Genomic DNA, 56629 nt, shown 5'->3' on the forward strand with positions numbered 1-56629 from the left:
AAACGCTGCGTCTCCGCATCGTCGGGCTTGCGGCTGAGGATCTCGGTGACCGAGCTCTCGGCACCGGCGATACGAGCGCTCAACTTCGCGCCGTGACCGGTGTAGTCACCGAGCTGGTCGACGGCGATGCCCATCTTCTGTGCACGCGTGGTGTCGAGCTGGGCGCGCACAGCCGTGGCAGCGCGGTAGGCGATCGGCAGGAGAACGGGGGCAAGCAGACGTGCCACACCCAGGTACTTACGCACCTTGGCGACAGTCAGGCCCTGATTCGCAGCGGCTTTTTCCTGCGCCTTCAGGGTCGCGATCTGCGCCTTTTCGATCTTGTGCTGTGACTCGATCTCGGCTTTCTCCAGCTTCTTGAGCGACTTGGTCTCGACCTTGTCGCGCTTACGCTGGCTCTTGGCGTTGAGCTTCGCCTCGACCTCAGCCTTGTGCTTGAGAGCCTTTGCCTCCGCCTTGCGGGTGGCACGAGACTTTCGCTTCTTGAACAACCCCATCGAAAAGGACCCCGTTTCCAGGTGTTTGTGTGTTGCCAGGTACCTGCGCTTCGGCTTCAGCCTAGGGGAGCACATAATCTTCGTCATCGTGTGTTCCGTTAACAACCCCGCGCCCCAGCTCCCGATCATCGATTCGGGGGCGTTGACCCGATGCCGTCATCGGGTGCGTCTGGACGGGTTGTTTCCCGGGAAATCGGCTTCGGAACCCGTCGACACCGGCGTCAAGCAGCGCCAGGATGCCGCGATCGCGAAGCGCGCGGAGATCGCCGAACTCGTGATCGGCGCTGCTCCCGAGCGTTGGGTGAAGATCAACCCCGATCAATCGGCGTCGGCTCAGGCTCGTGACACACTTGCTGCCTGTGAGGCCGGCGCGGACCGGATCTGGGGCGCGGTCTTGCCGGTCGAGCGCGACACTGGACGCAAGGGCCGCTGCGAAATGCTCATCCGTGACGACGAGGGCGGCGGGTACATCCCCGTCATTGTCGTCAATCACAAGGTGACCGATCCCGGCCAGGGCGCGATCACCTCGGGGCTCTTCGAATGGGAGCCCGCGGTCGATCCCAAGCGCAAGGTTCGCAGTCAGGTCCGCGATCAGATGCGCGTCGCGCAGGTCTATCGGATGCTCGAGCGTCGTGGGCTGGCGAGCCCGTCGCTCACGGCAGGCGCGATCGGATACAACGGAGACTGCGTCCTCGTCCACGACCTCAGTGCGATTCTCGACGACTACGACGAGCGTTTCGCCGACCGTATCGCTGTTGCCCGCGGTGAGGTGCTGACGTCTCCGTCACAGGTGAGCGAGTGCAAGTCGTGCCCTTGGTGGACCGAATGCAAGCAGGAGTTGGTTCGCAACCGCGATGTCAGCCTGGTGGCTGTCGGATCGCGAGCGGAGCTTCTGCGCGACGTCGGCTGCAACACGATAGATCAGCTGGCCGCCTGGGACGGTGAGCCGCTCGAGGATTGGCCGCACGGAAATTTCGACGACGCAGTCGTGATCGCCAAGGCGTGGTTGGCAGATGCTCCGTTGGTGCGGCGGTTCGAGAAGATCTCGGTGACTCGGGCGGACATCGAGATCGACGTCGACATGGAGAGCTATCAGGAGCACGGCGCCTACCTGTGGGGAACGCTGCTCAATGTCGGTGGCTTCTCGATGTATCGAGGATTTGCGACGTGGGATCCGCTGCCGACGCGTGACGAGGCGCGGTCGTTCGCGGAGTTCTGGGGCTGGCTGATGGCGGAGCGTGCCGCAGCCGCTGCTTCGGGTAAAACCTTTGCCGCATACTGCTATTCGCGTTCGGCCGAGGACAAGTGGTTGTTGGACTCGGCGCGCAGGTTTGCCGGTGAGCCCGGGATTCCGAGCAAGGACGAGATCCGTGAGTTCATCGACAGTCCGCAGTGGGTTGACATCTATCAAGCGGTGAGCGATCAGTTCATCTGCCCGAACGGCAAGGGACTCAAGAAGATTGCCCCCGTCGCCGGGTTCAACTGGCGTGACGCCGAAGCCGGTGGTGAAGCGTCGATGGCGTGGTACCGCGAGGCGGTCGGCTACGACGGTGAGCCGGACGAGACGCAGCGGACACGCATCCTGCAATACAACGAGGACGACGTCATTGCCACCAAGGTCCTACGTGAGTGGATGACGGACCGCGCGGAGAAGGAAATTCCGCTGGCTTCCGAGTTGTAGCGCCGATCCGTTCTGTCGCTATTGTCTGAAACATCCTATTTAACAGTGTGTTTCAATTCGTAGTTTCTCGTCATCGTGTGTCCCGAGCCCGCATCCGCGCTACCTTCATCTGGTCGGCTCCACGATGGAGGGTGTTGCATGCTGAGCAGGCTGACTTCGAGTGCGAGCGACGCCGAACTGTCTGACGTCGAGCGGCGCGACCTCTTCGCACGCCAGATACTGCAGGTGACGACGGTCGCGCCACTGGCCAACATGGTCAATGTACTCAGCGTGTGCGCTTTGCTTGCGTATGTCATACCCCCCGGTCACAACGAGTTTCGGGTGATCTGGGGTTCTGCGACCTTCTTGGTTGTCCTCAATTCGGTGCGCGTCTGGATACCGCGAGTCGTCCTGAAGGGCCGGTACACGCCCAAACATACGACGAGGTACGACTACTGGGCGCTCATGCTCGAGGTGATCCTGCTTGGGCTTCTGCTTGTCGTTCTCGCCGCAGCGATGCTGCTCGTGACGGACAACTCGCGAAAGCTTGTGCTTATAGCGACATTCGCCGGAGTCATGGGCGCCGGCGCCGTGGCATTGTCGACGGTTCGGTCGATAGCGGTAGCGTGGATTCTGGTGCACAGCATCGGATTGCTCGTCGTTATCCTGCCTAAGAGAACCACCGAATACACTGTCCTCTCGTTCCAGTTGGTCGTTTACTCGGTGACACTGATTATCGGCGTCGTGTACCTCTGGGCGTCGTTCCGAAGTCGTTGTCTTGCCGAGTTCGAGGCTGCTGCCGAGCGCCAGACGGTCAGTTTGCTTCTCGACGATTTCGAGGGCGGGTCACGCGACTGGCTGTGGGAAGTCGACACCACCGGGACGTTGTCGCACACCTCCGCTCGGCTGTCGCAGATCTCGGGAGTCTCCGTCTCCGACCTGCGAACCCTGTCGCTGCGCGGATTGTTGGATCGGCTCGACGTCGGTTCGACGAAGAGTGGACGAGCCGCGGTCCACGTCATCGGAGATCACCTCGACCGCCTCATGCCGTTTCGAGAGGTCGTCATTCCCGTTCGTGTCGGCGGCGTCGACCGATGGTGGTCTCTGTCGGGTCATCCCAGGCTTTCCGAGGCCATGGAGTTCGTGGGTTGGCGAGGCGTGGGCTCGGACATCACCGAGAAGTACAACTACGAGCGGCGAATTCTGTGGCTCGCTGCAACCGACGGACTGACCGGGCTCCCGAATCGCCGGACGTTCGGCACGGAGCTGTCCGACGCGCTCGGCGCTGTCCGGACCGGCGAGCAGGTTCTTGTCGGCATCCTCGACCTGGACAATTTCAAGTCGGTGAACGACACGTTAGGACACCCCGTCGGCGACAAATTGCTGATTTCCGTTGCTGCACGGCTCAATCGGGTGGTCGACGGTGCCATGTGTGCCCGAATCGGTGGCGACGAATTCGGCGTCGTCTTGCGGGGAACAGGGGACGGCGGCGAGGTGTTTGCTCGCTATCTGGGTGCACTGCGTGAGCCGTTTTTCGTGCGGGGGAATCGCATCGAGGTTCGTGCATCGATCGGTTATGCCAGCTCACCGGCAGATTCCGAAGACGCGGACACGCTTGTCATGTCCGCCGACCTGGCGCTGTATGCGGCAAAATCTGCCGGCAAGAACCGGGTCGGAAAATACTCACCGGCGCTGCGGGCGCGGGCCAGGGAACGAGCATCGGCCCTGCAAGAGCTTGGGCTTGCGATCGAGTCTCGGCAGTTCGAGCTGTACTACCAACCGCAGGTTCGTGCGGACACCGGCCGCGTCGAGGGATTCGAGGCACTGCTTCGCTGGAACCACCCGGTGCGGGGAGTGCTTGCGCCGCGCATCTTCATCGATGTCGCGGAAGAGACGGGTTTGATTGTCCCGCTGGGGCTTCAGGTTTTACACATGGCCTGCGCCGAAGCGACGACCTGGCCCGATGATACCTACGTGACGGTAAACGTCTCTCCGGTGCAACTGATGTCGTCCGGCTTCGGATCAGCAGTCAACGATGCGCTGGAGGCATCCGGTCTGTCCAGCAAACGGCTTCAGCTGGAAATCACAGAGACGGGAGCGGTAGAGGAGCTTGCCGTCGCCGAGCTGGATCGCCTGCGTGCCACCGGAATTGCGATTGCCCTGGACGACTTCGGAACTGGCTATTCGTCTTTCGAGAGTTTGAAGAAACTGCCGTTGGACATTCTCAAGATCGACCGGTCGTTCATCACCGAACTGAGCGAGGGTGATTCGGCAGTTGTCACTTCGGTGGTCGAGGTGGCGAAGGCGCTCGGTATGCAGTCATTGGCGGAAGGCGTGGAGACGGCCGACCAATTGAGTCTCTTGCGTACCGCCGGTTGCGAATTGGTTCAGGGTTACTACGTCAGCCGACCGATGCCGGCGACGGAAGTGGCCGAGTACCTCAGCGCAACTGCCCAATCCAGCGGTGGGTATTTTCATTCGTTCTGACAACTGTGCGCCTTTATTAACCGCGGGCGGTTAATAAAGGCGCACAGCAGGGAAGTTAGCGCGGCGCCATGCGGAGAGCGCCGTCCATGCGGATGGTCTCGCCGTTGAGGTAGTCGTGCTCGACGATCATCTGCGCGAGCTGCGCGTACTCGGACGGCTGGCCCAGGCGGGACGGGAACGGAACGCCGGCCTCGAGGCCCTTGCGGTACTCGTCGGTGACGCCTGCGAGCATCGGGGTGTCGATGATGCCGGGGGCGATGGTGTTGACGCGGATGCCGAACTGCGCGAGGTCACGGGCAGCCGGAACAGTCATGCCGTGCACGCCGCCCTTGGAAGCGGAGTACGCGATCTGGCCGATCTGTCCTTCGAAGGCAGCAACGGAAGCGGTGTTGATGACGACGCCACGCTGGCCGGACTCGTCGACGGCCTCGGTCTTGGAGATGGCGTCGGCGGCCAGGCGCATGACGTTGAAGGTGCCGAGCAGGTTGACGGTGATGACCGTGCGGAACAGCTCGAGGTCGTGCGGACCCTTCTTGGACAGGATGCGTCCCGCCCAGCCGACACCGGCACAGTTGACGACGATGCGCAGCGGGGAGCCCGACTCGACGATCTGGTTGATCGCTGCCTCGACCTCTTCGCCGCTGGTCACGTCGGTGGGGATGAGAGTGACGCCGGCGGGGACGTTGTCGCCTGCGCGCTCGATCGACGCGGGCAGATCCAGGCCGAAGACGGTAGCACCGGCGTCGGCGAGGCGCTTGGCTGTTGCGGCGCCGAGGCCTGATGCCGCTCCGGTGACCAGTGCTGCGGTTCCCTTGATTTCCACTTCGTGTGCTCCTCGAGTTAGCGATCGGTAAGGCGGTGGTGCGTGTCGAGAACCATAACGCGAGGGTGTATGTGAGGGCGAACGCGCGAGACCCGCGTAGGGCTGGGTACCTTGGACGCGAGGTCTGAGAGCAAAGCACCGGACGAGAGGGGACCTGCGTGAGCAAGGCGCCTGTGCGTCCCGCCGCTTCTGTCGAGAATTTCGAGCGGTTGCAGCGCGACCCGCTCTTCGAAGATCTCGCCGAGCTGATTGCCGAGGTTCTCTCCTACGCGTTCGATGCGCCGGCCGCCGTCGAGATCGAACAGTGGACGATCAGTTGCCTGCCGTCGACAAATCGATCGGCGGAGCGCCATCGCTTGTTCACACTCAACATCGGTCCGATGGAGATTCTGAGCGTCGAGTGCCATCTGGTCGGCGGTAAGCCGATCGAGCACGTCATGTCCGTGTACGTATCCAGTTCGGCACTGGAGTCGCGAACCGGCTGCAGCATCGAAGAACTCGATGCCAAGCACGATCTGGTCGCCATCAGACGCACCGAGTTGGCGTCCGCCGACGGCGACGGGACCGTGATCGACTGCAGTCTCGAGGACTCGGATGCGTTGGAACAGTTCGCCCTACTGCCTGTCGACGTGACGACGGTACGTCCACTCGCGGAGCATCTTGTTGCCAAGGGCAAGGGCCCATTTCGGCAATATCACAACTCCGGGTTCGCCAAATATGTACTGGAAAGGTCGCTCGACCATGGTTGATCAGTTGCCCATCCGCCTCCCGCGTGTGCTGCGAGACGGGGACGATGCCGGCGCGGTCGACGTGCTGCAGGAATACTTCACGAGGCCGCTCCGAAAGACGGGCTATCTCCGTACCGGTGCGCTGTGGGATTCCTGGGATCCCAGTGGCAACCGCGATCGTGATGCGAACATCTTTACCGCGGAAGATCTTGTTGCGGTGACGCTTCTGTCGGTTCAGGTTCCGGCGCAAGGGGCCTTCTTCCTGCTCGGGGAGAACAATGCCGAACTGAACCGACTCCTGGCCGACGTGGGCCCCGATCGCGACCTGTCGAACGAACCCGATCCCTTCACTCCGGAATCTCCGGTGTGGCGGTTGGAGACGGCGCTTCGAGAGATTCACGGTGTCGGGCGAACCATGGCGTCCAAACTGATCGCACGTAAGCGTCCGCGGCTTCACCCGATTTACGACGACGTCATCGGGCGGGAGTTGGGAACGAAGGCTGCCCATCTGGAACCGGTACGAGAGGCCTTGCACGACGGAGAATTACACGTGCGATTGCTCGACTTGCGAGTTCGGGCCGGACTGGACGATGCCATTCCGGCGATCCGGGTGCTGGATGTGCTCGCCTGGATGCAGGGTAAGGGATACAAACCGGCACTCTAGCTTTCTTGTCGGTGGGCAGGTCTAGTCTCGAATGTATGTTCGATAATGGATCGACGGGCGGTGTGGGCGCAGTCGTAGATGACGGCCGTCCTGTCGTCGATCCACTCGTGCTGCCGGACATACTCTTTGCAACGGCGCAGAGCGAGAACATGCTGGCCGCACAGAAGGTGCTCGGTGCATCGATGTTGTCGGAGTCGAGATTCAATGCGGAACTCGACGTGTCCGGTGATGTCGACAAGGCGTGGCGGATCGCGTGCAACGAGATCGCGGTCATGCTCACGTGTTCGCGGCGCACAGCCGAAGTTCACATCGAGATCGGTGACGCCTTGCGCGAGTTCCTTCCGCTCACCAAGGCTGCATTTGCTGCCGGCGAGCTGGACTATGCGCGTGTGCGCAAGATTGTCGACGGACTCACCGGGGCCGCCCCCGAGGCGATCGCAGCACTCGAGCGCCGAGTACTTGCCTCCGCGCACCGTCTTCCGCCCGGGCAACTGGAGCGCGACATTGAACGTCAGCTCTTTGCCTACGATCCGGACGCTGCCGCCGAACGTCGCCGGAAAATGCTGGAACACCGCGATGTTCGCACGCGTGCAGACCGTCACGGACTCGCCCAGTTGCAGGCAACACTCAGCGCGAACGAGGCTGTCGAAGCGCTTGGCCTGATCAACGAGGCCGCCGGAAGCGTCTGCAACCACGATCCACGAAATGCCTCGACGCGCCGGGCCGACGCGCTGGTTGCTCTCCTGCACGGTGAGAACGGGCTGACTTGCCAGTGTGGCAGCGAAACGTGCGAGGCAGTATCCCCAGCAAGTCGATCAACTGCGCCCTCACGTCGGAAGCCGTTGCTGCACATCGTGTGCGATCTGGCGACGCTCCTCGGGTTGACGTCAGATCCCGCGAGCATCGACGGGTACGGGCCAATCGATCCCGACTTTGCTCGCGAGCTTGCCGCCGATTCCACTTGGCAGGCACTGTTTGTCGACTTCCGCTCTCAGGCCGCCGGGAATCGACCGCGTCGGCAACATGCTCCGACTGTCCTGCCGCTTGTCACCCGACGTGATCGCCTGAGTCGCGAACCGAAAGGCTGCGGAGATCGGATTCGGGCGATGCAACGGTTGGTCGCGCGAGCCCCGGACATAGTTCGAAGATCGGATGGGCATGGCGCCCAGCCCGATCCACCTCCCGGCGCGCTGACCTATGCTCCGGGAGCGGCTCTGGCCGCATTGGTGCGGGCCGTCGACGGTCACTGCCGGTTCCCTGGTTGTTCGGTGCCCGCGAACAGGTGCCAACTCGACCACATCACCGAGTTCGATCCTTCCGATCCGAGACGTGGAGGGTGGACCATTGTGAGCAACCTCCAATGCCTGTGTCGTCATCACCATCAGGTGAAGACCTACAGGTTGTGGACACCAGTGATGCTGGAGGACCGTGCCATTCACTGGACCGACAAAACCAGCGGGTTGACGGCTGTCACGGTTCCGGAGAGGATCTGACCTGTGCCGGAAGGACAATGCGCGGGAATCGTCGGCGGGGGAATTGGCGGGCTGACGGCTGCCATCGCGCTCCGCAAAGCAGGCTGGGATGTCACCGTGTACGAGCGTGCATCCGAGTTCACGGAGGTAGGCGCCGCCGTCGTGTTGTTTCCCAACGCTCTGGCAGCGTTGGACGAAATCGGTGTAGGCCCCCAGATCAGGGCGAAGTCGCTTCCGTACAGTTCGGGCGCGATCAGGAATCTGCGCGGCCAAAATCTGGTGACGCGCAGAATTGGTGATCTCGCCGGCGGGCGCGATCTGGTGACAATCCACCGTGCCGATCTGATCGAGGTATTGGTTCGCGCAATCCCCGCCGAGTGCCTACGCACCGGAACCAGGGTGACGGGCGTGGGCTGCGGAGATCATGGCCGCGGCGAGATAATCACCGACGGTGATACCGATCGATCTGACGTCGCTCGATACGACCTTGTCGTTGCCGCGGACGGTGTGCACAGTGTTGTGCGACAGCAGATCTGGCCCGGCGAGGGAACCGTGGAACGGACCGGCGTGTCCGCTTGGCGCTGGATCATCGATGGTCCACCGCCGGATTTTGTCGGACAGGTGTGGGGGATTCGAGGGGAGTTCGGGATTCTTCCGTTGGCGGGCAACCGCACCTCTGCCTTCGCGGGTGCGCGACGCGGTGTCGAGAGCCTCGAGCATTTTGCTGACTGGCCCGCACCGGTGTCGCAACTGGTCGCGAACGCTGACCCAGCTCGCATCATCGTGAACGAGTTGCTCGAGATTCGGACCCCGAAGTTGTTGACACGCGGCAAAGTTGCGTTGATCGGCGACGCCGCTCATGCCATGCGCCCACACCTCGGGCTAGGTGCGGCTTTGGCCATCGAGGACGCCGTTACTCTCGCCGCTTATGGGCACGACCTTGCAGGCTACACGAAAGCTCGGCGGCGCAGAGTTCAAGCTGTTCAATGGATTTCGCGACACATGTCGACCGTGGTGATGCCGGCGAGTCGCCCGTTGGCGGCAGTGCGTGACGTCGCTGTGCGGTTGACTCCCGACATTCTTGCCTTGTCGGTCTTCGGTGTGATCAACCGCTGGCGGCCGAAGCCGATCGAGAAGCGCTGATTTCGAAGATGGTCTCCAGACCGTCTTCTTCGTCCCACTGCTCACCGACTTCGTTGAAACCGTACTGGCTGATCAGATTTCGCGATGCGATGTTGTCCGGGCTGATGGTCGCTCGAACGATGTGCACTTCGGATTGGCGACTCGCGACGTCGAGAAGTATCTCGAGGGCAGTTCGTGCGTAGCCCAGTCGCCGGAATGCCGGATCGATGCGATATCCGATCTCCACCATCCCGCGCGCATCGGGGCGACCATGGAATCCGGCCAACCCCACCGGCGTCGAGGTGCGGGCATCGACGGCGATGCGGGTGATCCACGCGCTGTCGAGTGGGTTCCCGGTTATCTGCGTGCTCCGGTAGCGCCACAAGCCCTGGCATTCTTCGCCGAGGAGATACGGGGTCAGGAGGTTGGGTTCGAGTTCCATTGCGAGAGTAGCGTTGTCTTCACCCAGTGCGTGGAGGGCGAGTGGTGGAACCCGGATCAGTTGAAGTCCACGTCCGTCGAGTGCCCAGGGTAGTTCGGTAACTGTCACAGGTCGGCGATCGGAGTCGACAGAGTTATGTCGACGCCGATGCTCCGAAGATTACCGTCCAGAACCTGCCAGATGGAGCGCCCGAGGAACTCGGCCAATTCCGCACTGGTCACATCGGAACCCGGCTGGCTGAGCCAACGGTTGACGCTGACGTCGACCAATCCGATGACGCCGAAAGCCAAGGGCTCCGCCATCTTCGACGATTTGCCGCGGCTGGCGAGGATTGCACCCAACAGGTTCCCCAATTGCACGGCGATGGCCGTCTTGGTTCCGGTCACCACTTTCGAACCGGTGGCCCGCGTGCTCGGCGAGCCCTTGCCTAAAAAGTGGTGCAGTCGTGGGTATTTCACAATCCACTGGAGGTAGGTCTCGACTGCCCGTGAGATGGCCTCGCCGACCGTGCCCTGTGGCGTGAGGGTGGGTGTCAGGTCGGTCATCATCATCTCGAGGATGCGAACTCGCAGCTGCTCGTCGAGGTCGGCTCGATCCTTGAAGATCCGGTAGACAACGGAACGTGGGACGTCGGCGCGCTCGGCGATCTGCTGGACGCCGACGTCGGCGCCACCTTCGTTGACTGCATCGAGTGCTGCGTCGAGGATCCGCGCTTTGCGCTGCTCCTTGTGATCGTTCCAGCGAGTGCTGCGCCCGTCGGGCTGCGCCGACTCGGCTGTTTTTGTCATAAATCGAACGATACTCACCCCGCCATTGACTGGACAAGATGTCTCACATACTTTGGTGGGACAGCGTGTCACACACAGATACCGTTCTCTTCAGGAGTGGCAATGAGTAACAGGGTTTTTGTCGTCGGCGTCGGCATGACGAAGTTCGAGAAGCCGGGAGCCCGCGAGTGGGACTACCCCGACATGGCACGCGAGTCGGGTACCAAGGCGCTCGAAGACGCGGGTATCGACTACACCGAGGTCGAGCAGGCATACGTCGGCTACGTCTACGGCGAGTCCACCGCAGGTCAGCGGGCTGTCTACGAGCTGGGTCTGACGGGCATCCCCATCGTCAACGTCAACAACAACTGTTCGACGGGATCGACCGCGCTCTACCTCGCCACGCAGGCAGTCAAGAGTGGTCAGGCCGACTGCGCACTGGCGCTGGGCTTCGAGAAGATGCAGTCCGGGTCCCTCGGATCCACCTACGACGACCGTGAACAGCCACTCATGCGGCACCTCCTCGCTCTCGCCGAGCTGCAGGAGTTCGCGATGCCGCCCGCTCCGTACATGTTCGGCGCGGCCGGCGTCGAGCACATGGAACGCTTCGGAACCACTGCAGAGCAGTTCGCGAAGATCGCCGTCAAGAACCACAAGCACTCACTGAACAACCCGTACGCGCAGTTCCAGGACGAGTACACCCTCGAGCAGATCCTCGAAGCACGCCAGATCCACGGGCCGCTCACCAAGCTCCAGTGCTCGCCTACCTCGGACGGATCCGGCGCGGCGATCATCGCCAGCGAAGCATTCGTCGAGAAGCACGGGCTCGCTGCTCAGGCGATCGAGATCGTCGGACAGGCCATGGTCACCGACATGAACAGCACCTTCGAGGACAAGAGCGCCATCAGCCTCGTCGGCGCCGACATGACTCGTAAGGCCGCTGAGAAGGTATACGCGCAGGCCGGGATCACCGCCGATGACGTCGACGTCATCGAACTCCACGACTGCTTCTCCACCAACGAGTTGCTGACGTACGAGGCACTCGGACTGTGCGCCGAAGGTGACGGCGGCAAGCTCGTCGACGCCGACGACACCACCTACGGCGGACGCTGGGTGGTCAACCCGTCCGGCGGCCTCATCTCCAAGGGTCACCCCCTCGGCGCAACCGGCCTTGCCCAGTGCGCCGAACTCACCTGGCAGCTCCGCGGAACCGCCGACAAGCGTCAGGTCGACGGCGCGAAGGTCGCGCTCCAGCACAACATCGGACTCGGCGGCGCAGTTGTCGTGACCGCATACAAGCCCTACGCACGCTGAATCACACCCACAACCCGCCAGCTACCCACTAGGAGTTTCATCATGGCTTCCGTTTCCGTCTCCGCTGTACTGCCCGCATCCCCCGAGAAGACCTGGGATGCGCTCTCCGACCTGTCTCGCTGGGAAGAGTGGCTCACCATTCACCAGGGCTGGAAGAGTGAACTCCCCACCCAGGTTGCGTTGGGCGCCAAGTTCACCGAGGTCGTCTCCGTGATGGGTATGGCAAACAAGATCGAGTGGACCGTCGAAGAGGTCGAGGTTCCGAAGATGGTCAAGATTGCCGGTACCGGAATGGCCGGCGTCACCGTCGAATTCGTTCTCTCGGTCGAGGCCGACGGTGCCGGTTCGAAGGCAACCGTCGACGCCAGCTTCAAGGGCACCATGATCGTCGGGCCGATCGGCAAGGCAGTAGCCAAGAACGCCAAGGCTGATCTCGAGGCCTCGCTGGCCAAGTTCGCCGAGCTGGTCGGGTAACGGCTCGATGACGACACCGAAGACCAACGCGGTCGAATTCGATACGTCCGGGCTGGACGTATGGACCGATCCGGAGCACTTCGAGGTGACAGCCGAGCGCATCGCCGAATATGCCGCTGCCACCAACGATCCCATCGAGCGACACCTGAAGGGCGAGATCGCTCCACCGGTCTTCGCGGTGGTACCCGTCTTCATGTCGATGGCACCCGCTGCGCTGTCGGTGGCGCCGGTCGAACTGCTGATGAAGCTCGTTCACGGTGAGCAGGACTTCCTGTTCCACCGTCCGATCTACCCCGGTGACCACCTTGTCGCTCGTGCCAAGCCCATCGGATTCGAGGGCCGAGACAACGGATCCACCGTCATCATCTACGTCGAAACCAAAACCGACAAGGGTGAATTGGTCAACGAGCAGTGGATGACGGCCTTCTTCCGCAAGGTCGACGCGGGCCCCGGACTTGGCGAGAAGGCTCCCGAACACCGATTCGACGACGCTCTTCGCGCTGGTAGTCCCGCAGCGGTGGTGAACCAGCACATCGACGAGGACCAGACATTCCGGTACTCACCGGCTTCCGGCGATCCGATGCCGATTCACCTCGACGAGGAGATCGCTCGGATGTCCGGTCTCCCCGGAATCATCAACCACGGACTGTGCACGATGGCGTTCACGTCGTGGGGAGCCCTGACCGAACTGGCAGGCGGCGAGACCGAGCGGTTGCGCCGTCTCGCAGTGCGATTCGCGAAACCCGTACTCCCGACACAGGACATCGAGACGGTGTTCTACAAGTCGGGTTCGGCAGACGGAGCCACGTCGTACTCGTACGAAACCAGCGCGGTCGGCGACCTCGTCATCAAGGACGGCCTCGCGGTCATCGCCGACAAATGAGTCTTCATGTCCGACAACTGAACTGATGGGAATCTGAACTGATGGGAAGTCTCGACGGTCGCGTAGCGATCATCACCGGAGCAGGACGCGGCATCGGCCGTGAGCATGCGCTGCTCTTCGCTCGTGAGGGTGCGAGCGTCGTGGTCAACGATCTCGGCGGCGCAAACGACGGATCGGGCGCAGATGCCGGCCCGGCGCAGCAGGTAGTCGACGAGATCGTCGCCGCAGGCGGAAAGGCTGTTGCCAACACCGACAACATCGCCACCTGGGACGGGGCCGAGGGCCTCGTCAAGCAGGCCGTCAGCGAGTTCGGCCGACTCGACGTACTGGTCAACAACGCGGGCATTCTCCGTGACGCCTTCATTGCCGGCATGGACGAGAGCCAGTGGGATGCAGTCATTGCCGTGCACCTCAAGGGTCACGCGGCGACGCTGCACCACGCTGCCGCGTACTGGAAGGACCAGAGCAAGGCAGGCGAGACCGTCAACGCTTCGGTCATCAACACCGCTTCGGCTTCGGGTACCTTCATGCCCAACGCGGGCCAGGGCAACTACGGCGCCGCCAAGGCGGGCATCGCAGCCCTGACTCTGGTGGCCGCTGACGAGCTCGATCGATACGGCGTGCGTGTCAACGCTATTGCGCCGATCGCGCGTACTCGGCTGACGCTGGCGACACCCGGTATGGGCGCGTTGTTCGCCGCCGAGGTCCCCGAGGGTGAGTTCGACGCGTTTGCGCCGTCCAACATCTCCCCGCTGGTGGCCTATCTAGCGGCAGCGGATTGCAAGCTGACCGGCAAGGTGTATGCCGTTCAGGGTGGGGCCATCACGGAACTCGCCGGCTGGCACGGTGTGAACACCATCGAGAGCGAGGGTCCCTGGACCACCGCCGACCTCGCAGAACGTCTGTAAGCGCATGGCACGCAACGCATACGAACTCGGCCTCGGGCTGAGTGAGGAGCACACCGCACTCGCAGATTCGGTGCGGTCATTCGCCGAGCGCACCATCACTACCGAGCAGGTGCGCGCGGCGGTGGAGTCGAGGACCGAGGACAAGTTCCCCGAGTTTTGGACGGCCCTGGTCGGGCAAGACCTTCTCGGGCTCGCGGTTCCGGAAGAACAGGGTGGTCACGGCGCCGGTCTGCTGACCTTGGCGGTGGCACTGGAAGCATTGGGCCGCACTGTCTCTCCCGGCCCGTTTGTTCCGACGGTATTGGCAAGCGCCGTTCTCGGTGCCGCCGATTCCAAGGCGGGACCCGAGTTTCTGCCGGGCCTGATCGACGGAAGTCGTACGGCAGCAGTCGCCTTGGGTGCACCGTTGACGGCCGAGTCGTCGGACGGCGGATACAAGATCACGGGCGCACTCGACGGTGTGCTCGGTGGTGAACACGCCGACGTGCTGCTGGTCCCGATCCAGTTGCCCGAGGGTGTCCGCTACGCGGTGCTCGAGAGCAGCGCAGTCGCGATCACCGTGCAGGACAGCATCGACGTGCTGCGCGGCAGTGCGCGGATCGAAGCTGACAATGTTCAGATCAGCGCCGAACGGATACTCGACGGTCTCACCGAGGCGCGGGTACGGTCCATTGCCGCAGTCGTTCTCGGTGCCGAAGACGTCGGCGTCATGTCCTGGTGTGTTTCCACTGCGTCGGAGTACGCCAAGACACGCGTGCAGTTCGGGCGACCGATCGGTCAGTTCCAGGGCGTCAAGCACAAGTGTGCGCAGATGGGCATTGCGCTCGAGCAGGCACGCGCCGTTGTGTGGGATGCGGCAAGCGCATTGGACAAGGGCGACGACACGGCAGATTTTGCCGCCGATATCGCCGCAGTCATCGTGCCGGACGCCGCAGTGCAGGTAGCGCAGGATTGTGTGCAGGTCCACGGCGGCATCGGATTCACGTGGGAGCACGACGCCCACCTGTACTACCGCCGCGCGCTCTCGATCCGCGGCATTCTCGGCACCCGCGAGGATCGTGCCAACCGTGTTGCGCAGCAGGCACTTGACGGTGTCAGCCGGGCTTCGGTTCTCGAACTGCCGCCCGAGGCAGAGGAGATCCGCGGCGACATTGCGGCCGAGCTTGCCAAGTTGGTCGAGCTCGACGAGGACGACCAGCTGATCGCGCTCGGCGACGGCGGCTGGGTTCAGCCTCACCTGCCGAAGCCGTACGGGCGCAGCGCCGCTCCGCTCGAGCAGATCGTCATCTCCCAGGAGATCAAGGCTGCGGGTATCTCGATGCCACAGCTCCTGATGGGCACCTGGGCCGTGCAGGCCGTCGTAGCGCATGGTTCGGACAAGCAGAAGCAGGAATTGGCAATACCGACCCTGCAGGGTGAGCTGGTGTGGTGCCAGCTCTTCAGTGAGCCCGGTGCTGGTTCCGACCTCGCGTCACTGTCCACGAAGGCCGAAAAGGTCGACGGCGGTTGGAAGATCACCGGTCAGAAGATCTGGACCACGGTTGCTCAGTTCTCCGACTGGGCAATGCTGATCGCCCGTACGGACGCCACCAAGCCGAAGCATCAGGGCATCACCTACTTCGTGCTCGATATGTCGACACCGGGCATCACCGTCCGCCCGCTGCGTGAGATGACGGGTTCGGCGTTGTTCAACGAGGTGTTCCTCGACGACGTGTTCATCCCCGACGAGAACGTGGTCGGCGAGGTCAACGACGGCTGGAACGTCGCACGTACGACGCTGGCCGGCGAGCGCGTCGCCCTGAGCCAGAAGATGGAGGCGTACGCCTCGGACTCCGATCTACTGAAGTTCGCGAAGTCAGCAGACCTGAGCCCGATCGGGCGCTACCGCGTCGGCGAGCTGGTGGCCGAGAGTCAGGCGATCGACCTCATCGGCTCCCGCGTTGTGCTCAAGCAACTTTCGGGAATCGACGTGAGTACGACGTCGAGCGTCGGCAAGCTGTTGGCGATGAAGATCAGCCAGTCGATCGCCGAGTTCGTCGTCGCCGAACTGGGTGCTGCCGGAGCGGTCAGCATCCCAGGTCAGCCAAGCGACAAGGCGATGGAGCAGCTCATTTCGGGCCGTGCCACCACCATTTACGGCGGCACAACCGAGGTGCAGCTCAACGTGATCGGTGAGCGCATGCTCGGATTGCCGCGAGACTGAGGGTATCTACGGGTGAGGCTCAGTCCTGGATTCTTCTCCAGGGCTGAGCCTCTTCCAATTCGAAGGCCAATTCGAGGAGTGTGCGCTCGTCGCCGAGATCGGCGGAGAAATGCGAAGCCAACGGCAAACCGTTGCTGGTCTGGTGCATCGGTAGCGAAATCGCGGGACCACCGGAGATGTTGTTCAGCGGCGTGAACGACGTGTACGCGATCAACTTGTCGAAGAGCTCCTCGAAAGGCTGAGCGGGAGAGAGGTATCCGAGCTCGGGGGTGGTGTGCCCCAGAGCCGGCGAGAGCACGACGTCGTACTTCAAGAACATGGCGCTGTACTGCTGCTGGAGCCGTCGCAGGCGGTAGAGCACGCGCGGCGTCTTCACCAGGTTCTTCCGGTACAGCGTGTAGAGGCCCTTGGTGAGATTGTCGGTGCCTGACTTGTCGAAGTCGGGCCCGAGCATCTGTTTGCCACCGGTGGAGATGGCAAACGACAAAAATCCCCAGTAGATGCTGAAGTCGTCGATGAATTCCGGTCCGACTGGCAATGCCGCGTCCTCGACGTGATGGCCAAGGCTTGCAAGGAGTTCAGCCGTAGCTTCGACGGACTTGCGTGTCTCGTCGTCGGTCTTGGTGACCGTCACGGAATCGGTGATCACGCCGACGCGCAGGCGGGTTGAGCTGGGTCCTTCGATCAGGCGAACCGGTGCGAGTCGTGGATTGCGGTAGTAACTTTCGGCCGCTGACATCCATCGTGCGGTGTCGCGAACCGTGCGGGTGACGGCGCCCTGAGAGATCAGCCGGATCGGCATCGACTTGTCGGCCGGATCGGCGATGGTACGGCCGCGAGTGGGTTTGAGTCCGACCAGTCCGCAGGCAGCGGCGGGAATGCGAATCGATCCACCACCGTCGTTGGCGTGCGCGATCGGGAGGACTCCGGCAGCAACCAGTGCGGCAGCGCCACCCGAGGAAGCGCCCGACGAGTAGGCCGGGTTCCACGGGTTGTGCACGGGTTCTTCCGTCATGTACTCGGTGGACGCACTGAATCCGAACTCGGGCAGTCGGGTCTTGCCGATCGAAATGGCCCCGGTGGAGAGGAACTGCTTCGCGAAATCGCTGTCAGCCTTGGCGGGGACTGCTGTGAAGGCGGTGCTGCCCTGCTGGGTGGGAAGGCCGGCGCTGTCGGTGTTGTCCTTGATCGCGGTGGGGACGCCGGCGAAGATACCCGTGGCCGGCCGGTTGCTCCTGGCGAGGGCGCGATCGAAATCTGTGCAGGCCAGACCGTTCAATTGCCCCTGCACTGCCTCGGCGCGCGCGATCGACGCCTCCATGACTTCCCGTGCGGTTACCTCGCCTGATTCGATCCGGGCGGCGGCGCCGGTGGCGTCGAGATCGCCCAGGGCGTCATCGGTGAATGCGTGGACGGGGGTGTTGGGGCTCATGGGGATCCTTGTCAGGCGGAGGCACTCAGGTCGTCCGTCCAGCATATTGGACGGACGACCCCTGAGTGGCGCTATCTGTGGATTGCGGTATCAGCTACCGAAGATCGTCACAGCCTGCTCTGCTGCCTGCGGTGCCTGCTGGAACAGGCCCTGAGGGATGAACTGCTGAGGAATGAACTGCTGGGGACCCAACTGCTGGAAGTTCGTGACCATCGGGTGGATGACGTTGTTGAATACATCGTTGAACATGTGTTGTGTCCTTCGGTTACAGCGTTTTTCGAACTTCTGACTCCATCGACACTAAGCACGGTTCGGGTGGGTTTCAACGAAAATCACTGATACACAGTCAAGTTCAAGTTCATTGCCAGCTAGGGGCCAGGAATCGGCGTTTCTTCACAGCTTCGACGCGGTGCCGTGCAGATTCTTGGCTGTCGGGGACGTCTCGACGGATTTTGGATCGGGGTACGTGCCCAGTACGCGATCGGCCGTTCCCGCGGTGGTGACGGTGAACCAGTAGTGCTCGTTCTTGAAGTGGTGGTTGCGATGGTTGCGCCAAACCGACCGGTAGAGAGCAGTTTTCGGCTTGTAGTCACTGTGGATGAGGAAATGAGTCCACTCGTAGCCGAGGCCGAGTACGGAAATACAGGTCAGGAAGGTCAGACCGAGTTCGACACGGGGAAACGCCAGGAGTGCGACGGCAGTCAGGACGGGAATCACGATCAGGAGCGTCTGCCACGGAATGAAGATGAGTGAGATGGTTCGCGGGGCGAAATGGTGCTCCCGATGGCTGCGCGCCAGGCGTGAATCGAGGGTGACGCCGGCAATGGTCCGCGGCTTCCAATGGAGAACGAAGACGTGAATAATCCACTCCACGAAGGGAAATGCGGCAAGCATCACGAGCGGAACAAGGGCGTCGGTGATCTGCCAGTTGCCCAGCGTGAAGCGCGCTGCCGCGGCGACCACCAACATGGTGCCGATCATCCACGGCGTCGGTGACTTGCGGAACGTTCGTGCTGCATCGGTCAGAGTGAGAGGCTTGCTCATGGTTTCAGTCCTTCCAGGAAGGTGAGAGCATCGCCGATTGCCGTCGTGCCGGTGTGAAGGAGCTGTGCGGCTGACGCCTCGGCAGTTGGCTCGTCGTGTGAAGTGATGGCGGAGGCCAGTTTTCGATACAGGTCGGTCTGGCCGACTTCGGCGACCATGACGGAGGCAAGTGCGGTCATGGCCGGTTCGTATGCAGCGCGTAGGCTGTTGAAGATCAAACGGAAGGCAATGGAATCCGCGCTGTCGACGACGACGTCCCAGAACGCCAGAGCGTGGTCTTGCAGCTCTACCGGATCTTCGGTGGCGCCTAGTTGATCCACGGCCGTGTCGAGTTCTCGGGCAGATTCCGCGGAGATGCGACGGGCGGCCAGCACCGCGATCTGCGGTCCCATCAACTCGCGAGTTTCCAGGACGCTGCGCACCACGGTCAGGTCGGGGACGCCGTCTCGAACCAACAACTGGGGGAGAAGCTCGGGTCCGGCCTGGCGTCGAAAATCTCGCACGGACGTGGACTCGCCCTGGCGGACCTCGACGAGCCCGGCCTGGGCGAGCTTCTGAATTGCCTCGCGGACTGCGGGCCGCGAGACACCGAATGCCTCGGCGAGCTTGCGCTCGCTGGGTAGCGCCTCACCCGCGGCCAACTCTCCGGCCAGTACTTTCACTGAAATCTGGTCGAACACTGCGCCGGAAGCGGAGGTACGTGCAACGGGTTGGAACATGTACCGACCGTAAACGCCAACTGGTGAGAGGTCAAGTGGTATGACCAGTTAGCGTCACTGCAGGTTGCGAGTGGTGTCCGCCAACTTGTTCAGGAAGTCTGTGTAGGTGAGTGCGAATCCCACCTTGTCGTCGTAGTCGAGCGGTGCAACATTGCCGGCGACCACGGCTGGAACACGATCCCACGCCGGGTTGCCCGGCCAGGAGTCGAGATTCTGGGCGACGACGACATCGGCGTCGGCGAGCACATCCGCATTCTCCCAACCGAATTCGGCGCTGTAGCCGCCGATCGCGGCCGACTGGGCGGCGGTGATCGCGTCGTTGGACAAGATCGTGTAACCGAGTGACGACGCTACGTCGACGGTCAGGTTGTTCGGGGTGTTGAACACGAAGAACTTGTCCTCGATCAGCGATACGAAGGCGATCGTCTTGGTCTGCGCGACGGAACCGACGTCGTCGCGGGCAGTGGCGAGAGCGGCTTCGTACCGCGCCTGTGCTGCCGAGGCGGCGGCGGTCTTGCCCAGTAGTGCCAGTTGCTCGCCCATGAATCCCAGAGGCCCGCCGAGTGATTCGGTCTCCTTGTCGGGCGAGCTGCCGTCCTGGATCACCAGAACCGGTGCGATGTCCTCGAAAGTGAGGTTCTGTGACTTGTAGCTCTCGTACCAGCCGACGGAGATGAGGATCAGGTCCGGGTTGTAGCTCAGCACGTCCTCCTTACTGAGATTGCCGCCCAGATGCCCCGCATCGGCCGGGACCTTGGATGCGAGATGGCTCGACTTGTCGTAATCGAGGGCGACGATCGGGTAATCGGCGAGAAGTGCGAACTCGAGGGACGTCCGGGAGTCGATGACAACCACTCGCTGCGGGTCGGCAGGTATCTGGGCGGAGTACCCCGCGAAGCTGTAGTCGATGGTCTCGGCCGAAGGCGAGGGCTGGTCGTCGGACGAGCTGCACGAGGCGAGCGTGCCGATCAGGATCGCGCCGACCGCGAGCGCGATAGACCTGGCAAAACGGCGGCGGTGGTGCATCTGTGGTGTTCTCCAACGTGTTCGGGCAACATGGTTTGCCTTGCCTAACAACGCTAACGTGTCACCCGTGCGGGTTTGGTGCCATTCTGATGCGGTTTCATGACAGGTGAGAACGAGCGGAAGTACGCGGCGGGGGTGTGGCCGATGACCTGCCTGAACAGGTCGATGAACGTTCCAGGGTTGGCATACCCGAGGCCGCGGGCCACGGCGACGACAGGTTTGCCTGCGGCAATCTCGATCAATGCAACGCGGACGCGCACCAGAATTCGCCATTGAGTGAGCGTCGTGCCGGTGTCGGCCTGGAAGCGGCGCATCAAGGTCCGGCCACTCACGCCGATGGTGCGAGCCCAGTCGGAAGTGGTGCGGTCGTCCGCCGGATCGGCGATGATCTGCTGGGCAATCGAAAGAAGGTCAGGCGTTCTCGGCAACGGAATGTCGAGACTCGCGGCCTGAACGGGATGGATGAGGTCGATTGCCACCTGCTGTAGCCGTAGTCGCTTCAGGTCGGGCATGGCGTTGTTCTCGTTGTGTAACAACACCTCCCGAAGTGCACCGGTCATGGGTATGCCGACTATCGAGTCCCAATCGGTGTCGATTCGATCCGGCGTCAGGTACGTCGCGAAGATGACGGCGCCGTCGTCGGAGCGGACACGGTGCGCAGTGCCGGCAGGAATCCAGATGCCGAGCATCGGCGGAACCATCCAGAGGTGTTCGGACGCTTCGAGGGTGACGGTCCCACCTGCCGACCACAGCAGTTCATGTTCGCGGTGGGTATGGAAATCCCAGACGCCCGTTGCCGTGCTCTTGAACCGGATGGTGCTGACGGACCACGGCTCCGCGACGATCCGGTTCGGGGTGGACACCGGCTCGTTCCACGTCGACGGTTCCAGGGTCGGCGCTCCCCACAACATGATGCCGGGGAAGTCCTGTCGCGAAGGCGTCACGAACCAAGAACGTACCGGCTTCCGGCCGTCGACCGAGGGGGTGCGCGTATCGATGGCTCGATCGAAACAGTGGTTGGCCATGACGCTTCACCGTAACAGTGCAGGTGAGAGTAATTTTAGGTAGCCCTAATTCGGATACCGTCAGGAAACCCATGACATCACTTCTCTTGCCTACCGCTGATACCGATGCCGAGTTCGCTCGCATCACCGCAGCACTTACCCGACGCGGTTTCCTCGGGGCCGGTGCCTTGGCGGGGATCGGATTGCTCACGGCCTGTGGAACCAGTTCCAGTGAATCGGCCGAGGGCTCGATGCGCACCATCAACACGGCCCTGGGGCAGGTGGAGGTTCCCACCAACCCGCAGCGAGTGGTCAGCGCCGATTACTACACGGGCCCCGCGATGTTCGACGCCGGATTCACGCCCGTCGGATTGCCGGTGGACTACGAGAACGCCGACGGTGTCCCGGAACCGTATGCGTCTGCCCTGCGGTCTCTTCCGAAGGTGGGACGCTGGTACGAGCCCAACGCCGAGGCGATAGCGGCTTTGTCTCCCGACTTGATCGTGATGACCAACCTCCTTTCGGAGAACAACCCGGATCTTTACGAGCAGATCCGGTCGATTGCACCGACCGCAGTTTTTGCCGAAGACGGCCAGTACGCGTGGAAGGAGCGCGCCCTCGGGGTCGCGGACGCACTCAACCAGAGTGCGAAGGTTCAAGAGTTGGCAGACCGGTACGAGGCGCGGATCGCGAAGTTCCGCAGCGACAATGCTGACGTGTTGAGCAAGGTGAAGGTCGTCTACACCACGTACTTCGAGGAGAGTGGTTTCTCGCTGTACTCGCCGACCAAGTATCAGACGACGGTCATCAGCGAGGCCGGGTTCCAGTTCAACGACCGCTCACTCGCAATTCCTGCCGGTAGCAACGAGTGGTTCCCGAAGGAGCAGTTGGAGCTACTCGACGAAGCCGACGTCATCATCACCAACAGTGGCAAGGGCCCCATCAACGAGAAGTTGGCGAACGACACCATCTTCCAGCGTCTGCGCGCCGTCAAGAACGATCAGGTGTACTCGTTCGACTACGAGGGCGTCGCGTCGTTCGGTTGGGCCCTGACGTTCCTCGAGCAGTTCCAGCCGATTGCTGAGGAGATCAGAGCCAAGCTCTGATCTCCTCAGCAATCAAGAGGAAGCCGGCGCCACCACGTCCAGCCTCGGTTGATGCTGGTCGGTGTATGCCCACGGGCGGATCTTCTCCAGTGCTTTGCCGATCCGGAACACGGTCGGTTCGTCGTACGTATGGCCGACGATCTGGACGCCCGTGGGAACGCCGTTGTGTGCGTGTCCACTGGGCACCGCTAGTACGGGGCACCGATTGGCGACGTTGAACGGCAACGTGAGAAGTGCTTCGGCGGTGGTGTTCACGTGCTGGCCCGCAACCGTGAGGCCGTCGAGCAAAGACTCGCCTGCCGGGAAGGCGATGGTGCCCGAAGTCGGGCAGATCAGCGCATCGAATGGAGCCATCGCCTCGGCGAGCTCTCGTTGCATCTGGGTTTCTTTGCGAAGGCCGTCCAGAAATGACATTTCCGCAGCGCCCTTCGACGTGATCGCGACGTTGTCGAGCGTGTAGTCGGCAAGAAGATCACCGTGGACGCGAGCAACTTCCGCGACGGATGCACCCATGATCGTTCCGAAATGGACTTTCACCGCTGCTGCCATCGAATCACGAGTCCACGGCAACTCGATCTCCTCGACGATCGCGCCGGCATCGACCAACGACTGTGCGAGAGCCCGGGTGTTCGCCTCGATGTCAGGCTCGATGGGGAAGTCACCGAGCCGCAGGCACAGGGCAATGCGCATTCCCTCGACCGACGGGTACTCGTGTGGCAGCGTGATCGCCGGCCTGAGGGAAGAATGGTCACGCGGATCCGGCCCGATCAGAACGTTGGCCAAAAGAATTGCGTCGTCGACAGTTCGGGCCATCGGACCGTCGCCACGGTAGGAATCCATGGACAGCGGGGCGACCCCGGGAATGCGGCCGTACGACGCTTTGAGCCCGACGGTGCCGGTGAAGCCTGCCGGGCCCCGCGTCGACCCGCCGATATCGGATGCTGTTGCCAGAGTGGTAGTTCCGGCAGCGAGGGCGGCGCCCGCGCCTCCGGATGAACCGCCGGGACTGTAATCGAGGTTCCAGGGATTGCGAGTCACGCCCCACAGTGGAGAGTGCGTGAACGCCGCAACACAGAACTCCGGCGTCGTGGTGCGTGCGTGAATCAAGCCGCCTGCTGCCAGAACTCGATCGATCACCGGTGCGTTCTCGCGGGCGATGTTTCCGCGTGCCGCCAGCGAACCTTCGGTCAGAGACTTTCCGGCAATAGCGTGTTTTTCCTTGGCAGCTACCGGAATTCCCTCCAGCGGCCGCGGATCGGGTCCGTGGCCGAGATATCGGCTCTCAGCTTCCCGAGCGCCGATGAGTGCCTCCTCGAACATCTCTTCGGTGAAGGCATTGATGTGAGGTTCGAACTTCTGGGTTCGGTCGACGACTGCTTGTAGCAGCTCGACCGGAGACAATTCTCGCGTGCGAAAGTGTGCAATAGCTTCGGTGGCGCTGAGGTAATGCAGGTCGTCTGACATGGCGTTATCTCCCTGGAGAAGTATGTGTAGGAATCACGCGCTTCGCGCAAGGGCGCCCAGTGCGGCCGCAGTCATAGCCGTGACACCTTCGGGTAGTGCCGCGGCCGGATCCGGCGCGAAGCGCGGTGAGTGATTCGAGGGTGTGCCGGGAGGAATCCGTCCCTCGGCGAGTGCGGCGAGAGCTCTTTCGTCGAAACTCCGAAGCGCCGTCCCGCCGAAATGCCAGAATACGGAGGGGCATTGGGCAGCAGTGCCGAAGACTCCGAAGTCCTCGCTGCCTGAAAGTGGTTGCGGCAGGGTGTGCATTCCCAATCCTGCCCGGCGTAGGTCGGTCATCACCGTGGACGTTGCGTCCGGAGTATTGACCGTGGCCGGAAAGCCGTTGTACGCATGAACGTCCGGCGCTTCGGCGGCGCCTGCTCCGTCCGCTTCTGCGCGAGCGATCCGGCCTACAGATTCGAGCATGTGTTCTCGCGACGATGCACTGAAAGTTCGCAGACTGAGTAGTAGTTCGGCGTCGTCGGCAATGATGTTCGCAGCTGTGCCGGCGTGCAATGCTCCCACCGTGAGCACCGGTGCTGTCGGGGTTGCCGCTTCATGAGCGACCAGACTTTGAATGCGCAGCGCGAAAGATGCTGCCATCAACAAGGGGTCGATGCACGCGTACGGCGATGACGCATGTCCACCACGGCCGTGAAAAACCACTCGAATCGTGTCGGATGCTGCCATCAAGATGTCGGGTTTGCTGACCAGCATCCCAGCCGGAGTCGGGCCCACGTGTTGTCCCAGGCAGAGGTCCGGTCGCGGGAAGCGGTCGAAGATTCCGTCGTCGACCATCGCACGAGCGCCGGACCCGGTCTCCTCGGCAGGCTGGAAGACCGCGACAACAGTGCCGGTGATCGACGTCGGATCCGCGGAAAGTGCTGCGCACGTGGCAAGTAGCGCGGTGACGTGGACGTCGTGGCCACACGCATGCATGACGCCATCCGTCTTGGAGGCGTATGACAACCCGGTGTCTTCTGCGACCGGCAACGCGTCCATGTCGGCGCGTAGCAGGATCACCGGCCCGCTGCTCCCTTGGAGAACACCGACGACACCCGTGCCGCCGACTCCGATCGTGACGTCCCAGCCGCCGATCCGCCGAAGCTCTTCGGCAACAAGTGCGGCAGTGCGAGTTTCGTTGCCGGACAACTCGGGGTGTGCGTGCAGGTCCCGGTACAGATCGAACCAGTGCGGCTCGACGGTTCGCAACCGCGACGGGTCTCCGAATTCAAGATTCGAAAGCAGTTGATTCATGGTCGATCTTCTTTCGGTTGGTGATGATCAGTTGGCGGTTTTCAGTTGCACCAGGTTCAGCATCTTTTCTCGGGTCTGCGGCGCTGCCATTACCGCGATGATCGCCACGACGGGCCCGAGCGCGAGCGATACGAACGCCGCTGACCAGGAGAGATGGTCCACGATGAATCCGAACACCAGCGGCGCGACAATCCCGGCGACCATGCCGCCGAAAATGATCATCGACGAGGCGGCTCCGACCACCGAAGAAGGCAGGCTACGAAGTGGGAGTGCAAAACACGGCATGAAAGCGAAAGAGGCAGCGGCAGATCCGAGGGTGACGAGAACGACGAACAAGGCCGTGTTGGAGGCGAAAGGAACTGAAACGAGCATCACGATGCACGCGAGCATGGACGGCACTACGACGATGCGGCTGTTGCCTGCCAGTCGATCCGAGATTCTGCCGCCGATGACGGTGGTCACGGCGGCCACCACGGTTGCCGGGATGAGAAGGAGGCTCGCACTCGAGAGGGCGATTCCACGTTCGTCATGGAGGTAGGACGGAACCCAGGACGACATCCCCCAGATCACGAAGTCGTAGCCGAAGAACATCAAGGCGAAGAGCCACATCGCGCGGGAACGAAATACGGTGCGCATGTTGTCCCAGGAGGAATCCGGACCGTGGTCGATCTCCGCCGGAAGTGCGGGCGGGAGCCACAACTTGATGCTGACGAGCGAGAGTACGCCGAGCGCCGCGACGGCCAGAAACATCCCGCGCCAGCCGATCAACGGGAGAAGAGCTGCCGCAACGACAATGGCAAGAAGCGTACCGACGGCGTTGGAACTGTTCATCCATCCGGTTGCGGTGGCACGTTGCTCCGGGATGCTGCGTTCGGCAACCAGCTTTACTGCGGCTGCCGGAAACACGCCCTGTGCGAGACCGAAGAGAAAGCGAACAACCAGAAGCGTCCCGAACGACCACGCAAGGGCAGTGAGGCCGGTGAAGACACTCCACGCCACCAACCCGATCAGAGCCATCCGGACTGCGCCGTATCGATCGGCGAGCAGTCCACCAGGCAGTTGGGCCAGTGTGTATGCAATGAAGAACGTGGAGATGATCAATCCACGCTGGGAGTAGTCGAGATCGAACTCCTCACCGAGCAAAGGGAGGGCGAGGTTGATCGCCAGCCGATCTATGTAGTCGATCGCGTAGGCGACGAACAGCAGCGCGACCGTGACTTTGGTGGAGCGAAGCACTGGGCCTCCAAGTGGTGAACCTGTGAAGTGATTCACATATCTTTGGCAAACAGGCAGGGATCACCGGCCAGAATGCAGTAATCCAGCAATACTTGGCAGATGAAGCCGGAATCCGACGCATTTGTGATCGCGGAATCTGATCTGGAGATCATCAATGCACTCCAACTCAACCCCCGCGCGTCGTGGACACAGTTGTCGTCGGTACTCGACATGGATTCGACGACGATCGCCCGCCGGTGGCGTCGCCTCGTCTCGAACGGTCATTCGTGGGTCAACGCGGTCGCAATCGGTCGAACCCACATATTCGGCTATCTCCTGATCAGGACGACTCAGGATGCGGTTGCCGACGTGGGGGAGCGGTTAGGTGAGCTGGCTTGCGCTTATCTGTTGGCCAGGACGGAAGGTGAGTACGAGTACTTCGTCGGAGTTGTGGCCGCCGACCAGAAGAGTTTGGACGCCTTGGTGTGTGAGCACCTTGCTGCCGATCCTGGAATCTTGTCGATCAGAAGCCGGGTCGGGGTGAAGGTGTACCGGGACGGCTTCAGTTGGGAGCCGGGCGCTCTGGGGCAAGCAGGTCGCGCTCAGCTGGCAACCGCTGCGGCGCCGGCAGATCCGACAGTGTTCCGTGAGTCCGACGGTGCCCTGTTGGAGGCGCTCGGCCGTGACGGACGTGCCAGCTATGCGCGTCTCGCCGCGATTTGTGGAACGAACGAGACTGCGATTCGACGGCGCTTGGCCCAGCTGACTGCATCGCGACAGTTGACTTTCCGCTGCGATGTCTCGCAACAGGCTGTCGGTTCACCGTTCGAAGTGATCTTCGATGTCGCTGTGGACGGTTCCACCGACGAACTCGGCAATCTTGTGTCGAGTTGGCCGGAGATCAGATTGTTGGTGGCGACTACCGGAACAGCGAACATGTTGATCAGCGTGTGGCTGAGCAGCCTCGCGCAGAGTCTTGTCGTCGAGGATCGACTCCGCCGAATCGGTAGTGTGCGGATCCTCGATCGACGTGTCTCGCTGTACCCGATGAAGCGGTTCGGGCAGCTACTCGGACCGAGTGGAGTGGCGGAAGGTCATGTCCCGGTCGCGATTTGGGGCGCCGGCGACGTTATTCGTTGAGCGTCAGTCGATCGGCGTCCGATTGTCGTCGACGAGGTGTGTATCGGAGTCGGTCGCACGGGAGCGCTTCCAGATCATCCGTGCCAGCGCACCCAGTACGGACACTGCCAGGACAACGCCACCGCCGATGATGCCGGCCGACGAGTCGGGGAAGATGCCCTCGAGCAGCAGCCAGACACCGAAGACGAAGAACAGCACCGCGGCGCCGATCTTGATGAATCCGTCTGGGAGGTGCTTGCCCAGTACCGAGCCGACGATGATGGCGAGAGCGTCGGCCGCCACCATGCCTACCGTCGACCCGATCCAGACGCCGATCCAGTCGTTGTCTGTCGCAAGGGTGATGGTGGCGAGCATGGTCTTGTCGCCGAGTTCTGCCAGGAAGAAGGCCGACGCGACGGCGATGAAGGCGGATCGCGTGACGCGACCGGCTTTGTTCTGCTCGTCGTCGGTGAGATCGTCACCGCGCAGGGTCCAGAGGCCGAAGATCAGGAACGCGATCCCGCCGACGATGGAAATTGCCGCGGTGGGGAGTGCGACGCCCAGGTAGTGGCCGACGGCGACCGAGACAAGGTGAACAAGGGTGGTGGCGACGGTGATTCCGCCGAGAACGACCCACCAGCGATATCGCAAGGCAAACGTCATTGCCATCAGTTGCGACTTGTCGCCGAGTTCCGCGACGAAAATGACGCCGAAACTCAAAAGTATTGCGGCAAGCAAGGTTTACTCCTCCGGTCGGTGTAGGTCGGAGGAAAAATGCGAGCCTCCGGCCTGGGCAGGCGCATAGTGCGCTTGTCCGGCCGAAGGTCTCGCCCACCGAGGCCACAGGACCTTCGGTTCGCCAGGCCGGGTGCTTCGCGATCCACACCAGGCGGAGCGCGTCGAACCAGTATGTCGACACAGGCGATTGGGGGCTACTCCCCTTCGTTGCTACCCACGTTAGCGCGGTCGGCTCGAATTGGCAAAGCGCACAGCAAGTTTGGGAGTCCGAACTTATCGCTTACCGCGGCCGTCACGAAGCGAGGAGCATGGCCAAAACAGCGGTGTCGGGATCGCTGATCAAATCGATGCCGACGCGGCTGATCATGGAGACGACCGTGCCGTCCGGCTCTGCCTCCACCCAGGCCGCACGATGCTCCAAGCCCAGGTAGGGAAGTCCTGGCAGTAGTACGCACCCCGACGCGCTTCCCTCGCATTCCGGCAGGCTGGGGGTAGTTTCCGACGGCGGGTGCAGCATGATCAGTGCCGGCGGCTGATGGTCGGAGAAACGGCCGGGTGTCAGTGCAAAATCGCCGAGCACCGGACCTTCGGCAACCACCAGACCGACAGTGCCGGGTTGCGGATCCTCGGGAACGTCCTCACGCACTCCGAAGACCGTCGTCGTCGGCAACAATCCCGGCATCGAGGCCACTCGGACAGCCAGGGCGAGAAGCTGCGCCCACTCCTGGGTGGTGTCCGGCCAGCGGCCGGAAATGACGAAACCCTGCAAAGACCCAGCGGCTTGGAACGGAGAAATGCCTATTGCTTCGTTTCTGTTCATTTCTGTTCCTCCCTCGGTGCTGGGGCAAATCTCGGTCTGACGCGCATGCGTCGGTCCGGCACACCTCGTTGGGTAATCGAAATATGCACCTATTCGGTACTGGCACACAAGACAGGGAGAGTGCCAGCCAGGTTTGCGCTGGTGAGAGCGGTGGTATGCGCAGGCATGACTCTGTCGAAGAACCGTTCTCGGCTCGAAGACCTGGCAACGCAGGCGTGGATCTTCGGGTATCCCCTGTTGATTGCGGCGGTATCGCGTGACGTCATGACGGCGACGCCGACCCCGGTGGCGATGAAAGCCCCGCTCAACCAGTTCGCTTATGCGCGTACGACGCCCGACGCGAGCTTCACCGATGTCGTCTCGCCCAACGCGGACACTCTTTACTCGTCGGGGTGGCTGGACGTCTCGACGGAACCGCAGGTGCTCTCGCTGCCGGACTTCGGCACCCGGTACTGGTTGGTCCCCATCCTCGACGCGTGGAGCGACGTCTTCACGGTGCCGGGATCTCGGACGGTAGGACGCACCGGGGGACCGTACCTGGTGGCCGGACCGAATTGGAAAGGCAACGTGCCCAAGGGTTTGACGCTGCTGCGGTCGCCGACGGCGATGAATTGGATAGTCGCCCGCTACGCGACGTCAGGGGGAACAGACCTGGCCGAAGTGCACAGCCTGCAGGACCGGACGCGACTCACACCACTGTCGGAATGGACGGGTGACCCGCAGGACTACACGCCCGGAGAAGTTCCGGTGAACTCCGCTGTCGACACGCGCACACCGCCGGTGGACCAGGTGGCCGCAATGGACGGCGAGGCCTTTTTCACCACGCTCGACGCACTTCTCGACGACAATCCTCCGCGTCCGGAGGATACCGAGATGATGAAACAGCTGTCCGACATCGGAATCGGCTCCTCGTTGCCCTGGAAATCGCGTCCGCAAGAGGTGCGTGATGCCCTCGACCGAGCTGCGCGAACCGGAATGGACGTGCTGAGCGAGATCGCCAAGGAGGCGGAAGGCAATCCGAAGAACGGCTGGACGATGCACCGCGGCTTGGGGCATTACGGGACTCATTACGCTCAGCGGGCTCTGATCGTCTGGCTCGGTTTCGGGGCCAACCTCGACGCAGATGCCGTGTACCCGCACGCCACCACCGACGTCGACGGTAAGCCTCTGACCGGTGAGAAGAAGTACGTACTTCATTTCGAGAAGGACGAGCTCCCGCCGGTCGAGGGATTTTGGTCGCTCACGATGATGAACGAGCGACAGTACTTCGTGGACAACCCGATCGATCGATATGCCATCGGCGATCGAAGTGATCTGGTGTTCGCCGACGACGGCTCGTTGGACATCTATCTCCAGCACGAGTCGCCTGGTGGCGAGAAGGAGCGGAACTGGCTGCCGGCTCCGTCCGGTGACTTCAACGTCTTTCTGCGCCTGTACTGGCCGAAGGCTGCAGTGCTGTCGGGATCGTGGACCGCGCCCGGTATTCGGGAAGCAAGTATTCGGGAAGCAGGCTGAAAGTCCCCTCGCTTCGTACCCGAAGAGCACAACTCGGTATCAGCCGCGCGTTTCGATGGGCGGAAAGGTCACGATAGCCATACGATCTGTCGGTATTGCCCTGTTTGAAGAGCTGTTGAATCGGTCAGAGACACCCGCTTGCTTCGGAGGCTACTGATGGTCACGCAGAACCCGTTCGTGCAGTACGGCAAAGAGATCTGGTGGATGATCCTGATCCGCGGAGTCTTCGGCGTGATCTTCGGAATCATCGCGCTCGTGTGGCCGGGAATTACCGTGGTGGCCTTGGTTTTCCTGTTCGGTATCTACTCCATTGTCGACGGCTTGATCACGCTCGTTCGAGCCATCCGGGACCGCGAACACCTGAGTTCGTGGGGATGGTGGGCGTTCACCGGCGTCGTTTCGGTGGGAGCCGGTATCGTCGCGCTGGTCTGGCCAGGCATCACGGCGCTGGTACTTCTGTACATAATTGCCTTCTACGCCATCATGTTCGGAATCTTCGGAATTGTCGGCGCCTTCAAGATGAAAGCGCTGCCCGGATCCAGTTGGGGATGGCTGCTCGCCGCGTCGGTGCTCGCGGTCATCTTCGGCATCATCCTTCTGATCGCACCAGGCGAAGGCATCATCAGCCTCATCTGGTTGTTGGGTTGGTACGCAATCTTGTTCGGCCTCTTCATGATCGTGGGCGCATTCCAGATCAGAAGCCGGGCAAAGGAAGCCGGTGTTCTCTAAGAAGGGCAAGCCGGCCGCCGCGGCTCCCGCTCCGATCCCCACGCTTTCCGGTAGTGCGAACTGGTCGATCCCGCGCGGTCTGATCGTCCTGCTCGGTCTCGCGGCCACCGTGGTTGCCGTCGGCGGAATGAAGGTGTTCGGCGGCATCCTCGGACCGGTATTCCTGGCGCTCGTGCTGACGATTGCCGTTCAGCCCATTCAGGATTGGTCACAGCGACGAGGATGGCCTAAGTGGGTCGGGATGCTCGGCTCACTGGTCACCGTGTACCTGATTCTGCTCGGGTTGGCGGCGTCGTTGATCGTGTCGACGGCCCAGTTGGCGACAATCCTGCCTCAATACTCCGAGGAGATGACCAACCTCCTCAACGAGGGCCGCGACAAGTTGGCCGACTTCGGAGTCAGCACCGAACAGATCCAAAGCACACTCAGCAGTATCGATCTCACGAAGGTCGTGGGCGTACTCGAAAGTGGGCTGGAGGGTCTGCTCGGCATTCTGTCGGATCTGGTGTTCATCCTCGCACTGTTGCTGTTCATGGCTTTCGACGGCATGAGTATCCGCTCACGGTTGAATGTGCTGTCCGAGCAACGTCCCGAAATCTCCTACGCGCTCTCCACCTTTGCCGCCGGAACTCGCAAATATCTGGTCGTCTCGACGGTCTTCGGCCTCATCGTGGCGGTACTCGACGGTGGTGCGCTGTGGCTGATGGGCATTCAGCTGCCCGTCCTGTGGGCGCTACTGTCCTTCATCACCAACTACATCCCCAACATCGGGTTTGTCATCGGCGTCATCCCACCGGCGCTCCTGGGACTCCTTCAGGGCGGGCCGTGGCTGATGCTGTGGGTGATCGTCGTCTACTCCGTCATCAACTTCGTGATCCAGTCCATCATCCAACCCAAGTTCGTCGGCGACGCCGTCGGGTTGTCGGTGACGATGACCTTCCTCTCGCTTGTCTTCTGGGCGTGGGTTCTCGGAGCACTCGGAGCATTGCTGGCGATTCCGCTCTCGTTGCTGGTGAAGGCCGTCCTGCTCGACATCGACCCGGCCACACGCTGGGCGGACATCCTGATCAGTGGTCCTCGAACCGAACCGGATGAAGACCCGAAAGAAGAAGCGAAACCGACCCCGGCGCCCACCTAGAACTTCTCAGTGTTTCTACAAGTTGTTGCTTTATCGTCTCGCCCATGAGCGCCGAGAACACCACCGAGAACTCCCACCGCCAGCCGTCACGCCTCGGTCGACGGCTGGCAGTGGGTGGTGTGGCCGCGATTGTCGCGGCTGCGGTGGCGGGGATCGGGTTCGTGATCTTCGCGGGCGGTGCCGATTCCTCGAACACCGTCGCGATCGTGAACGCCGACGCGGGAACCACGCTCGACGGCAAGGAACTTCGGGCCGGCGACACCCTGGTGGACACGTTGGGCAAGAACGAAGACTTCGACTTCCAGGTGGTCGACAATCCCGGCGGGAACTACTTCGCGACGTTGACGGTGCCGGAAGACTTCAGCGAAACCGTCGCGTCGATGTTCGGCACTGATCCCCGCCAAGCCAGTGTCGAACTGGCGGTGAATGGCTCGGACTCGGAGAAGTCCGCCGAGTTGACCCGGGCCGTATCGGCGCAGGTCGGCGCGGACGGAATCAAGGGTTTGCTGGCTCAGACTTCGGCCGCGCGGCGCTCGATCGATCAAAACCTCACCACCGCACAGATTCTGGTCGCCGGCACCAACGAGGCCGGAAAGTCCATCGATCAGGTGAAGGCAGGCGCAGGCACTCTGCTGCCGTATCTCGAGACCGCACGCTCGGGAGCGTTGGAGTTGATGAGCGTGGCGGACCAGGTATCCGGCGTGGTCGATCAGGCGTCGGGGTCGGCGGAAGAGCTGGCCACGCGCGCTGACTCACTGGGCCTGACGCTGGGGGAGGCGTCGTCGTCGACCGCGGAATTGAAGACACGGATCGACACGTTGCAAACTGCGTTGAACGGCCTTCCGATCCCGCCCGACGTGACAGCGCAACTGGCCGGTGTGAGTTCGGATCTCGGTGCGCTGAATGCGCAATTGGGCACCGTTCCGGCACTGTTGGGTGGCTCGGTCGGACCCGATACGGAGCTCGGTGATCTAGTCCGCACCGCTGTCGGGCAGCTGCAAGGCGCGAGCGATCAACTGAGCAGTGCTGCCGGGCAATTGAACGACGGACTCATCCCCATCGCCGATCAGGCACCGCAGATGCTCGGCGACGTGACCGATCAGATCACCCAGGGATTCACGACGCTGCAAGGGATCGCCAAGTCATTGGTCACGGGCCTCGACGGCGCAAAATCCGGTATTCCGGCGATGACCACTCCGCAGCAGGTTCAGTTGACCTCGGTGCTGTCGGATCCGGTGGCCGTGAATCAGACCAGCGCGAACAGTGGTGACTCCGGAACTCGCACACTGGCATTGGTCTTCGGAGCCACGACGGTCCTGCTCGGTGGCGCTCTGCTGACGCGAACGGCGGCGCCCCTGGTGAGGCGCCGCCGTTCGCAAGAAGAGCTGTGACTAGACGATCAGACCTGCGGTCTGGGTACGTGCACGGTCGAAGCGAGCCGAAACGTCGTTCCAGTTGACGATGTTCCAGAATGCCTTGACGTAGTCGCCCTTGACGTTCTGGTAGTCGAGGTAGAAAGCGTGCTCCCACATGTCGAGGAGCAGCAGCGGCGTGAGGCCGATGGAGATGTTGCCCTGCTGATCGTAGAGCTGGACGATGATCAGACGCTGTCCGATCGAGTCCCACGCGAGGATGGACCAGCCGGAGCCCTGGATGGCGTTGGCGTTCGCGGAGAAGTGAGCGCGGAAGAGATCGAACGAACCGAAGTTGTCGTCGATCGCTGCGGCGAGCTCGCCTTCGGGCTTGTCGCCACCGTCAGCGCTGAGGTTGTTCCAGAAAACGGTGTGGTTGGTGTGGCCACCGAGGTGGAACGCCAGGTTCTTCTCGAGCAGGTTGGCCTGCGCTGCGATGGTGTCGTTCTCACGAGCCTCGGCCAGCTTCTCGAGTGCAGCGTTGGCGCCGGCAACGTAAGCCGCGTGGTGCTTGTCGTGATGCAGCTCCATGATCTTGCCCGAGATGTGCGGCTCGAGGGCTGCGTAGTCGTAGGGGAGTTCCGGCAGCGTGTAAACAGACACGAGGGTCCCTTCTTTGCGGGCTGGTGAGCCCTGGTGCTTTAGAGTGCGTCGATCACCGGTCACGGCGTGACGTCACTCGCGTATGTGCAAATCATTCTTCGGGTTTCCACCCAATAACATTCGTACACCGTCCGCAACAGTCCGGCTCAGGTAGTAATCACCAAAGAATAAAGTTTGGTTAACCGAACTTGGTCGGATCTAAGGGTAAGCTAATATGCGCAAATTCGTCGTAAAGGTGAACGGAACCTTAAACTTGCGCGATGCCCGCACCAGTTTTCCTCCCGGAATCTCCAGAGGCGGCCGCGCCTCGGGTGAACCTTCCGGGCGCTGACCTGCTGCGAGCACTGGCGGTTGCCGCCGTGATCTACTCCCACATTTCTTTTTACGTCATCGACGATCTCGGCTCGGGTTGGTGGGTGATCGACGTCGTTTACGGCGTTCTGATCGAGCCTGCCGAACTCAACCAGCACCTCTCTTTTGTCGGCGTCGCGGTATTCATGATGCTGACCGGCGCTCTGGTGACGCGGTCCGCGATTCGTGACGGCCCCGGAAAGTTCTTGACCAACCGATTCAGCCGCCTGCTGCCCGCATTCTGGGTGGCAACCGCGATTGCCATTCTTCTGGTCCGCCTCGGAATCAACGGAATGTTCAGCGGTCAGGAAGGTATTTCCGATACCGAAGCGTTGATGAGCTTTTTTCTCGGCGGATTCTTTCTCAAGCCCGAGGTAGCGGTTCTCGGAGTGACCTGGACGCTCACCGTCCAATTCCTCTTCTATCTCGCCTGCGTCGCGGCTCGACCGATACTGCGTCTGCGTCCAATCGTCATGCCGCTCGCCGGCGGAGCACTGTGCTCACTGGTGCTGCTCTACAACGTCTACGCGCCGTTGCCGTACACCGTGCCGATGCTGTCCAAGATCGCCGCGACGCTGCCGGCTGTCTTCCTCGGTCAGATCATGTACCTCGCGTGGGCCAAGCTCGCTCCCGGCCGCTGGCTGATCGTTGCCGTCCTCGTTCAGATGCACGTCATCATCGTGGCGACCCAGTTCCGCGTCTACTGGGCCGGCGAGCACTACCTGTGGACCATTTCGGTAGTCGCCGCAGCGGTAGTTCTCATCGGCCGCTACGACGGTGTCCCGACGCGCTGGTCGGTCGTGAAATGGCTTTCGACGCGCAGTTACATCATCTATCTCGTGCACACCCTGATCCTGTACCGCGTTGTCGAGAACACCGTTTTGCACGTCGGACCGACGCTGGCGTTCGCGCTGTTCCTTCTGGCAACGGCCGCGGTAGCAGAAATCGGCTACCGGTGGGTGGAGCTGCCCGGCGCCCGCGCGGTCACGGCGTGGCGAAACAGCCGCTCACGCGTAGCATCGAAGCATGAGCTGGTACGACGACATTCTGGGACGAGCGTCCGCAAAATCCACGCTGATCGCGCCTGAGGACGCCCTGCCCGGGCGAGAGCAGAAAATGCCGGTACCTACCGCGCACTACGTCAACGGGCATCCGTTGACGCCGCCGTTTCCGGCCGAACTGCAGACCGTCGTCGTCGGGATGGGTTGTTTCTGGGGCGCCGAGAAGGAGTTCTGGCAGCTTCCCGGTGTGTACACAACCGCTGCGGGTTATGCGGGAGGCTTCACCCCCAACCCGACGTACGAAGAAACGTGCTCCGGACGTACGGGTCACACCGAAGTGGTGCTGGTGGTCTTCGATCCCGCAGTGATCTCCTACGAGCAGATCCTGGCGCACTTCTGGGAGAACCACGATCCGACGCAGGGGATGCGTCAGGGTAACGACCAGGGCTCGCAGTACCGTTCGGCGATCTTCACGACGTCCGCCGAGCAGGAAGAAATCGCTCATGCGTCGGCCGTCGCTTTCGGTGAACGACTTGCCGAAGCCGGATACGGCGCGATCACCACCGAAATCGGTCCGCTGCGCGACTTCTTCTACGCGGAGGATTACCACCAGCAGTATTTGGCGAAGAACCCCGGCGGCTACTGCCCGGTGCATGCCACCGGCGTCAGTTGCCCGGTCGGATTGCTCCGTCAGGATCAGGTTCCGGCGCAGACGGACATCCTTCCGCCGAGTGAATAACTGGACAGGTGTTGGAGGACACATGTGATTCAGCTCGTTAACACTTGCAACTAGATCGAAACAAAGGGAATCTCGATGTAAGAGTGTGTCGTCGAGAGAACTGAGCTAATAATGTCAGGTAGTACGCGAGGAACTGCGTCGCTGCTCCGACGCACCATTCATGTAGGCCACGATCCGATGGTTCGCCGCAGTGATCGGATCGAAGGATTCATGTCCTTCGGTCTGATCATTTTCGCGATTCTTCTGCTGCCTCTCGCGGTATGGGCAGGGGCTGCGACGGCTTCGAGCCAGAACGCACTGATCGCCAAACAATCCGCCGAACTACACAGCATTTCGGCGACGACGACTGCAGACTCGACGCAGACCACCCCCTCGACAGCCGATTACATTGCACCGACCACCGAAATGGCCAGCGCGCAATGGAACTGGAACGGTGAGGTTCACACGGGTGATGTCACTGTCGACTCGGCGACGCCCGTCGGCACCGAGGTCCCCATCTACGTCAACGATCACGGCGACAAGACCGTAGCTCCGATCACACAGAGTGCTGCCGACGTCGCAGCCGTGGTGACCGGGGTTTTCACCTGGTTCAGCGTGATGTCCCTATTGGTCATCGCGTTCATGCTGGTGCGGGTCTTTCTCGATCGTTCCCGCTCGGCCCAGTGGGACCGAGACCTACGCGCGTTCCTCGACGCGAACGCGCTGTAGATCCCGGACCTTTCCTCACTGCAGTTGGGGCATGACCTCGCTTGCGACGAGTTCGAGATGATCCAGATCGGCCAGATCGAGAGTCTGCAGGTACACGCGCTGTGAACCGGCCTCGGCGAAAGTGCCGATCTTGTCGACCAGCTCCGAAGGTGTTCCGGCCAGACCGTTCTCACGTAGCTCGTCCACGTCGCGTCCGATCGCTTCGGCGCGCTTCTTGATCTCCGCCTCGTCGCGGCCGCAGCACAGGACGAGAGCGTTGGAGTACACCAATTCGTTCGGATCGCGCTCGATGTCGATGCAAGCCTGACGAACCCGCGCAAAGATGTCCTTCGTTTCCGCGAGGGACTTGAACGGGATGTTGAACTCGTTCGCGAACCGAGCGGCGAGCGCCGGAGTCTTCTTCTTGCCCGTGCCACCGATCAGGATCGGCGGACCGTCGACCTGGTGCGGTTTGGGAAGCGCGGGAGAGTTCTTGATCTGCACGTGCTTACCGTCGTAGTCGAACGTGTCGCCGACCGGCGTACGCCACAGGCCGGTCACTACGTCGAGAGTTTCCTCGAGCAGTTCGAAGCGATCCTTGAGCGCCGGGAACGGGATGCCGTACGCCTGGTGCTCTTCCTCGTACCAGCCGGCACCGATGCCGAGGTCTACGCGGCCACCACTCATCTGATCGACCTGTGCGACCGAGATGGCCAGCGGTCCGGCGTGACGGAACGTAGCCGACGTCACCAGAGTGCCGAGGCGGATGGTGGATGTTTCGCGGGCGATTCCGGCGAGCGTGATCCACGCGTCGGTGGGTCCGGGAAGGCCGTCGGAATTCATGGCGAGATAGTGGTCCGAGCGGAAAAATGCGCCGTAGCCGAGTTTTTCGGCGGTCTGGGCAACAGTCAGTAGTTGTTCGTAGGTAGCGCCCTGCTGGGGTTCGGTGAATATACGCAGCTCCATGACTTCTACTCTGCCACTATTTTGCGGAGGTCGGGACGACGGCACCGACTTGTCCGGCGCCGAAACACAGCGTCAGTCCCGGCGTTGTCGGCGTGATCTTCACACTGTTTCCGTGGCCGACCAGGCGCACGAATGCCGAGTGCAAACCCTGCGTCACGGGTACCGATACTGCGTCGCCGGACTCCAACGCGACATCGATCGTTCCGTCGGTGCTCGCGAGGTAATTGAGCTGCACCGTCCATTCCCAGCCGGCCAGGGGGCCGTCGAGGGGGAGCTCGGTCGGGCCTTCGGCACGGGTGCCGCAGTTCGGTGCCGCTCCTTCGGGAATCCTTCTCGTCCAGGTCACTTCGGCATCGACAATCCGTCCGCTGTCGTCGATGGTGCGCAGAATCGGAGTGCTGGAAGAAAATTCGGGGCGATCAGGCAGTGGCGCGAGAACATTGCTTGCCAAATTGTTCGGAAAGGCGACGGGAAGGAGCACTTCGATCGCGACGGGTTGCTCGAGCAGTGAAGCATCCTGATTCTGTGACAACGATATTCGCGCGTTGGCGAGGTAGTCGCGAGTCGGGTTCTCGCGCCAGATGTCGACGAACGTGACGGTCGAGACGAGCGAACTGACCACGAAGAGCGCCGACAGGCCGGCGGCGACTGCGACGGGTATCCGGGCCGGACGCCGCCGAGGTGCAGCGAGAATCAGAGCGGCGGCGAGGGCGAACACCGTCGCCGAATCCGTGAAGTAACGCAAGGTCTGCGCCAACTCGTACGTGGTGTCGGCGTCGGATCGGGTAGCGGTCATCGCCACGACAGAGGCCAGGAAGTACAGCGCCGCGGCGGCCCAGATCCAGGCAGCGCCGCGTCGGGCACGCACGGTCATCACGACCGTCGTCAGCAGCGCGGCCCAGGCCGCGGCCACCAAGACCGTCGGCGGATCGGCCCAGGCGGGGCTGGGGATCCACCGCTCCCAGCGCCAGGGGCCGCCGAGAAGGGTGGGAAGCATCCCCAAAGACGTGCCGTGATGCAGCAGTTCGGTGGACATGGAACGGCCGTTGCCGGTGATCGGAGATTCGACAGTTGTCAGATACACCGGAATCCAGATCGCGAGCACGGCGGCGCAGGCCGTCCACAGGCGTCGGCACTTCGTGACCGCACTTCGTATCGGCGTTCCTTCACCTTGTGTGCGCAAGTACAGCACCAGAAAAGCGAGTGCTACGAACGGAACGAGCACTGCCTTCTCGAAGAACAGCAGAGAGACGACAAAAACCGCGGTGCCCGAGAACACGTAGCGCACATGTCCGGTGCGGTACAGCTTGATCGCGTCGCCGCATGCCCAGGCAAGCGCGATCTGAAGCGGCAAGGCGTTGAGTGCGGCCGCCCACCACGAGAACGACGGAAGGGTCAGCGGGACGAAGAGATACAGGATCAGCGGAATCAACAGCGCCGGTCGCCAACCAAGGACCAACCGAAGAGTGCGCAGAAGCGCCAACGACGCCGCGGCCTGGCCGATGACGAGCAGCGTTGCCGACAGCGCCCAGTTGTACGGCGCGATGCGGGTGATCAACCCGGTGAAGAAGAAGGCCGCGGGCATGAAGTGACCGTCGTGGTCGTAGAGCAGGAGTTCGCTCGAGAAGAGAGGGAAGCGTCCTCCGCGGCCCATCAGGATGAGGTCGTCCCAGTAGAAGTAATTGCTCGCGGCAACCCAGGCGCGAATGACGAGCTGACATCCGATCAACACGAACGCGAGCTGCGCGACCCGTTTCGGGGTGAACGTCAGAGTTGGCTCGGGCTGTGGAGAAGTCATCGACGGTCATGCTTCCAGGTGTGTCAAAAACCGACTTCCCGCAAAAAAGGGATAACGGTCTTTTCTGTCTTTTCGGGAGCAATTTCTGAATGGATTGTGAACTTTGCCGGGATAAATGACGCCGACGCCCAAAAGTTCACTGACCTGCGGTGTCAAATTCATCCTCGAGCCTGTGCATCGTTCGCTAACACCTGTCAGCAAATTCTCAGGGTCTTGCCCGTGACCTGTGGATAAAGCCCGATTCATTCATCCAGAACTGTGGATGAACCTGTGGAAACTGTGGATAACTCGAGTTTTTAAGTGGCGGAGGTCACATTATTCGAACAATGCAGGTGAACGCGGTGGAGGTTCGATCACAAATCGGGAGTGAATCCATTTGCTGCCGTTACCGATACGGCGTGACAGAATCGAAGTTGTGAGTGTCGTTCAGGTCTGCGCCCGGTGCGCCGCACGATGGCCTGTCGTCGGCGGCCCAACGCAGTGGTGCCCGCGCTGCAGCGGCGTCCTGCTGATCCCCACCCGCACCGAGATCTACCAACCACCCAACCGTCGAGGCTTCCGCTGGATCGCGCGCTCACCGTCCGACCCACGCGGCGTGGGGGACGCACCAGTGCGTCGTAGCCTCACCACCCCGCGCTACGACGCCGTCCCGCAGTGGGGACTCCAGGACATCGTCGACACCTCACCGGTGCCGCCCTCGCGAGCGGACCGGATGGCCGACCGAGTCGGGCCGTTGCTGACACTCGCGACGATTCTCTACGGACTCGCTGTGTTCGCCGAACTGGGCAGATACGCGATCCTGGTGCGTAACCGCACCACGCTGATCCCGCAGTGGCTTCTCACGGTCTCCGACGCCGCCGTGTACTTCACTCAGTTGGGTGGACTGCTGATCTCGGTCTTCGCGGCTGTCGCCGGTGTGTGCTGGCTGCTTCGTCAGCGTCGTGAACACTTCGCAGGTGCCGGGGAATCCGATCCGCGCACAGCGTCGGAAGTGGTCGTCGGCTGCGCTGTGCCGATCCTCAACCTCGTGATGCCGGCGGTTTATCTCTTCGAGTTGGTCCGCCGCGATCCGCGCGGAACTCTGCTGGTGAAGATCTGGTGGGGCTTCTGGGGATTCAGCGCTCTGCTGCTGGTGGTCAACGCGTACTGGCGATCACGCCCGGGGATTCAGGCAATGGCCGACGGGGTTCTGCTGAACGCCTTCATCGCATTGGTCGCAGCAGTCACCGCGTCGTTGACGCTCGTCGTGATCCGACGGATCGAGCGCAAGAGCTGGCGCGGCGAACCCGAATCGGAAACTCGATGGGTGCCAGTGCCGCGCTCGGTGCTGGAAGAGAAGACGGTGCTGGAAGAGAAGACGGTGCTGGACGAGAAGGAGACCGCTGCCCTGTGAGCCCAGATCGTCGAGGTCCACTCGTCGTTGCGCACCGAGGTGCGTCGGCTGCGCGGCCGGAGCACACCCTCGCCGCCTACGAACTCGCCCTCGAGGAGGGTGCCGACGGGCTCGAATGCGACGTCCGGCTCACCCGCGACGGGCACCTGGTCTGCGTTCACGACCGCAAGGTCGACCGCACCTCCAGCGGCACCGGGATCGTCAGCGAGATGACGCTCGATTCGCTGAACGCTCTGGACTACGGGTCGACGAGCGAACCGGCCGAACTGCTGACTCTCTCCGACCTCATCACCCTCGCCCTGGATTTCGCGCGCCCGGTGAAGCTGTTCATCGAAACCAAACACCCAGTGCGGTTCGGCGGCCTGGTCGAAGCAAAACTTCTCGCGGAACTGCACCGCTTCGGGATCGCGTCACCGCCGTCGGCCGATCACTCTCGCGCTGTGGTCATGTCTTTCTCGGCTACTGCGGTCTGGCGAGTGCGCCGTTCGGCACCGCTGCTGCCGACGGTCCTACTCGGTGACGCGTCGCGATACCTCGGCGGTGGTGCGTCGACGGCTGTCGGCGCCACGGCGATCGGGCCGTCGATCAAGGCGCTGCGCGAACATCCGGATCTGGTCGATCGGGCTGCCGCTGCGGGTCGCGCGACGTACTGCTGGACCGTCGACGACAAGGCGGATGTGGACCTGTGTCGTGAGCTCGGGGTCAGTTGGGTGGCCACCAACCATCCCGGGCGCACGAAGCAATGGCTGGGCAGCGTGTAGATTTTGCCCTCGTGGCCAAGAAGAGCAAAAGAAACAGTGGACCGAAGCAGGGCAGCGCACGCGCAGAGAAGCTGGCGGCACGCCAAGCAGAGCGTGAAGCCGCTGCCGGCGCAGTGAACCGCCCGTTCGAGGGCCTTGCCGCCGAGTGCGATCTGGTCGCGCTGCGCGAATTCGTTCCGTCCGCCACGGCTCCGTTGCCGGTCATCGGCTCCGACCGTCCCGTCACGTTGGCGACGGTCCTCCCCGGCGCTGTTGCCGCCCTCGTCCGCGACGAGGGCGAGACGGCCACCGGATTTGTCGGTGTCCAGGTTCAAGCGCACTCTGCCGACCTCGGCGCAGACCTCGCCGCTTCGGTGAACTGGATCAAGGACGCGGCCCCCGGCGACGCGCTTTCTGCCGCGAACCCCGATTCCGAGACACCCGCCGTCACCGAGGTTGTCGATCCCTCGGCTCTGCTCGACATCACCGTGCACCAGAACTTCAACTGGTGGATTCCGGAAGGCGTCGAAACCGATCCTGAGGTTGCCGCCACCGTGCAGCACGCCAACTCGGCGATCATGCCCTCTGCACGCCTCGAAGGAGACGGCCTCGTTGCCGCGTGGTGGGTCGACGCCGGCGAGAAGGCACACCTGCGTTGGGTTCGCCCCGAGAGCGAAGACGACCTGATGCTCGCGTTGGCGCGCGTGCACGCGACCGGTGGACTGCACCTGGGTGAGGGCTCGCGCTACGCAGGCTCGTTCCGCACCCACGGCCTGTTGGTCCCCGTCTTCGACCTCGACCGCGAAAAGCATGCAAACGAGTGGGTAGCGGCAACCGTCGAGCTCGGTGAGCGTCTTGCCGAGGCTCTGGCTGTCGATGCTCCGCTGAACTCGGCCGAGTTGCGCTCGCGCGACGGCCTGCGCGGACGCCAGGTCACGCTGCGCTGATTTTTTCGCCAGAACTATAGGCGTTACGCAAAGTTACGGTTAATGTTGGCGGCATGACTTTGTCGCACGACATCTCCGGTAGCGGTCCCACGCTTGTGCTCGTCCATGGCATCGTCCATCGACGGCAGGCGTGGGATTCGCTTTTGGACCAGCTGACGCCGTATCGCCGTGTGGTCACGGTCGACCTGCCAGGTCACGGAGAGTCCCTGCTGCCCGAACTCGGTCCGGACGTCATGGGACAGCTGATCGACGACGTCAGTGAGTTCGTCAAGGAAGTGACTCCGGCGGGGGAGCGCGCCCACGTCGCCGGTAACTCACTCGGCGGATGGATTGCACTCTCGCTGGCCGCGCGCGGAGACGTCGCGTCGGCGACAGCTCTTTCGCCGGCCGGGTTCTTTGTCAATCACCTCGATCAGGTGCGGGCGATCAACACGTTCCGTGCACTGCGCGGCACGGCCAAGCTCATGGGCGATGGTCTGCCACGTGCATTGCGGTACAAGCTGATTCGCTATCCGGCGCTCGCCGCGTTCTTCGCTCATCCGAGTCATGTCGGTTATGCGGCGGCGTTGGCAGACTGCCGTTCGCTCGTGTCCAACGAACTCGTAGATCTCGGTCTCGAGATGGACTTCGTGTTGCCGCCCATCGTGGATCCCACTGTGCCGGTGACGGTTGCGTGGGGTCGACGCGATCTCATTCTGCCCGTGTACCAAGCGCAGCGCGTGAAAAAGCCGTTCCCGCAGGCGAAGTTGATGGTTTTGCCCGGACTGGGGCACGTACCGATGACAGATGCCCCCGAGCTGATCAGTTCGATCCTGCTGGCAGGAAGCGAACCGTTCGGCTCGAGGGCAAAATCCGTGAGTGCTGCAGGCTAGATGGTTCCGCCTGCTGCGTTCGGCGCACCGGTGGTGTCACCGACGGTGCTCATCTCGCGGGACACGAAGTCTTCGAGGTCGAACAGGTTGGCGCCTGCGCGGTCCGCGATGGTGAGAAGTGTTGTCATGCTGGCAACTTCCTCGACCTGCTCCTTGAGGAACCACTGCATGAACTGCTCGCCGAGGTAGTCGCCTTCTTCGCGGGCAGTGCTCGCGAGCTGGACGATCTGCTCGGTGACCGTCTTCTCCTGCGTCAGCGCGAGAGCGATGGGCTCACGGGCATCCTTGAAGTCGGCCTTCGCGGCGTCGACGCCGGTGAGTTCGACGTTGATGTCGCGATCGAGGAAATACTGAACGATCATCATGGCGTGGTTACGCTCTTCCACAGCCTGCTTGTAGAAGTGCTTTGCCAGCTGTGGCAGGTCCGCATTGTCGAAGTAAACCGCTGTCGCGATGTACTGATGCGAAGCGTTGAACTCGTTGCGAATCTGGTCTCGGAGTAGTGCGTGGAATTTGGTCATGTGAGTCTCCCCAGAAGTCATGAATTCCAAGATAGTGCAGGTCAGAGGCCCTGTCATCCCAGTCTGACCTTATTGTGGTAAGCGTTCCCAAACTAAAGAAGACCTAATTTCTTTTCGAATTCGGTGCGGTTATCCATTGGCCCGAAAGCGAATGTTTCATTTAGGAATGTCCTTTTCACCAGGCGAGTTCCGTGCATTTACCGTCACTTCCCTGGAGTTCCACCTGCACGGTGGCGTGCTCCAGTTCAAATACCTCGGCCAGCAAGGTTTGGGTGGCCGCGAGCACCGTAGTGGGATCGGCGTCACTGGCCGCGGTGACGTGAACGGAAGCAACTTCCATCCCCGAGGTGAGTGTCCAGACGTGCAGATCGTGCGCGTCGACGACTCCCGGGAGTGTGTTGATCTTCTCGAGTATCGAGGTGACGTCGATGCGATCGGGAGCCTGCTGGAGCAAGATGCGGACGGCATGGCGGCCCAGGTTGAAGGCGCGCGGCAAGACGAAAAGGCCGATGGCGACGCCGATGACGGGGTCGGCGTAGCGCCAACCGAAAGCGAGCGTGACCAAGCCGCTGACGAGGACGCCGATGGACCCGATCATGTCCGCCATGACTTCGAGGTAGGCGCCGCGGATGTTGATGCTTTCCTTCGCGCCGCTGCGGAGCATCAGGAAGGCGATGACGTTCATCGCCAAACCGACGACGGCGACTATCGCGACGGGGAGGCCTGGAACCTCGGGCGGATCCGAGAATCGGCTGGCAGCCTCGTAGAGCACCCACCCGGCGACTGCGAAGAGCAGGATCGCATTGGCCAGTGCCGCAAACACTTCCGTGCGGTACATACCGAAAGTGCGATCCGGACGCCGAGCTGCACGCTGTGCGACGAGGATCGCGGCGAGCGCCATGAAGATGCCGAAGATGTCGGTGAACACGTGCGCCGAGTCCGAAAGCAGCGCCAGTGACGAGGTGAAGAAGCCGACCGTCACCTGCAGCACGAACGTCACCAACCCGAGGCCGGCGGCGATCCACAGTTTGTTGACATGCTTGCCGCTGTTGCTGGTCGCAGCCTCGGCGGGAGAGATTCCGTGCCCGTGTCCGTGTGACATCGAAGGTCCTTTCGTCGACGTCAGCCTAGACACATATGCATATATGCGCAATAGTGCATGTCTTAAAAACTATGCAACATAGTTGTAAGGTGGCGGCGTAGACCTTCATTTGTCATCGACGCGAGGACCGAGAAGTGGGAAGACATCGAAAATCCGAGCCGATCAGACCCGGCGGGCGCATGGCAGCGGTTTCCGTGGCGACGGGCGCAATCCTGGCGTCCGGCACTTCCATCGGGCACGCATCGCCGCTTCCAGTTGCAGCGGAAGGTCCAGCGCTGGTGTCGGTGCCGGAGATACTCGACCTTGTTCGGACGACGGATCTTGCCGGGATAGCCGAACAACTCGGTAAAACGAGGCAACTCGAAGCCGAACGGGCGGCGTTGGCGTACGAGGCAGAAAAGCCGCGGGTGATGGCCCCCGTCAGCGGGACGATGACGTCCAACTTCGGTCCACGCTGGGGAACAACCCATTACGGTCTCGACATCGCAAACTCGATCGGTACGCCCATCGTCTCGGCGACCGACGGTGTTGTGATCGAATCCGGTCCCGCCGCGGGATTCGGGCTCTGGGTCCGCATCCAGCAGGACGACGGGACCGTCGGCGTCTACGGGCACATCAACGAGGCGCTCGTGGTTGCCGGTCAGAAGGTGCGGGCGGGTGAACTGATCGCGACCGTCGGCAATCGTGGACAATCGACGGGACCGCACCTGCACTACGAGGTGTGGCAATCTGACGGGCAGAAGACTGATCCGCTCGCGTATCTGAATTCCCGGGGCGTGTCGTTCGGGGAGAAGGCCGCGAGCGGCTGAAGTTCTGTCACGACGCGATGGAGGAGCAATGCAGGGGCTGGGCGGACTCGAAGCCGAGGTCATGGATGTGCTCTGGCAGTCCGACGACGCGCTCTCGGTCAAGGATCTGGTCGAGATCCTGGGTGAGCGTCGACAACTCGCGTACACCACCATCCTGACCGTCGTGACTCATCTCTACGACAAGGGCTGGGTGAGTCGTGAGAAGAAGAGTCGCGCCTACTTCTATCGGCCGAGTCGCAGCCGTGAAGAGGCCACATCCAGGGCACTGCGCGAATTGTTGGACAGCAGTTCCGATTCCGCTGCCGTGCTGTTGCACTTCGCGAAGACAATGACGGACGCTGAGAACGAAGCCCTGCGCCGAGGACTTTCCGGGGAAGGTGCGCAATGACACTGGCCTTGCCGATGCTTCTCGGTGCGGTATTCGTCGGATTTTTGGTTCCGAGAGCGTTACGGGCCGTTTCCTCGACGTTGTCACCGACGGTGCTGCTCGCGGCGTGGCTCGGCAGTATGGCGTCGGCTCTGTATCTCGCTCTCTCCGCGGTCTTGGTTCTGGTGTGGCCGAGCCACGCGCCGGTCGAGGGGCTGGTCGACGGTATCGCTCGGTGTTTCAGCGCCTTCGCGCACGGCACGAGTTCATGGGTGGGTGAACTGATCACCGGTACAGCCGTTGGTGTGGTGGGTTTGATCGCTGTTCGGATCGTGCTGGCCGGCCGCAAACAGGCACGTGAGCACGCGAGAGTCCGAGATTTCCATCGTGATGTTCTCTCGATCGTCGCGCGCCGCGACAACTCGGAGTCCGACGTGTTGTGGTTGGATCATCCGCTGCCGATGGCCTACAGTGTCGCCGGAAATCCTGGATTTGTTGTTGCGACACAAGGCTTGTCATCCGCTCTTACCGGGCGCGAGCGTGACGCGGTCCTCGCGCACGAGCGTGCGCACCTGAGCGGCGGTCATCACCGAATCGTCGGTGCCTGTGAAGTCTTGGCCGCTGTTCTGCCGGGAGTGCCGTTGTTCGCGGCGGCACCTGCTGCCGTCGGCGCGATCGTGGAACTGTCGGCGGACCGGCACGCCGCTCGCGTCACCAGCCCGGCTGCAGTGCGTTCCGCCCTTGCCGTGGTGTCGAAATCGCCGCTTCCTCAGCCGGACTGGAGTTTGGGCGATCGCGGCGGCGCGACCGCAGTGCGATTGCGTTCCCTGGTCGACGGCGACGTGGCGTCGCCTCGGCGACTGACCTGCGCGGTCGCGGCGTGCGTGCCGGCGGCCATCACGACGGCCGTTGCCGCAGCCGTGACGGTGGCCGTCTCCGCCGGTATCTGCGCTGTTCTGACCTGATCATTGCTCCAAGGCTGAGTCGATCTGGGCTTTCAGATCTTCGTAGCTCGGCATCTGGGCCAGCTTCACGTCGTTGAGGAACAGCGTCGGGGTGCCCTGGACGCCAAGGCGTTTGCCCTCGTTGAAGTCGCGCTCGACCCGCTCGCGGACGCCGCGGCTGCTGAGGTCGGATTCGAATCGGGCCATGTCCAGGCCGAGATCTTGTGCGTAGGAGCGAAACAGTGCCTCCTGCGATTCGGCGGATTCACCCCACTGCGACTGAGTCTCGTACATCCGTTGATACATCTCGACGAACTTGCCCTGGCGAGATGCGGATTCGACGACCCGCGCCGCGAGAGTGCTGTTGGTGTGACTCGGAATCGGAAAGTATCTGATGCCGAATGTGATTCGATCCTCGTACTCGGCTCTGATTCGCTCCATCGTCGGGTACAGCGCGAGGCAGGCCTCACATTCGAAGTCGAGGAACTCGACAAGATTCACTTTGTCGTCAGCGGCCGAGGTCAATCGGTACGCGTCGTCGGTCAGGACGGCGGTGGATTGTGCTGCCCGATCGGTGCTCTCGTTGTCCGCCCTGATCGGATCGACGGTGATGAACGTGATCAGTGCTACCGCGAACAACGCGATCAGGGCGGCGGATATCTTCATGCTTCTGGACACTGCTGTGTACCTTGACCTTCCGTCGAATACTTAAATACTATCCAACATAGTATTTAGGTGTAGAGTCGACGGTACCCGAAAGGATTCGAAGGAGGGTTCGCCCGTGAATCGGAGGTGAACGGTCTGGCGCCGCCGTCGATCGGACAGATGTTGACCTGGGACTCCTCGTCCCTGTCACCTCTTGTTCTACTGGGAGCTTTTCTGGCGCTTTGGTATTGGTGGTCAATGCACCGTGTGCGTGCGCGGGGACGCCTATGGCCCTGGTATCGAACTGCATGTTTTCTGGCCGGATGCTTGCTGTTGATCGCCGTGACCGGTTCGAAGGTCGAAAGTTACGGGAACGAACTCTTCAGTGTCTGGATGTTCCAACATTTGACGCTCTCGATGGCGATCCCGCCGCTGTGGGTGCTGGGCTCGCCAGGACTGCTGCTACTGCGTTCGACGTCGCATCGAGGTCCCGGGAGAAATGTTCTGGCGCTTGCACTGTCGGCATTGCGCAGCCGTCCGGCACGGTGGATGTTGCACCCCGGGTTCACGATCCCGGTCTTTCTGTTCAGCTACTACGGGATCTACCTGTCGCCGATCTTCGACGCCGTCTCGGGATTGCCGGCCGGACACGTCTTTCTCGAAATCTTCTTTCTCGCCAGCGGTCTGCTCTTCATCATGCCCGTGCTCGCCACCGGACCACTGCCGGTGCGGCAAAGCTATCTCGGCCGGTGTTTCGACCTTTTCGTGGAGATGCCGCTGCACGTGTTCATCGGAGTCGTCCTCATGATGGCGACAAAGCCGCTGCTGACCACGTTCGTGAATCCGCCTCCCGAGTGGGGCGTGGACGTGATGCAGGACCAGCAGTTGGCCGGTGCCCTTGCGTGGTCGTACGGTGAGCCCGTCGCGCTGGTGGTGGTCGTGATCTTCGCGATGCGCTGGAACCGGGACGACAAACGGATGAATGCCGCCCAGGACCGCCGCGCCGAGATCGACGGCGACAGTGATCTGGAGGCATACAACAACTTCCTCAGATCACTGAGCGCCGCCGAGCGGCCGGAGACTCGGTAGGCCGGTGGCCCTCAGACGCCGCCGCCGGCGGGTGTCGGCGCCATTGCGTCGGCAGCTGCCGGTGTGTTCATCTCGCGTGCGACAAACGTTTCGAGGTGGAAGAGGTTGTCGCCGGCACGGTCGACGATGGTGAGAAGTGTTGTCATGCTTGCAACTTCCTCGACCTGCTCCTTGAGGAACCACTGCATGAACTGCTCGCCCAGGTAGTCGCCGGTATCGCGCGCGGTGCGCGCCAACTGCGTGATCTGCTCGGTGACCGTCTTCTCCTGCTCGAGTGCCAATTCGACCGGAGCCCGGACACTGTCGAACTTCGTCACGACGTCGTCGACACCCGGTACGTCCACGTCGAGGTCGTTGTCGAGCAGGTACTGGATCATCATCATCGCGTGACCGCGTTCCTCGGTGGCCTGGCTGTAGAAGCGCGCGGCCATCTGCGGAAGATCGTGTGCATCGAAGTACACCGCTACCGCGATGTACTGCTGCGATGCAGTGAACTCGTTACGGATCTGCTGACGCAGCAGAGTGGTGAATTCGCTCGAGTTCTTCGCCTGTGTCATCCCAACAGATTACTGGGTCGGCGGCACGGACAGGGAGCTACTTGTTGTCGAGCTGATCGATGATGAAGTCGAGAGTTTCCGGCCGGTATCCGTAGACGAACGAGTCCTTTTCGCCGACGTACCAGTCGCCGCACTGGAAAGAACTGCCCTTCTCGACCCCCGTCGGCCACCACTGTGCGGACAGCGATGCCGGACGAGTTTCGACGGTGGGTCGTGCGATGCAGCTGTTGTGATCTATCTCTGTGATGTTCGCAGTCATTCGCAGGATGCGTTCGTTGCCGGTGGTGCGGATGACCTCGTCGATACCCGTCGCGCCGGCGGGAACCCAACTCGGCAGTGTGTCGATTCCGCTGGATGCTTGTGCAAAAGAGAAGGTTTCGGTTTTCTTGTATGCCTTCGACTCGTCGAACTTGTCGAAGGTGCCCGAGCAGGACGTGGCCAGTAAAGCCGCTCCGGCCGAGGCGGCGATGACGGCGGCAGTGCGGAATCGGCGGTGTGCTGTGTTCATACCTTCACGGTATTTTTCCGCCGGCCGTTCCGCGTCCTGCCGGAAAGCGATTTGTTCGCTCGGCCTGTCCTCCCGGGGTACTACCGAAACTCAGGGCGATCACCCCGTGGTGATCAGATCCTGCGGAATCTGCTGATCGTTGGCCAGGGCGTCGAAGAACTGCGAAGCGCGTGCCTTGTCCCACAACAACACGTTGCCCGACCCGTCCACGTCCTCGAAACCGGCGACCGGAACCGTCGTGGTGGTCATCCCGCCGCGAAGCGCCCAGGCGAGTGAGGCCAGATTCCAGATGTGATCGCCCTCGTCGACCTGCAGGGACTTGGCCGTATCGGAGACGAGCGGCCACAACCGGAACGGATTGAGGAACGTACTCGGACTCGTCGCCTTCGACAGCAACGCCGACATGAACTGGCGCTGGTTGTTCATGCGGTCGAGGTCGGCGAGCGCGGTTGCTCGGGTCCGCACGAACCCGAGTGCATCCGAACCCTTCAAGTCCTGGCATCCAGCGGGGAGGTTGATCCCAGCCAGCGGATCGTCGATCGCCTGCGTCAGGCATACATTGACGCCACCGACGGCGTCGACGATGCCGGCGAACCCGCTGAATCCGATCTCGGCATAGTGGTCGATGCGAAGTCCGGTTGCCTCCTCGACGGTCTGCACCAGCAAGGGGGCACCACCGAAAGCGAAGGCGGCGTTGATCTTGTCCGAGCCGTAGCCGGGAATCGGAACGTACGAATCGCGAGGGATGCTGACCATCGTCGTCTTCCCGCTCTTGGGAACGTGGACCAAGATGACCGTGTCAGTGCGCTTGGGGCCGGTGTCACCACCTGTCGCAAGCGCTTGCTCCTGCTCGGGTGTGAGTCCCTCACGACTGTCGGAGCCGACGATCAGCCAGTTCGTGCCTGGAGTATCGGCGACGCGTCCCGCGTAGTCGGGCAGCGCGTCGATTCGATTGAGCGAACTGTCGACGTAATAGACCGCGCCGGCCAGCGCGAGCAGCAAGACCAACAACGTGATGCCGATACGTTTACCCCAGCTACGACGCTTGCGTGGGCGTCGCTGCTTCGGGGGTTCAGGAGGGCGCGGCGGGGCGTTCGGCGGGGTTCGGCGCGGCGGCGCGGGTGCGTACTTCGCCTGGCGTTGCGGATCCTGACGCGGCGGCCCCTGCCTGCGGGGGTCGTCCTGGAACGGCTGCGGGCGTTGGGTCGGCGCCCAGTCCTCACGCCTGGGTTGCTGCGGCGCTTCTGGTGGGACCTGTGACCAGGCCTGATTGGCCGGATTCTGCTGCGGTGGACGTCCGTCGCGGCGAATGACCGTCGGCCCTTCCGGCGGCATCGGTGGGCGCCGCTGCGGGGGTGGGCCCTGACGGGGTGGCATCGGTCCACGCGGGGGCGGCTGGCGCCGCGGAGGTGGCCCTGGCGGCTGGCGCCGCGGAGGGCGCTGAGGATATTCGGAGTCGCCGGTCACCAGTTCACGGTACCGGTCACGGCAGCCAGGAGACGTGATCGCGCAGGAGGGCGTAACCGATGAACGCCACCATGTCGATGAGCGCGTGGGCGATGATCAGCGGCCACAGCTTGCCGGTGCGCTGCCAGTATCGACCGAACACGAGCCCCATGATCACGTTTCCCACACCGCCGCCGAACCCTTGGTAGAGGTGATAACTACCGCGCAGGAGCGAGGACGCGAGCAGTGACTTGTTCTCACTCCAGCCGAGTGTCCGGAGGCGAGTGATCAGGTAGGCGACGACCAGTACCTCTTCGGCGCCCGAGTTCGCGATTGCGGACAGTACGAGGATCGGAACCCGCCACCAGTGGTCGTCGAGCGCGCTGGCCTGGACGGTGAGGTTGATGCTCAGTGCCTGAGCGACGAGGTAGAACAGGAGGCCGGGGAGGCCGATCACAGCGGCGAGGCCGAATCCCGGAGCGATGTCGCGCCCGAATCGAGGCTTGGGAGTCAGGCCCGCAGCACGCGGACCGATCCCCGAACGCCACAGTAGATAGAGTCCCAGCGCTGCCCACGCGAGAAGCTTTGCGACGCCCAGTAATTGGCGCGCCAGGTCGATCCAGTCGATGGCGGCCCGCGACGGGTTGAGTGCAACCGTCTGATCCGAGAGCGCAACCGGCGTCGCCAAGGATTCAGCGAGCGAAAGGATCCCGGACAATCCGCTGAGCCCGAAGGTGACCAGCAGAACGATAGTGATCTCGATCCGGATTCCGCGCCTGGCGGCGGGATCTAGTTCCGGGTCCGTTCGAACGGGAGACGGCGGCCGTAACCAGGTGCGGACGGTTTCGCGGGCATTCACCCGCGCAACGCTAGCCGTTTGCAGCGCCACCCGATCGGAGGCCGTTGAGGAAAGGGCACCCGACAAGCATTCGGATGGCACGGCTCAGCGCGGGAGCGTCGTCGACGGGGTTGGCGAACGGCATCCACACGTCGCGGTCACCGGTGTGATCCTCGACCCGCAGGCGCAGTCCGTAGCGGTCGATGCCGAGTGGGCGAACGCGTCCGGTGCGCATGTACGGGGGAAGCTTGCGCACGAGCAGGTCCACGAGATCGCGGTGGTCTTCGTCGAGATGCTGCAGCCACGCCGTCTCCATCTCCCAGAAGGGATCGGGGCTGGCGTTCAGCAGTTCGTCCACGGCGACGGGCTCTGCCCCTGTCGAGTCGGCGACAACGGCCGAGGCCAGGCTCAGGCGAAGGAGGACCGAGGTGTGGCCGATGTCGAGGAGCCCCGGATGGGGGTGTTCGGATGCGACGTCGTCGGCGAGAACGCGTGCCTCGTAGTCGGGCACGGCGTGTAACGAGCCGCGAAGCCACACGAGGGAGCGCACGGGCTCACGCAGACGCAGTGGTGCGTGATCGGTGATCTCGAGGACGGCAGGCAGTCCGCCGCCGCCGGAGTTCCAGGCCAGGGCAGCAGCTGCGGAGGCATGTGGGACTGCAACGACGACGTCACCGTTCGAACGCAGGTGATGCACCGACGTGACGGTGGGATCGCTGCCTTCGATGGCGAGAACTGCGTCCTGTGCGCGCACACAGGCGCTGCGGACGCGTTCGGCGGTGGACGGGCCGGTGCTGGTCTTCGTTGCCATGCTGCCCCCTTGGCGGGTGTTCTCTCGAACTCCATCGGATGATGAGGTAACCCTAACCTAAGGTGCTTCGGTGTGAATCGCAAGACTTTTGCGCAACTCGCGTGGAATCCGCCGCCTGCGCCGGGGTTACGGTTTGTCTGTGGCCATTCCTCTTTCACTCGGGCTGCCCGCCCCGAGAAACTCGCGCGGACTCCTCGAAGCACTCTTTCTCCCGGTCGTTCCGGCGTCGGCGCTGATCGGTGGCGAAGCAGCAGGCCGGGTTGTCGTCCGCCTCGATATCGATCCGGAAGAACTGCGCGCGGACACGGATGCGTCGTACGAGGCCGTCCGTTTCGACGTCGACGTCACCACCGACCAGATCGACGACGCGATCGCGCTACGTCTGCCCGCTCCGCTCGCGGTGTACGTCGACGGCGGCGAAGAGGATCTGACACCCGCCGAAGCGGCGCTGCGCCTGTGTGAAGGTGGACGGATCCCCGGACTCGCCGCCGGTCTCGCGCCCACCGAAGTGGCTGATTTCCTGGCGGTACTCGCGCACGAGTCCGTCGGTTTCGTAGCCCGCGCAGCCGACGGTGACGAGGTGATCGCCCTACTGTGTGGCACCGTCGCTGCACTACGCGGCGACGACGTGCGCGCCGCGATAGTCGATCCGAAGCCCGAAAAACTCGCCGCGCTGATCCCGGAAGCCGCGTCCGCGATGCGCGAGGTGCTGCTCACGATCGAGGTCGCGGATCTGCCTGCGGTGGAAACGGCTCTGCGTGCCGCGGGTTTGCAGTGACCGGCGTGGGTCGATGCGTAATCTTTTAGGCGTGCCAAGAATCGCGTATTTCGGTCCGTCGGGAACCTTCACGGAGATAGCTCTCGCCCAGTTGGAGGCTGAGGGCGCGTTCGGCGAAACCGTCGAGCGAGTACCGGCCGGCAGTCCGCCGGCGACTCTCGACATGGTTCGCGACGGTTCCGTGGACGGGGCCGTAGTTCCCTTCGAGAACTCGGTGGAAGGCGGCGTAGCGCCGACGCTCGATTCACTCGCTCTCGGTTCGCCCCTGCAGATCGTTGCCGAAACCGATCTGGACGTGAGTTTCTCCATCCTGGTTCGCGCCGGGACCACCGCCGACCAGGTCCGCACGATCGGGGCCTATCCGCATGCGGGCGCACAGGTCCGCGGTTGGATCTCCGAGAACCTGCCCCAGGCCGAGGTGGTGTTGGCCTCGTCCAACGCCGGTGCGGCGCTGGACGTGCAGGCCGGAACGGTCGATGCCGGTGTCTCCACGGCTTTGGCCGGTCAGATGCTCGGACTCGACAGCCTGGCGGACAACGTCGCCGATGTGGGCGGCGCCCGTACACGCTTCGTGCTGGTCACCAAGCCGGCTCCGGTTCCCGAACGGACCGGTGCCGATCGCACCGCGCTGGTGCTTCACCTCGACAACGCTCCAGGCTCCCTGGTGCGCGCACTCTCCGAATTCGCCGCTCGCGGCATCGATCTGACTCGGATCGAATCACGTCCGATGCGAACGGAATTGGGTACGTACCGGTTCTTCGTGGACTGCGTCGGACACGTCGAGGACTCGCTGGTGGCCGAGGCGATGCGTGCACTGCATCGGAAATCCGGAGTCCGCTTCCTGGGGTCGTGGGCGACAGCGAATTCGACCGGGCCACAACCTCCTTCGGACGAAGAAGCGATTCGGTGGATCGACGAACTCAAGCATGGAGGGGGAGAACGATGACCGGAAGGCTCATCCTCGTTCGGCACGGTCAGACGGAGGCGAATGTCGCCAAACGTCTCGACACCGCTCTGCCCGGAGCAAAGCTCACGCCGGAAGGGTTGGCGCAGGCCGAGACGTTGGGCATCGGCCTGGCTTCGGCTCCTCCTCTGGCGCTCGTATCGTCCTTGGCTTTGCGTGCCCGGCAGACAGCAGGTTTTGTGGAGCAGGCCGCCGGTGTATCCCTGGATGTGCGGGACGGACTGCACGAGGTCCAGGCCGGTGACCTCGAGGATCGCACCGACGAGGCCGCGCACCGACTGTTCATGGAGACGTTCCATCACTGGCACACCGGCACCCTCGGCGCTCGCATTCCCGGCGGTGAAACGGGATACGACGTCCTGGAACGGTACGTCCCCGTCGTCAATGCGCTGCGCGAAGAATTTCTCGAAGGCTCACGAGACGGCGGCGACATCGTCGTGGTGAGTCATGGTGCTGCGATCCGTCTTGTCGCCGCTCAGCTTGCCGGTGTCCCCGGACTGTTCGCAGCCAACAACCACTTGGCCAACACCGAGACCGTCGAACTGTTGCCCTCAGCTGATGGCGGCTGGGAGTGCCTACGCTGGGGAGCCGTCAACCCGCCGTTCGAGCACCGACTCATCCCCGGCGCCGACGACGTGATGGGCTGACGGACTGCTTCACCACCAACCGGTCTGGACGCTCAGTTGGCGCCCGAGTTCAGCGGAAAGTGTGCTCACGTAGCTGGCTGTCAGGTGGTGGGAATCGTGATACACCAACACATTTCCCTCCACGACGCGGCACAACTCCGGTCCGCACACACCGTCGCTGAGATCGAGTAGGCGGACGTTGGTCAGATCGGCAATTGCCGACGGCGCCGGATTGACGTCGCTGAGCATTTCGGACCGTGGCATCGCGCAGTGATCGGGTGACGTGGTTGTCGCCAGACAGTCGAT

At 62.5% G+C, this 56629-nt stretch carries 58 protein-coding genes (2 of these 58 cut by a window edge); 31 read left to right on the forward strand and 27 right to left on the reverse strand.

Annotated elements, in window-relative coordinates; all coding sequences use genetic code 11:
• On the reverse strand, positions 1–497 hold the 5' portion of the coding sequence (locus QMA15_RS03535; RefSeq protein WP_003944178.1) for a DUF6474 family protein. Its footprint begins 157 nt before the window's first position; only the first 497 of its 654 coding nucleotides appear in the window; it begins with the start codon at positions 495–497; its stop codon lies beyond the left edge, outside the window.
• Positions 498–621: 124 nt separating this feature from the next.
• Between QMA15_RS03535 and QMA15_RS03540 the strand changes: the two genes are divergently transcribed.
• A complete protein-coding gene (locus tag QMA15_RS03540) occupies positions 622–2178 on the forward strand; it encodes a TM0106 family RecB-like putative nuclease (RefSeq protein ID WP_029537352.1) in 1557 nt (518 codons plus the stop codon).
• A gap of 138 nt (positions 2179–2316) precedes the next feature.
• Positions 2317–4644, forward strand: coding sequence for a bifunctional diguanylate cyclase/phosphodiesterase (locus QMA15_RS03545; RefSeq protein ID WP_290283688.1), 2328 nt, complete (start codon positions 2317–2319; stop codon positions 4642–4644).
• Between the two features lie 55 nt (positions 4645–4699).
• Here QMA15_RS03545 and QMA15_RS03550 read toward each other — a convergent pair whose 3' ends face one another.
• Complete coding sequence (locus QMA15_RS03550) at positions 4700–5467, reverse strand: SDR family NAD(P)-dependent oxidoreductase (RefSeq protein ID WP_019746337.1); 768 nt, start codon at positions 5465–5467, stop codon at positions 4700–4702.
• Between the two features lie 158 nt (positions 5468–5625).
• Between QMA15_RS03550 and QMA15_RS03555 the strand changes: the two genes are divergently transcribed.
• From QMA15_RS03555 to QMA15_RS03570, 4 genes are read left to right on the forward strand one after another with little or no spacing between them, the layout of a single operon-like run.
• On the forward strand, positions 5626–6216 hold the full coding sequence (locus QMA15_RS03555) for a hypothetical protein (protein ID WP_020968068.1): 591 nt from the start codon (positions 5626–5628) through the stop codon (positions 6214–6216).
• On the forward strand, positions 6209–6859 hold the full coding sequence (locus QMA15_RS03560) for a DUF6308 family protein (RefSeq protein WP_020905714.1): 651 nt from the start codon (positions 6209–6211) through the stop codon (positions 6857–6859). The genes QMA15_RS03555 and QMA15_RS03560 overlap by 8 nt, the downstream gene beginning before the upstream one ends.
• A gap of 35 nt (positions 6860–6894) precedes the next feature.
• On the forward strand, positions 6895–8352 hold the full coding sequence (locus QMA15_RS03565) for an HNH endonuclease signature motif containing protein (RefSeq protein WP_279164395.1): 1458 nt from the start codon (positions 6895–6897) through the stop codon (positions 8350–8352).
• A gap of 3 nt (positions 8353–8355) precedes the next feature.
• Positions 8356–9474, forward strand: a complete 1119-nt coding sequence (locus QMA15_RS03570) for an FAD-dependent monooxygenase (protein ID WP_279164396.1) — start codon at positions 8356–8358, stop codon at positions 9472–9474.
• Here QMA15_RS03570 and QMA15_RS03575 read toward each other — a convergent pair.
• Together QMA15_RS03575 and QMA15_RS03580 are read right to left on the reverse strand one after the other, a co-directional pair.
• Entirely contained in the window at positions 9437–10003 is a 567-nt protein-coding gene (locus tag QMA15_RS03575) for a GNAT family N-acetyltransferase (RefSeq protein ID WP_279164397.1), read from the reverse strand. The two genes, QMA15_RS03570 and QMA15_RS03575, sit on opposite strands and share 38 nt — an antisense overlap.
• On the reverse strand, positions 10000–10683 hold the full coding sequence (locus QMA15_RS03580) for a TetR/AcrR family transcriptional regulator (protein ID WP_020905717.1): 684 nt from the start codon (positions 10681–10683) through the stop codon (positions 10000–10002). The genes QMA15_RS03575 and QMA15_RS03580 overlap by 4 nt, the downstream gene beginning before the upstream one ends.
• Positions 10684–10785: 102 nt before the next feature.
• Here QMA15_RS03580 and QMA15_RS03585 point away from each other — a divergent pair, with 102 nt between their 5' ends.
• From QMA15_RS03585 to QMA15_RS03605, 5 genes are read left to right on the forward strand one after another with little or no spacing between them, the layout of a single operon-like run.
• Positions 10786–11976: a lipid-transfer protein gene (locus tag QMA15_RS03585; protein WP_007735955.1), complete on the forward strand. Its 1191-nt coding sequence runs from the start codon at positions 10786–10788 to the stop codon at positions 11974–11976.
• Between the two features lie 42 nt (positions 11977–12018).
• Complete coding sequence (locus QMA15_RS03590) at positions 12019–12450, forward strand: SRPBCC family protein (protein ID WP_019746343.1); 432 nt, start codon at positions 12019–12021, stop codon at positions 12448–12450.
• A 7-nt stretch (positions 12451–12457) separates the two neighbouring features.
• Positions 12458–13333: a MaoC/PaaZ C-terminal domain-containing protein gene (locus tag QMA15_RS03595; protein ID WP_290283689.1), complete on the forward strand. Its 876-nt coding sequence runs from the start codon at positions 12458–12460 to the stop codon at positions 13331–13333.
• A 41-nt stretch (positions 13334–13374) separates the two neighbouring features.
• Positions 13375–14241, forward strand: coding sequence for an SDR family oxidoreductase (locus tag QMA15_RS03600; RefSeq protein ID WP_007735961.1), 867 nt, complete (start codon positions 13375–13377; stop codon positions 14239–14241).
• 4 nt (positions 14242–14245) lie between these two features.
• Positions 14246–16444 carry an acyl-CoA dehydrogenase gene (locus QMA15_RS03605; RefSeq protein ID WP_080909307.1) on the forward strand — a complete coding sequence of 733 codons (2199 nt, stop codon included), beginning with the start codon at positions 14246–14248 and terminating at the stop codon, positions 16442–16444.
• A 19-nt stretch (positions 16445–16463) separates the two neighbouring features.
• Here QMA15_RS03605 and QMA15_RS03610 read toward each other — a convergent pair whose 3' ends face one another.
• The 6 genes from QMA15_RS03610 to QMA15_RS03635 all read right to left on the reverse strand — a co-directional run bounded on the left by QMA15_RS03610 (position 16464) and on the right by QMA15_RS03635 (position 21609).
• Entirely contained in the window at positions 16464–17876 is a 1413-nt protein-coding gene (locus QMA15_RS03610) for an amidase (protein WP_134998612.1), read from the reverse strand.
• Positions 17877–17966: 90 nt separating this feature from the next.
• Complete coding sequence (locus QMA15_RS03615; RefSeq protein ID WP_020905720.1) at positions 17967–18125, reverse strand: hypothetical protein; 159 nt, start codon at positions 18123–18125, stop codon at positions 17967–17969.
• A 144-nt stretch (positions 18126–18269) separates the two neighbouring features.
• The gene (locus QMA15_RS03620) at positions 18270–18920 is read right to left on the reverse strand and encodes a sterol desaturase family protein (protein ID WP_134998611.1); all 651 of its coding nucleotides are present in this window, start codon (positions 18918–18920) and stop codon (positions 18270–18272) included.
• Positions 18917–19639, reverse strand: a complete 723-nt coding sequence (locus QMA15_RS03625; protein WP_290283691.1) for a GntR family transcriptional regulator — start codon at positions 19637–19639, stop codon at positions 18917–18919. The genes QMA15_RS03620 and QMA15_RS03625 overlap by 4 nt, the downstream gene beginning before the upstream one ends.
• Before the next feature lie 54 nt (positions 19640–19693).
• Positions 19694–20665, reverse strand: a complete 972-nt coding sequence (locus tag QMA15_RS03630; protein WP_290283693.1) for an ABC transporter substrate-binding protein — start codon at positions 20663–20665, stop codon at positions 19694–19696.
• Between the two features lie 53 nt (positions 20666–20718).
• Positions 20719–21609, reverse strand: a complete 891-nt coding sequence (locus QMA15_RS03635) for an AraC family transcriptional regulator (protein ID WP_198538398.1) — start codon at positions 21607–21609, stop codon at positions 20719–20721.
• A gap of 152 nt (positions 21610–21761) precedes the next feature.
• Between QMA15_RS03635 and QMA15_RS03640 the strand changes: the two genes are divergently transcribed.
• Positions 21762–22775, forward strand: a complete 1014-nt coding sequence (locus QMA15_RS03640; RefSeq protein WP_019746353.1) for an ABC transporter substrate-binding protein — start codon at positions 21762–21764, stop codon at positions 22773–22775.
• Between the two features lie 12 nt (positions 22776–22787).
• Here the strand turns inward: QMA15_RS03640 and QMA15_RS03645 are convergent, their stop codons facing one another.
• From QMA15_RS03645 to QMA15_RS03655, 3 genes are read right to left on the reverse strand one after another with little or no spacing between them, the layout of a single operon-like run.
• Positions 22788–24239 (reverse strand): amidase, encoded by a 1452-nt coding sequence (locus tag QMA15_RS03645; protein ID WP_134998610.1) that lies wholly within the window; start codon positions 24237–24239, stop codon positions 22788–22790.
• A 33-nt stretch (positions 24240–24272) separates the two neighbouring features.
• Positions 24273–25535, reverse strand: a complete 1263-nt coding sequence (locus QMA15_RS03650; RefSeq protein WP_020905726.1) for an amidohydrolase — start codon at positions 25533–25535, stop codon at positions 24273–24275.
• 27 nt (positions 25536–25562) lie between these two features.
• A complete protein-coding gene (locus tag QMA15_RS03655; RefSeq protein WP_134998609.1) occupies positions 25563–26771 on the reverse strand; it encodes an MFS transporter in 1209 nt (402 codons plus the stop codon).
• A gap of 99 nt (positions 26772–26870) precedes the next feature.
• On the opposite strand from QMA15_RS03655, the gene QMA15_RS03660 reads away from it, so the two are divergent.
• Complete coding sequence (locus QMA15_RS03660) at positions 26871–27890, forward strand: Lrp/AsnC family transcriptional regulator (protein WP_290283694.1); 1020 nt, start codon at positions 26871–26873, stop codon at positions 27888–27890.
• Between the two features lie 3 nt (positions 27891–27893).
• Here the strand turns inward: QMA15_RS03660 and QMA15_RS03665 are convergent, their stop codons facing one another.
• Complete coding sequence (locus QMA15_RS03665) at positions 27894–28607, reverse strand: TMEM165/GDT1 family protein (RefSeq protein WP_019746358.1); 714 nt, start codon at positions 28605–28607, stop codon at positions 27894–27896.
• Positions 28608–28899: 292 nt separating this feature from the next.
• Complete coding sequence (locus tag QMA15_RS03670) at positions 28900–29427, reverse strand: hypothetical protein (protein ID WP_019746359.1); 528 nt, start codon at positions 29425–29427, stop codon at positions 28900–28902.
• 165 nt (positions 29428–29592) lie between these two features.
• On the opposite strand from QMA15_RS03670, the gene QMA15_RS03675 reads away from it, so the two are divergent.
• The 4 genes from QMA15_RS03675 to QMA15_RS03690 all read left to right on the forward strand — a co-directional run bounded on the left by QMA15_RS03675 (position 29593) and on the right by QMA15_RS03690 (position 34200).
• The gene (locus tag QMA15_RS03675) at positions 29593–30942 is read left to right on the forward strand and encodes a DUF1254 domain-containing protein (protein ID WP_046377720.1); all 1350 of its coding nucleotides are present in this window, start codon (positions 29593–29595) and stop codon (positions 30940–30942) included.
• 156 nt (positions 30943–31098) lie between these two features.
• Positions 31099–31671 (forward strand): HdeD family acid-resistance protein, encoded by a 573-nt coding sequence (locus QMA15_RS03680; RefSeq protein WP_290283695.1) that lies wholly within the window; start codon positions 31099–31101, stop codon positions 31669–31671.
• A complete protein-coding gene (locus tag QMA15_RS03685; protein ID WP_020905730.1) occupies positions 31661–32809 on the forward strand; it encodes an AI-2E family transporter in 1149 nt (382 codons plus the stop codon). The genes QMA15_RS03680 and QMA15_RS03685 overlap by 11 nt, the downstream gene beginning before the upstream one ends.
• A 44-nt stretch (positions 32810–32853) precedes the next feature.
• Entirely contained in the window at positions 32854–34200 is a 1347-nt protein-coding gene (locus QMA15_RS03690; protein ID WP_021342413.1) for a hypothetical protein, read from the forward strand.
• Here QMA15_RS03690 and QMA15_RS03695 read toward each other — a convergent pair whose 3' ends face one another.
• Positions 34201–34824 (reverse strand): superoxide dismutase, encoded by a 624-nt coding sequence (locus tag QMA15_RS03695; protein WP_003944189.1) that lies wholly within the window; start codon positions 34822–34824, stop codon positions 34201–34203. It abuts the gene before it with no gap.
• A 260-nt stretch (positions 34825–35084) separates the two neighbouring features.
• Here QMA15_RS03695 and QMA15_RS03700 point away from each other — a divergent pair, with 260 nt between their 5' ends.
• The 3 genes from QMA15_RS03700 to QMA15_RS03710 all read left to right on the forward strand — a co-directional run bounded on the left by QMA15_RS03700 (position 35085) and on the right by QMA15_RS03710 (position 37623).
• The gene (locus QMA15_RS03700; RefSeq protein WP_166655136.1) at positions 35085–36263 is read left to right on the forward strand and encodes an acyltransferase; all 1179 of its coding nucleotides are present in this window, start codon (positions 35085–35087) and stop codon (positions 36261–36263) included.
• On the forward strand, positions 36202–36915 hold the full coding sequence (msrA, locus tag QMA15_RS03705) for a peptide-methionine (S)-S-oxide reductase MsrA (RefSeq protein ID WP_020905733.1): 714 nt from the start codon (positions 36202–36204) through the stop codon (positions 36913–36915). The genes QMA15_RS03700 and msrA overlap by 62 nt, the downstream gene beginning before the upstream one ends.
• Before the next feature lie 111 nt (positions 36916–37026).
• Positions 37027–37623: a hypothetical protein gene (locus QMA15_RS03710; RefSeq protein ID WP_223257952.1), complete on the forward strand. Its 597-nt coding sequence runs from the start codon at positions 37027–37029 to the stop codon at positions 37621–37623.
• A 15-nt stretch (positions 37624–37638) separates the two neighbouring features.
• On the opposite strand, the gene QMA15_RS03715 is transcribed toward QMA15_RS03710, so the two are convergent.
• Positions 37639–38568 carry an LLM class F420-dependent oxidoreductase gene (locus QMA15_RS03715; protein ID WP_020905735.1) on the reverse strand — a complete coding sequence of 310 codons (930 nt, stop codon included), beginning with the start codon at positions 38566–38568 and terminating at the stop codon, positions 37639–37641.
• A gap of 16 nt (positions 38569–38584) precedes the next feature.
• Positions 38585–40366 carry a hypothetical protein gene (locus QMA15_RS03720; protein WP_020968086.1) on the reverse strand — a complete coding sequence of 594 codons (1782 nt, stop codon included), beginning with the start codon at positions 40364–40366 and terminating at the stop codon, positions 38585–38587.
• Between the two features lie 415 nt (positions 40367–40781).
• Here QMA15_RS03720 and QMA15_RS03725 point away from each other — a divergent pair, with 415 nt between their 5' ends.
• The 4 genes from QMA15_RS03725 to QMA15_RS03740 are packed head-to-tail and all read left to right on the forward strand — an operon-like array spanning position 40782 to position 44318.
• Positions 40782–41759 carry a DUF4328 domain-containing protein gene (locus QMA15_RS03725; RefSeq protein ID WP_290283697.1) on the forward strand — a complete coding sequence of 326 codons (978 nt, stop codon included), beginning with the start codon at positions 40782–40784 and terminating at the stop codon, positions 41757–41759.
• Entirely contained in the window at positions 41756–42520 is a 765-nt protein-coding gene (locus tag QMA15_RS03730; protein WP_019746370.1) for a glycerophosphodiester phosphodiesterase, read from the forward strand. Before QMA15_RS03725 ends, QMA15_RS03730 begins: the two co-directional genes overlap by 4 nt.
• Before the next feature lie 11 nt (positions 42521–42531).
• The gene (locus tag QMA15_RS03735) at positions 42532–43446 is read left to right on the forward strand and encodes a DUF5926 family protein (protein ID WP_024487903.1); all 915 of its coding nucleotides are present in this window, start codon (positions 42532–42534) and stop codon (positions 43444–43446) included.
• Between the two features lie 53 nt (positions 43447–43499).
• A complete protein-coding gene (locus QMA15_RS03740; protein WP_003944129.1) occupies positions 43500–44318 on the forward strand; it encodes an alpha/beta fold hydrolase in 819 nt (272 codons plus the stop codon).
• Here the strand turns inward: QMA15_RS03740 and QMA15_RS03745 are convergent.
• Together QMA15_RS03745 and QMA15_RS03750 are read right to left on the reverse strand one after the other, a co-directional pair.
• Positions 44315–44860 carry a ferritin gene (locus tag QMA15_RS03745; protein WP_024487904.1) on the reverse strand — a complete coding sequence of 182 codons (546 nt, stop codon included), beginning with the start codon at positions 44858–44860 and terminating at the stop codon, positions 44315–44317. The genes QMA15_RS03740 and QMA15_RS03745 overlap by 4 nt on opposite strands.
• Before the next feature lie 154 nt (positions 44861–45014).
• Entirely contained in the window at positions 45015–45941 is a 927-nt protein-coding gene (locus QMA15_RS03750) for a cation diffusion facilitator family transporter (protein ID WP_019746373.1), read from the reverse strand.
• Between the two features lie 179 nt (positions 45942–46120).
• Here QMA15_RS03750 and QMA15_RS03755 point away from each other — a divergent pair, with 179 nt between their 5' ends.
• From QMA15_RS03755 to QMA15_RS03765, 3 genes are read left to right on the forward strand one after another with little or no spacing between them, the layout of a single operon-like run.
• Complete coding sequence (locus tag QMA15_RS03755) at positions 46121–46750, forward strand: M23 family metallopeptidase (protein WP_021342425.1); 630 nt, start codon at positions 46121–46123, stop codon at positions 46748–46750.
• Between the two features lie 28 nt (positions 46751–46778).
• On the forward strand, positions 46779–47138 hold the full coding sequence (locus QMA15_RS03760) for a BlaI/MecI/CopY family transcriptional regulator (RefSeq protein ID WP_019746375.1): 360 nt from the start codon (positions 46779–46781) through the stop codon (positions 47136–47138).
• Positions 47135–48082, forward strand: coding sequence for a M56 family metallopeptidase (locus tag QMA15_RS03765; RefSeq protein WP_290283698.1), 948 nt, complete (start codon positions 47135–47137; stop codon positions 48080–48082). Before QMA15_RS03760 ends, QMA15_RS03765 begins: the two co-directional genes overlap by 4 nt.
• On the opposite strand, the gene QMA15_RS03770 is transcribed toward QMA15_RS03765, so the two are convergent.
• A complete protein-coding gene (locus QMA15_RS03770) occupies positions 48083–48727 on the reverse strand; it encodes a thioredoxin domain-containing protein (protein ID WP_279164407.1) in 645 nt (214 codons plus the stop codon).
• Positions 48728–48853: 126 nt separating this feature from the next.
• On the opposite strand from QMA15_RS03770, the gene QMA15_RS03775 reads away from it, so the two are divergent.
• Complete coding sequence (locus QMA15_RS03775; protein ID WP_279164408.1) at positions 48854–49795, forward strand: cytochrome c oxidase assembly protein; 942 nt, start codon at positions 48854–48856, stop codon at positions 49793–49795.
• Positions 49796–49806: 11 nt separating this feature from the next.
• On the opposite strand, the gene QMA15_RS03780 is transcribed toward QMA15_RS03775, so the two are convergent.
• From QMA15_RS03780 to QMA15_RS03800, 5 genes are all read right to left on the reverse strand, one after another.
• Positions 49807–50352: a ferritin gene (locus QMA15_RS03780; RefSeq protein ID WP_020905744.1), complete on the reverse strand. Its 546-nt coding sequence runs from the start codon at positions 50350–50352 to the stop codon at positions 49807–49809.
• A 37-nt stretch (positions 50353–50389) separates the two neighbouring features.
• Positions 50390–50860: a hypothetical protein gene (locus QMA15_RS03785; RefSeq protein WP_029254187.1), complete on the reverse strand. Its 471-nt coding sequence runs from the start codon at positions 50858–50860 to the stop codon at positions 50390–50392.
• 99 nt (positions 50861–50959) lie between these two features.
• Positions 50960–52195, reverse strand: coding sequence for an LCP family protein (locus QMA15_RS03790; protein WP_020968096.1), 1236 nt, complete (start codon positions 52193–52195; stop codon positions 50960–50962).
• Positions 52196–52343: 148 nt separating this feature from the next.
• Positions 52344–53165 (reverse strand): type II CAAX endopeptidase family protein, encoded by an 822-nt coding sequence (locus QMA15_RS03795; RefSeq protein WP_020905746.1) that lies wholly within the window; start codon positions 53163–53165, stop codon positions 52344–52346.
• Between the two features lie 10 nt (positions 53166–53175).
• Positions 53176–53955, reverse strand: a complete 780-nt coding sequence (locus QMA15_RS03800) for a DUF2470 domain-containing protein (RefSeq protein WP_019746383.1) — start codon at positions 53953–53955, stop codon at positions 53176–53178.
• A 139-nt stretch (positions 53956–54094) separates the two neighbouring features.
• Between QMA15_RS03800 and QMA15_RS03805 the strand changes: the two genes are divergently transcribed.
• From QMA15_RS03805 to QMA15_RS03815, 3 genes are read left to right on the forward strand one after another with little or no spacing between them, the layout of a single operon-like run.
• The gene (locus QMA15_RS03805; RefSeq protein WP_046377726.1) at positions 54095–54733 is read left to right on the forward strand and encodes a hypothetical protein; all 639 of its coding nucleotides are present in this window, start codon (positions 54095–54097) and stop codon (positions 54731–54733) included.
• Between the two features lie 13 nt (positions 54734–54746).
• Complete coding sequence (gene pheA, locus QMA15_RS03810) at positions 54747–55679, forward strand: prephenate dehydratase (protein WP_021334641.1); 933 nt, start codon at positions 54747–54749, stop codon at positions 55677–55679.
• Positions 55676–56344 (forward strand): histidine phosphatase family protein, encoded by a 669-nt coding sequence (locus QMA15_RS03815; RefSeq protein ID WP_279162922.1) that lies wholly within the window; start codon positions 55676–55678, stop codon positions 56342–56344. Before pheA ends, QMA15_RS03815 begins: the two co-directional genes overlap by 4 nt.
• Before the next feature lie 9 nt (positions 56345–56353).
• On the opposite strand, the gene QMA15_RS03820 is transcribed toward QMA15_RS03815, so the two are convergent.
• On the reverse strand, positions 56354–56629 hold the 3' end of the coding sequence (locus QMA15_RS03820) for an acyltransferase family protein (RefSeq protein WP_029254190.1). It continues 1827 nt past the right edge of the window; 276 of the gene's 2103 nt are visible here — the last part of the coding sequence; its start codon lies beyond the right edge, outside the window; it ends in the stop codon at positions 56354–56356.

The sequence above is a fragment of the Rhodococcus sp. APC 3903 genome, assembly GCF_030407755.1.
Taxonomy (GTDB): domain Bacteria; phylum Actinomycetota; class Actinomycetes; order Mycobacteriales; family Mycobacteriaceae; genus Rhodococcus_F; species Rhodococcus_F erythropolis.

Bases quoted from the DNA above. Each gene is read 5' to 3' on its own strand.
- QMA15_RS03545 (WP_290283688.1), top strand. From the start codon at position 2,317: ATGCTGAGCAGGCTGACTTCGAGTGCGAGCGACGCCGAACTGTCTGAC.
- QMA15_RS03560 (WP_020905714.1), top strand. From the start codon at position 6,209: ATGGTTGATCAGTTGCCCATCCGCCTCCCGCGTGTGCTGCGAGACGGG.
- QMA15_RS03565 (WP_279164395.1), top strand. From the start codon at position 6,895: ATGTTCGATAATGGATCGACGGGCGGTGTGGGCGCAGTCGTAGATGAC.
- QMA15_RS03580 (WP_020905717.1), bottom strand. From the start codon at position 10,683: ATGACAAAAACAGCCGAGTCGGCGCAGCCCGACGGGCGCAGCACTCGC.
- QMA15_RS03585 (WP_007735955.1), top strand. From the start codon at position 10,786: ATGAGTAACAGGGTTTTTGTCGTCGGCGTCGGCATGACGAAGTTCGAG.
- QMA15_RS03590 (WP_019746343.1), top strand. From the start codon at position 12,019: ATGGCTTCCGTTTCCGTCTCCGCTGTACTGCCCGCATCCCCCGAGAAG.
- QMA15_RS03595 (WP_290283689.1), top strand. From the start codon at position 12,458: ATGACGACACCGAAGACCAACGCGGTCGAATTCGATACGTCCGGGCTG.
- QMA15_RS03600 (WP_007735961.1), top strand. From the start codon at position 13,375: ATGGGAAGTCTCGACGGTCGCGTAGCGATCATCACCGGAGCAGGACGC.
- QMA15_RS03605 (WP_080909307.1), top strand. From the start codon at position 14,246: ATGGCACGCAACGCATACGAACTCGGCCTCGGGCTGAGTGAGGAGCAC.
- QMA15_RS03610 (WP_134998612.1), bottom strand. From the start codon at position 17,876: ATGAGCCCCAACACCCCCGTCCACGCATTCACCGATGACGCCCTGGGC.
- QMA15_RS03615 (WP_020905720.1), bottom strand. From the start codon at position 18,125: ATGTTCAACGATGTATTCAACAACGTCATCCACCCGATGGTCACGAAC.
- QMA15_RS03620 (WP_134998611.1), bottom strand. From the start codon at position 18,920: ATGAGCAAGCCTCTCACTCTGACCGATGCAGCACGAACGTTCCGCAAG.
- QMA15_RS03625 (WP_290283691.1), bottom strand. From the start codon at position 19,639: ATGTTCCAACCCGTTGCACGTACCTCCGCTTCCGGCGCAGTGTTCGAC.
- QMA15_RS03630 (WP_290283693.1), bottom strand. From the start codon at position 20,665: ATGCACCACCGCCGCCGTTTTGCCAGGTCTATCGCGCTCGCGGTCGGC.
- QMA15_RS03640 (WP_019746353.1), top strand. From the start codon at position 21,762: ATGACATCACTTCTCTTGCCTACCGCTGATACCGATGCCGAGTTCGCT.
- QMA15_RS03645 (WP_134998610.1), bottom strand. From the start codon at position 24,239: ATGTCAGACGACCTGCATTACCTCAGCGCCACCGAAGCTATTGCACAC.
- QMA15_RS03650 (WP_020905726.1), bottom strand. From the start codon at position 25,535: ATGAATCAACTGCTTTCGAATCTTGAATTCGGAGACCCGTCGCGGTTG.
- QMA15_RS03660 (WP_290283694.1), top strand. From the start codon at position 26,871: ATGAAGCCGGAATCCGACGCATTTGTGATCGCGGAATCTGATCTGGAG.
- QMA15_RS03670 (WP_019746359.1), bottom strand. From the start codon at position 29,427: ATGAACAGAAACGAAGCAATAGGCATTTCTCCGTTCCAAGCCGCTGGG.
- QMA15_RS03675 (WP_046377720.1), top strand. From the start codon at position 29,593: ATGACTCTGTCGAAGAACCGTTCTCGGCTCGAAGACCTGGCAACGCAG.
- QMA15_RS03680 (WP_290283695.1), top strand. From the start codon at position 31,099: ATGGTCACGCAGAACCCGTTCGTGCAGTACGGCAAAGAGATCTGGTGG.
- QMA15_RS03690 (WP_021342413.1), top strand. From the start codon at position 32,854: ATGAGCGCCGAGAACACCACCGAGAACTCCCACCGCCAGCCGTCACGC.
- QMA15_RS03700 (WP_166655136.1), top strand. From the start codon at position 35,085: ATGCCCGCACCAGTTTTCCTCCCGGAATCTCCAGAGGCGGCCGCGCCT.
- msrA (WP_020905733.1), top strand. From the start codon at position 36,202: ATGAGCTGGTACGACGACATTCTGGGACGAGCGTCCGCAAAATCCACG.
- QMA15_RS03710 (WP_223257952.1), top strand. From the start codon at position 37,027: ATGTCAGGTAGTACGCGAGGAACTGCGTCGCTGCTCCGACGCACCATT.
- QMA15_RS03715 (WP_020905735.1), bottom strand. From the start codon at position 38,568: ATGGAGCTGCGTATATTCACCGAACCCCAGCAGGGCGCTACCTACGAA.
- QMA15_RS03720 (WP_020968086.1), bottom strand. From the start codon at position 40,366: ATGACTTCTCCACAGCCCGAGCCAACTCTGACGTTCACCCCGAAACGG.
- QMA15_RS03740 (WP_003944129.1), top strand. From the start codon at position 43,500: ATGACTTTGTCGCACGACATCTCCGGTAGCGGTCCCACGCTTGTGCTC.
- QMA15_RS03745 (WP_024487904.1), bottom strand. From the start codon at position 44,860: ATGACTTCTGGGGAGACTCACATGACCAAATTCCACGCACTACTCCGA.
- QMA15_RS03750 (WP_019746373.1), bottom strand. From the start codon at position 45,941: ATGTCACACGGACACGGGCACGGAATCTCTCCCGCCGAGGCTGCGACC.
- QMA15_RS03755 (WP_021342425.1), top strand. From the start codon at position 46,121: ATGGCAGCGGTTTCCGTGGCGACGGGCGCAATCCTGGCGTCCGGCACT.
- QMA15_RS03760 (WP_019746375.1), top strand. From the start codon at position 46,779: ATGCAGGGGCTGGGCGGACTCGAAGCCGAGGTCATGGATGTGCTCTGG.
- QMA15_RS03765 (WP_290283698.1), top strand. From the start codon at position 47,135: ATGACACTGGCCTTGCCGATGCTTCTCGGTGCGGTATTCGTCGGATTT.
- QMA15_RS03770 (WP_279164407.1), bottom strand. From the start codon at position 48,727: ATGAAGATATCCGCCGCCCTGATCGCGTTGTTCGCGGTAGCACTGATC.
- QMA15_RS03780 (WP_020905744.1), bottom strand. From the start codon at position 50,352: ATGACACAGGCGAAGAACTCGAGCGAATTCACCACTCTGCTGCGTCAG.
- QMA15_RS03785 (WP_029254187.1), bottom strand. From the start codon at position 50,860: ATGAACACAGCACACCGCCGATTCCGCACTGCCGCCGTCATCGCCGCC.
- QMA15_RS03790 (WP_020968096.1), bottom strand. From the start codon at position 52,195: ATGCCGCCGGAAGGGCCGACGGTCATTCGCCGCGACGGACGTCCACCG.
- QMA15_RS03800 (WP_019746383.1), bottom strand. From the start codon at position 53,955: ATGGCAACGAAGACCAGCACCGGCCCGTCCACCGCCGAACGCGTCCGC.
- pheA (WP_021334641.1), top strand. From the start codon at position 54,747: ATGCGTAATCTTTTAGGCGTGCCAAGAATCGCGTATTTCGGTCCGTCG.
- QMA15_RS03815 (WP_279162922.1), top strand. From the start codon at position 55,676: ATGACCGGAAGGCTCATCCTCGTTCGGCACGGTCAGACGGAGGCGAAT.